Raw genomic sequence first — 51284 nt, forward strand, 5'->3', positions numbered from 1 at the left:
CCCTGCTCGCCTGGCCCTGCTCGCCGGGCCCTGCTCGCCGGGATCGGCGCCCTCGCTAACATCCGTCGTCGAACGAGACGAAAGGCGCCCGAATGAGCGAGCACCCCCTGTGGCCCACGACCCGCGAGGCCACCATCACCGCCTTCCCCGTACGGAGCGACCGCCCGGCCCCGGCCGTCGTGGTCCTCCCCGGCGGCGCCTACCAGCACCTGGCCGACCACGAGGGCGCCCCGGTGGCGCGGTGGCTCAACTCGCTGGGCATCGCGGCGTTCGTCGCGCACTACCGGATCGCGCCGCACCGCCATCCGCTGCCCCTCCTCGACGCGGCCAGGGCCGTGCGCTGGGTGCGGCACCACGCCGCCGCCAACGGCGTGGACCCGGCCAGGGTCGGGGTGCTCGGGTTCTCGGCGGGCGGGCATCTGGCCGGGCTGCTCGCCACCGAGACGGGCCCGATGCTGACGGAGGGGCCGCACGACGCGATCGACGAGGCCGACCCTCGCCCCGGTCTCGCCGTGCTCTGCTACCCCGTCACCACGCTCACCGGCCCGGCCGCCCACCAGGGCTCCGCCGCGAACCTGGTCGGCGGGGACGCGCCCGAGTCCGTACGCGCCCGGCTCTCCCTCGCCCACCGCGCCGGCCCCGCCACGCCGCCCACGTTCCTGTGGCACACCGCCGACGACGAGGCGGTCCCCGTCGAGAACACCCTGCGACTCGCGCAGGCGCTCGCCCGCCACGGCGTGCTCCAGGAGGTGCACGTCTATCCCAGCGGCCGGCACGGGCTCGGGCTGGCCGAGCCGGACCCCGTCGTCGGCGACTGGACCCGGCGGTGCGCCGCCTTCCTGCGCGGCCGGGGATGGTGAGCAAGCCGCGAGACGGCATTATGCGGTAATCGCATAATGCCATGCGGAACCCTTATTTGACCGCGCCGGAACCCGCTCGCCAGCATCGGGGAAAAAGCGATCCGCGAATAGAGGGCGGTCATTTCATGGGGGCATTCAACCGTTATCGCGAGGCGCTGCGAATTCCCGGGATCGCCCGGGTCGTGGCCGCCGCGTTCCTGTGCCGCCTGCTGGCCGGGATGGTCAGCCTGGCGCTCCTCCTGGCCGCCGTCGAGGCCGGCGGCGGGTATGCGAGCGCGGGCGCGGTCACGGCGGCGTACGCGGTCGCGCTCACCATCGCCGCGCCCGTCTGGGGCAGGCGGGCCGACCGGCTCGGGCTCAGCCGCTCTCTCGTCACGGGTGTGACGCTGCAGCTCCTGGCGTTCGCCGCCTTCGTCGCGGCCGTGCTGCTCCTGCCCGAGCCGCCGCTGCTGGTGGCCGCCGCGTTCCTGGTGGGCTCGGTCAACCCGCCGTCCGGCGCGGTCACCGGCACCGTGTTCACCACGTACGTGACGGGCGCGCAGGCCCGCAGGACCCTGCTGGCGCTGAACGGGCTGATGACCGAGGGCGTCTTCATCGTGGGCCCCATGCTGGTGGGCGCGCTGGTCGCGGTGCTGTCCCCGCTGGCGGCCGTGGTGGCGACGGCCGTCGTCTCGACCGTCGGGGCGCTGTGGCTGGCCACCGCCCCCGCCGTCCGCGCCACCGGCCACGCGCGCTCCCCCGTACCCACCGCCGAGTCCCCGCAGCTGTCCGTGCGGCTGTCCGTGCGGCGTTTCGGGTGGCCGGCGGGACAGGCCGGCATCCTGGCCGCGGTCGCGCTGGCCGCCGCCGGGATCGGCGCCGTGAACGTGACCGCCGTCGCCCACGCCACGCAGATCGGCGCCAGCGCCGGCCTGCTGCTCGGCCTGATGGCCGTCGGCGGCGTGCTGAGCAGTTTCCTGTACGGCGGCCTGCGGCTCCCAGGAACGCTGCCCGCCCAGCTCACGACCGTCCTGACCCTGTACGGCGCCTCCATCCTGCTGCTCGGCCTGAACCTCGGCCTGGCCGCCACGCTGGCCACGCTGTTCGTCATCGGCTTCGCCAACGGCCCGGCCGACGCCATGGAGTCCGAGATCGTGGCGGAGCGCGCCGCCGAGGGCTCCCGTACGCAGGCGTTCGGCTGGCTGGTCTCGGCCAACTGGATCGGCTTCGCGGCCGGCACCTCCCTGACCGGCTACGTCATCGAGCGGGCCGGCACCCCGGGCCCCGGCGCGATCGTCGGCGCGGCCGCCTCCGTCCTGGCCGCCGCCGTGGCGCTGATCCGCCCCAGAACCACCGTCCCCGCGGCAACCCCCGAACCGCACACCCCCTGAGCGGCCGCACACCGGCGGAGGGCGTTCAGCCGGGCACGTGTTCGGCCGCCACCTCGGCGAACAGGTGCGTGAGCGCCGCCAGGCCCGGCACCTGCTCCGCGCTCTCGGCGGTCACCAGGTGCAGCCGCCGGCGCAGGTCCACGTCGTGCAGCCGGGTGAGCACGATGTCGGCGCGCACGTCGCGCCTGGCCAGCGACGGCACCAGCGTGATCCCGGCCCCGGCCGCGACCAGCCCCTGCTTGCCCGTCCAGTCGTCGCAGTGGAAGCGCACGGCGGGCTCGTAGCCGGCGCTCTCCCGGAAGAGCCGGGCGAGCGGGCCCAGGCAGTCGGGGTGGCTGCCCTCGATCCAGCTCTCGCTGCCCAGGTCGGCGAGCGTGAGCCCGGGCCCGGCCAGCCGGTGGCCGCGCGGCAGGGCCACCAGCAGCTCGTCCTCGACGAGGAACTCCAGCTCCAGCCCGTCGAGGTCGCGGCCGTCCACGTCCCACTGCGTGACCAGCGCCAGGTGCAGCCGGCCCGACCGCACGTCGTCCACGTGCTGCTCGGGCACAGTGACCGGCAGCATGACCGGCGGCATGACCGGCGGCATGACCGGCGGCATGACCGGCGGCACGGGCAGCTCGCCGGAAGGGCCGGCCCGGCGGTAGCGGCGGAAGACCTCGGGGACGAGCGAGACGTTGGCGCTGCTGAACGAGCCGAGCATGATGGGGCCGGGGTCGTCCGGGCGCAGCGCCGCGAGCTGGCCGGCCGCCACGGCCAGCCGGTCGAGCACCGCCCGCGCGTGCCCGGTGAGCAGCTCCCCGGCCGGGGTGAGCTCCACGCCCGCCCCGGTACGCCGCACCAGCGGCAGGCCCGCCTGCCGTTCGAGCAGCGCGATGTGCCGGGAGACGGCGGGCTGCGTGTAGGTGAGCGCGGCGGCGGCCAGCGTCATCGACCCGTGGTCGGCGACGGCGACCAGCACGCGCAGCTTGGTGATGTCGAACACGGTGGCAATCTTATGGCCCCGGTCATTTCGAAAATCGGGGGAGCGTGTCGAAATCCCGGCCACCGGAATATTCGCTGAGGTGGCAGGCCATCATGATTGACCGCACGTTTGAAATCGGTGAAGTGCGGCCATAAAAGCGTTCCGCTGATGGCGGCGGCCGGACGTCACCCGCTCCGGGGCGCCGCCGGTCTCGTGCGCGCTGACCGGCAGGCTCGCCCGGATCGTCCTGGCCGGCGACCGCTGAGCCACCGCCTTTCAGGCGGCGGTGGCGGCGGCGCGCATGCGGTCGAAGTTGGCCACGTACTGCCGGTGGACGTCCTTGTCGTTCAGCCGCAGCAACGTCTCGTCGTTGCGGCGCAGCGACGTCTCGTTGTAGTTGTGGCTGCCGGTGAAGACCCAGCGCGCGTCGCGGTCGCCGTCGTAGGAGCCCTCGATCAGCAGGTATTTGGAGTGGACCCGGCCGGGCAGTGCGCTGCCGGAGCCCAGGGCGCGCAGCTCGAGGCGCGGCTGCGCCGCCAGGACGGCCTTCACCTCGTCGTCCATGATCCCGTACACGATCTGGACCGCGCACCCGTCGCCGGCCAGATCGCGCAGCCGCTCGGCGATGGCGATCCGGTAGGTGTCCCACTCGGACATGCCGAGCCTGATCGTCGTGCCGCCCCGGCAGGAGACCTTGTCCAGGTGGTCGACGATCGGGTCGCCGCTCGCCTTGGGGAAGAAGTGCGCGCGCACGCCGCGCGTCTGGACGACGCGGTAGTAGTCCAGGTTCTTCCGCTCGGCGGCCAGGTCGGCGAAGTAGGCGTCGTACGCGGCGTACAGGCGCCTGTTGCCGGGCAGGACGACGGCGTTGTTCCAGTACGTGGTGGAGTTCAGGTCGGTGAGGTTGGCCGACGACTGCACGACCACGTCGGAGGCCCGCCCGGCCCGCGAGAACAGGTAGAACTTGTTGTGCTGCCCCTTGTTCCCGACGCAGGCCGCGGTGCCGCCCGACATCGGCCCGGTGCACACGTGCACCCAGGAGTCACCGGCGACGTCGGTGCCGAGCCCGGCCGCGAGCTGGGCGGCCACGGCCGCGCCCCGCTGGTCGCCGTCCAGCACGACGCGCACCTTGACGCCGCGCCGGTGGGCCTCGATCAGTGCGGCGGCGAACTCCGTGCCGGCCGTGCCGGACATGACGAAGTGCGCTACCTGGATGCTCTCCCCGGCGGGCGTCTGCCGGACGAGGCCGCAGAGGGTGCGCACGATGGCGGCCGGGTCCCCGCCCACCGGCTCGCTGAACACCGCGCCGGTCGCCACGGGGCCGGCGGGTGCGTCGGCGCAGGCGGACGCCTGGGCGGCGGCCGTACCGGTGCCGGCGATCGCGGCGGTGGCCAGGACGGCGCCCGCCGCCAGGGCGGACAGGGACTTGCTCGGCATGCGGCACTCCTCGCACGTTACGGCCAGCCTTGATCGGTGGTTTTGGACTGATCCGATAAAGATCGTGGAGGAGACGTCCGTGATCATGATGACGTCTCGCTGACGGCGCACTGAACGATCGGCGAACATCATCCGGCCCCGGCCGCGCCCGTGACGGCGCCGTTTCAATCGGTCACCGGGGGAAGGTGACGGCGCACGGAGGCTCGGGCACACGAGGGGGACCATGAACGACGGATACGACCGGGTGGCGATCGTCACCGGGGCCGACTCCGGCATCGGCAAGGCCACCGCCGTGGCGCTGGCCGAGCAGGGGTTCGACGTCGGGATCACGTACCACACCGATCAGGAGGGGGCGGAGGAGACGGCGCGACTCATCCGCGGGCTGGGCCGGGCTCCGGCGGTCCGGGGGCACGACCTGACCGACCCCGTACGGGCCGCGGCCGTGGTGGACGAGCTGGCCGAGGAGCTGGGCGGGCTCGGCGTGCTGGTCAACAACGCGGGCACGGGCAGCCACGAGCCGCTGCTGGAGATGGACTACGAGCGCTGGCGGTCGGTGCTGGCCGTGGATCTCGACGGCCCGTTCCTGTGCGCGCAGCGGGCGGCCCGGCGCATGGTCGCGGCCGGCCGGGGCGGCCGCGTGGTGAACGTCACCAGTGTCCACGAGGAGTACCCGAAGGTGGGCTCGGGCCCGTACTGCGCGGCCAAGGGCGGGCTGCGCCTGCTCAGCCGGGTCCTGGCGCTGGAGCTGGCCGACCACGGCATCACCGTCAACACGGTGGCGCCGGGCGAGATCGCCACCCCGATGACCGGGCAGGAGGACGTGCCGCCGCAGACGGGCAGCCGGCCCGGCAACCCCATCCCCAGGCCGGGCGACGCCCGCGAGGTGGCCGCCGTGGTGGCCTTCCTCGCCGGGCCCACGGCCTCGTACGTCACGGGGGCGACGGTGTTCGTCGACGGCGGGATGACCCTGATGGGGCCGCAGGGCGCCTCCGCCCTCGGCACCGGTGACTGGCGCGCGATCTAGACCGATGGCAGGGTCGGGGACATGACCCGGCCCTCGATGTACGAGTACGCGGGCGGCGAGCCGGCCTTCCTGGCGCTCGCCGCCGCCCACCACCGGCGCTGCCTGCTCGACCCCGTGCTGAACCACCCGTTCTCCCGGGGGACACGTCCCGACCACGTGCGGCGGCTGGCCGACTACTGGGGCGAGGTGTTCGGCGGGCCCGACCGCTACTCGCGGGCCTCCGACGGCCATTCCGGGATGCTGGAGCTGCACGCGGGCAACGGCATGGAGGAGGACCTGGGCGAGCGTTTCCTGGCCTGTTTCCTGGGGGCGATCGACGACGCCGGGCTGCCCGCGGACCCGGAGCTGCGGGCGAGCCTGCGCGCGTACATGGAGTGGGCCGTCCGGGAGGTGCTGGGCTACTCGCCGCGTGACGCCGAGGTGCCCGCCGGGCTGCCCGTGCCCCGCTGGTCCTGGCGGGGCCGCGTATAACCGCAGGGGTAGGTCACCCTTCCGGGGCCGTCAGGATTCCTGTCTGCCAGGAGACTCTACGCACAGTATCCATTTGATTACTTTTAGTAGCGACTGCCTGCCGACCTCCGGAGGAAAGATGCCCGCGGAGCCGACGGAATCCCGGCTGAGCCTGGACACCCGGGCCGCTCGTAACCTGGCCACCACCACCAAGACCCGCCCGCAGATGCAGGCCATCACCTCCCGCTGGCTGCTGCGCATGCTGCCCTGGGTCGACGTGCGGGGCGGGACGTACCGGGTCAACCGCCGGCTGACGCACCGGCCCGGGCGGGGGCGCGTCGGCGTGGCGCGTCACGGGGCGGGCGACGTACGGATCGTCCCGGAGACGCTGACGGAGATCCCCGCGCTGCGCGGCTTCGCGGACGCCGAGGTGCTGGCGGCGCTCGCCGGCACGTTCACCGCACGCGAGCTGCGGCCGGGCGAGATCGTCGCCGAGGCGGGCCGGCCCGTCAACGGGACCTGCGTCATCGCCCACGGCCGCGTCGAGCGCCTGGCCACCGGCAGGTACGGCAACCCCCAGTTCCTCGGCGTCATCGCCGACGGCGACCAGTTCGGCGACGAGGCGTTCGGCGAGCAGGACCCGCGCTGGCCGTGCACCTACCGGACCGCCACCGCCTGCACGATCCTGGTGTCGCCGCGCAACGCGTTCGAGCGGATCTCCGAGCAGTCCCCCGCGCTCCGCGAGCACATCGGCCGCTACCTGGACACCCTGCGCAAGCCGGTCAACCGCCGCGGCGAGGCGGCGGTGGACATCGCGGCCGGGCACTCCGGCGAGCCGGTCATCGGCGGCACGTTCGTCGACTACGACCTGGAGCCGCGCGAATACGAGCTCAGCGTCGCCCAGACCGTCCTGCGCGTCCACACCCGCGTGGCCGACCTCTACAACGACCCGATGAGCCAGATCGAGCAGCAGCTCCGCCTGACCATCCACGAGCTGCGCGAGCGCGAGGAGTGGGAGCTGCTCAACAACCGCGAGTTCGGGCTGCTCCACAACACCGACTACGGCCAGCGCATCTACCCCTGGTCCGGCCCGCCGACCCCCGACGACCTCGACGAGCTGATCAGCATGCGCCGCAAGACGCGGCTGCTGCTGGCCCACCCCAAGGCGATCGCGGCGTTCTTCCGCGAGTGCAACAAGCGCGGCCTGGTCGTGGGCAGCACCGAGGTGAACGGCCACGAGGTGCCGGCCTGGCGGGGCATCCCGATCTTCCCCTGCGGCAAGATCCCCGTCTCGGAGGATCGCACCACCTCGATCCTGGCCCTCCGTACGGGTGAGGACGATCAGGGCGTCGTCGGCCTCCACCAGACGGGCATCCCGGAGGAGTACGAGCCCGGCCTCAACGTGCGGTTCATGGGCATCAACCCGCAGGCCGTGATGTCGTACCTGGTCAGCGCCTACTACTCGGTGGCGATCCTGGTGCCCGACGCGATCGGGATCCTGGAGGACGTCGACGTCGCCGCCCCGCGCTCCTGACCGGCCGATCCTAGGAAGAGGCGCGCCATGCCAGACTTTTCGCCCTTTGACGTTGCCGCCGCGGTGCCGGCCGGTCCGACCGGCCTGGGCTCGTACACGCTGAGCCTCCGCTCGGCGCTCCTGCCGTCCCGTCCCCGGTTCGAGGAGGGGGACGGGCACGAGGACGGGGGCCGGCTCCCGGCGGCCGGCGGGAGCCTCGCCCCGCTGGCCTACTACGAGCGCGAATGGGGGGACGGGACGTACCCGCCGCTCTACTGCCCCGAGACGGCCCGGGTGGACGACGCGCTCGGTGCCGAGGTCGACCGGCGGCTGGTGGCGTGGGCGGAGCGGATCGGGCTGCACGAGGGGCGGATCGAGGAGTTCGCCGCCACCGGGTTCGGGCGGCTGGCCACGCTCGCCCACGCCGACACCGACGACCCCGACCAGCTGCTGATCGCGGCGCAGATGAACGCCGCGTGGTGGGCAGCCGACGACTACTACGCCGACGAGACCGACCTCGGCGCCACGCCGACGGAGCTGCCGCCCCGGCTCGCGCTGGTGACCTCGGCCATGGACCCGCCGCCCGACGCGGGCGACTACACCGCTCAGCTGGAGGAGCAGATCCGGGGCGACCCCGTCCTGGTCTCGCTTCGCTCGGCCAGGAGCCACGTGTCCCGCCACGCCACCCCGTCGCAGATCATGCGGATCTGCAACATCACCAGCCAGATGTACGTGAGCTGGGCGGCCTACGCCGCCTGGCGGTACCTGGAGACGCCCCCGCCCGTCTGGCGCTACCTGGCCGCCCGCCAGCACGACAGCTTCTACACCTCCATGACGCTCATCGACATCGTCGGCGGCTACGAGCTGCCCGCCAACCTCTTCGCCGAGCGGCGCTTCCACACCGCGCTCATGCAGGCCGGCACCGCCAGCGTCCTGGTCAACGACCTGCACTCGGCGGCCAAGGAGGCGGCCGACGAGCTGCCCGACTCCAACGTGATCCTGCTCATGGCCGCCGAGGAGGGCTGCTCGACCCGCGAGGCCACCGAGCGCACCGTCCACCTGCACAACGCATTCGTCCGCGGCTTCGAGCAGAGCCAGCGGGCGCTGGCCGCCGTGCCCTCCCCCGAGCTCAAGCGCTATCTGCGCGGCGCGCAGGCGTGGATGGGCGGATGCCTCGAATGGCACGGCAGCACCACCCGATACCAGTCCTGACGACCCGACCGCACCTACAGGAAAGGAACCCGCGGTGACCGTTACCCCGAATGCCGTCCCCGTACTGAGCAGCCTCTACCAGCAGTCTGTCGCCGACTATTGGAACGCCGAGGAGAACCCCGTCAACCTGCGGCTGGGGGAGGTGGACGGCCTCTACCACCACCACTACGGCATCGGCGAGGTGAACTGGTCCGTCCTGGACGCGCCCGCCGAGTCCAGGGAGAAACGCGTCGTCCAGGAGCTGCACCGGCTGGAGTCCGCGCAGGCGGAGGCGCTGCTCGCGCACCTCGGCCCGCTGGGCCCCGACCACCGGGTCATGGACGCCGGCTCGGGCCGCGGCGGCTCCAGCATCCTGGCGAACATGCGCTTCGGCTGCCAGGTGGACGGCGTGTCGATCTCCGAGTCCCAGGTGGCCTTCGCCAACCAGCAGGCCAAGGAGCGGGGGGTGGACGACCGGGTGCGCTTCCACTTCCGCAACATGCTCGACACCGGCTTCCCGACCGGGGCCTTCCAGGCGATCTGGAACAACGAGAGCACGATGTACGTCGAGTTGTCCCTGCTGTTCTCCGAGCACGCCCGGCTGCTGCGGCGGGGCGGCCGCTACGTGTGCATCACCGGCTGCTACAACGACGCCTACGGCCTGCCGTCCCGCGCCATCAGCCAGATCAACGCCCACTACATCTGCGACATCCACTCCCGTAGCACGTACTTCAAGGAGATGGCGGCCAACCGCCTCGTCCCGGTCAGCGTGGTGGACCTGACGGCCGCCACGATCCCGTACTGGGAGCTGCGCGCCAGGACCCACCTGGCCACCGGAATCGAGGAGGCCTTCCTCGACGCCTACAAGAGCGGCAGCTTCCAGTACCTGCTGATCGCCGCCGACCGCGTCTGACGGCCTCCTCCTCGCGCATCGTCCTCGGCCCGGCAGCCGCCGGTCCGGCCATCCTCTCAGCGGGACGAGGACGATCAGGAGCCCCCGGTACGCCCGGGCCGGACCCGCTGCGCGAACACCCTGGTGGAGCTTCAGTACGGGAGCGGCCGCCACGCGAAGCCGTCCCCGCGCCGCTCGACCAGGCCCAGCCCCGGGAACGGCATGTGGTAGGCGTGGACGGGGAGGCGCTCGTCGGCCGCCCACTCCAGGATCCGGCGGCGGCTGGCCACCGACCGCGCGGCGTCGTGGTCCCACGGCGTGCGCCAGGCCGGATGGGCCAGCTGGAGCGGGTCGTAGAAGGTGTCGCCGACGCACAGCAGCCGTTCGCCGCGGGAGCGCAGCAGGATCGCCGTGTGCCCCGGGGTGTGGCCGGCGGCCTCGATGGTGTGGACGTGGGGCAGGATCTCGACGCCGTACTCGACGGGGCGTAGCCGTTCGCCGAAGAGCCTGATCGCCTCCAGCGCCGGGCGGCGCTGCTCGTCGGGGAGCGCCGTGGTGAGGTCCGACCAGAACGCCACCTCGGCGGTGTGCGCGAACGCGACTGCCTCGGGGAACGTCGGCTCACCCGGCCAGACCGCGCCCCGGATGTGGTCCTCGTGGAGGTGCGTGAACACGACGGCGACCGGCCCGGACGCCGGGAACCCGGCCTCGGCCAGCCCTTCGCCGAGGCGGCCGACCAGGGGCGTGATGCCCGGGCCGTAGCCGAGGAATCTCCTGCCCAGCCCGGTGTCGATCACCGCCGGACCGGCCGGTGTCTCCACGCACACGCAGTTGTACCCGCACGTCAACGTCGCCCGGCCGCCCCCTTCCCGGGCCACGGCGTCGCCCAGCTCGGCCTCAGGCACCCCGGAACCGGGGGTGAAGAACTCGGCCAGCGGGGGCTCCCAGGGCGGCTCCGGCTGGCCGTCGCTGATCACCGCGCAGGACAGATCGCCGACGGAGAAGCGATGAATCACCTGCCACCCACCTCCACTCCCCGACCCTACCGCCGGCCCTCCCCGCGGACACCGCCATGACCGCGGGCACGCGGCGGAGCGCGCCGACGAGCACGATCGGCGCAGCGCGCCGCTCCGGCGTGCGACCGTCACCGCCACCGCCACCGGTGGCCCCCACCTGACCGGCACGCGCATGCGCACCACCGAAGGGTCACAGCGGCGGCACCGCGTACGAAGGCACCACCGCGGTCGGCCCGATCAGCGGCGGACCCACCCTGGTCATCGCGCCGTTCATCCAGCCCGAGAAGCGGGGCACGGCGGAGCAGCGGGCCCGGGAATGACGGAAGAGCTGCTCCAGCTCCGGCCTGCGCCGGCTCGCCACCGAACCGTTCGATGAGGTGCGGAAAGCGGGGCCTGTTCGACAACACGGCACCGTAACCCGCCATGAGAGGATCCTTCGCGATATATCCAGACTTTGACCGTGGAGTGTGACGATGTACGCGATCTCCCTCGGCGACGACGGCGCTGAGCTGCGCCCGCTGGAGCCGTGGCTGGCCGGGGAGTTCCTGGCCAACATCGACCGGGGGCGGGAGTTCATCGGGCAGCACGTCGCGCTCCCCGACGTGGTGACCGACTTGGAGTCCAGCCGCGCGTTCCTCCAGGCGTACGCGGAGAGGGCGGCGGCCGACAAGGGGCGCATCCACGGCATCTGGACGGGCGGCGAGCTGGTCGGGGGTGTCCTCTTCCGTACGATGGACGTCCAGCTGGGCGTCGCCGAGGCGGGCTGCTGGCTGGAGCCGTCGGCCGTGGGCAAGGGCCTCGTGACCAGAGCGATCCGGGTGATCATCGACTGGGCCGTCGAGGAGCGCGGCATCCACCGCATCGAGTGGCACGCCTCGTCGGCGAACGAGCCCAGCATCGCCGTGGCCCGGCGGCTCGGGATGACGAAGGACGGCGTGCTGCGGGAGAGCTACCCGTACCGGGGGAAGCGGCTGGACATGGAGGTCTGGTCGGTGCTCGCGCCCGAGTGGCGGGCCGCCAGGTAGGCGTGCCGGCCCCGAACGGCACCCGCGGGGCGAGCCGCCAGAGCCCGTCGGAGGCGCCAGGGTGGCGGCGGGCCCCGGAAATCGGTTGCCAGGCAAGGCGCGCATCGCCGATGATCTCGCCTTGTGACGACCAGGACTCCCGATGAGAGCCGCCCGCTCGCCCTGGTGACCGGGGTCGGCCGCACCGTCGGGATCGGCGCGGGCATCGCCCGCCGGCTCGCCTCCTCCGGATGGGACATCGCCTTCACGTTCTGGGCTCCGTACGATCAGCGCATGGCCTGGGGCCCCGAATCCGGCGCCACCGACGCCATCGCCGCAGACCTCACCGAACTCGGCGCCGTCACCGCGGCCATCGAGGCCGACCTCTCCGGCCCCGACGCGCCCACGCTCGTCTTCGACGAGGTCGAGCGCCGCCTCGGCGGCGTCACGGCCCTGGTGATGTGTCACTGCGAGTCGGTCGCCTCCGGCCTGCTCGACACCTCCGTCGAGAGCTTCGACCGCCATTTCGCGGTCAACGCGCGTGCCACCTGGCTGCTGATCCGCGAGTACGCCCGGCGCTTCACCGGCGCTCCCGGCACCGGCCGGATCGTCGCCCTCACCAGCGACCACACCGTCGGCAACCTGCCCTACGGGGCCAGTAAGGGCGCCCTGGACCGGATCACCCTCGCCGCCGCGCACGAGCTGTCCCACCTCGGCGTCACCGCCAACGTCATCAACCCCGGGCCGGTGGACACCGGCTGGATGTCCGGCGAGATACGCGAGCAGGCGATCAGCCACACGCCCCTGGGCCGCCTCGGCACTCCCCAGGACACCGCACACCTGGTGGACTTCCTCTGCTCATCCGAGGGCCAGTGGATCAACGGGCAGCTGTTGATGAGCAACGGCGGCCTCGCCTGAACTCCGCCCTCCTCGGCCCCGCACAGCCCACAAACGCCCTCCCCACCGGCCACCCCCTGTGGCTCGGACCACCTTTCGCATAGACCGCCCCTCTGCTGCACCGGCCCTCCCATCCCCCGTCAACGCCGCAGGACCGTCCCGCGCCGATCCGGGCCGTCCCAGGAGAAGTCGACGGTTCCGGGCCGCTCATGGCGGTCCATGAGGAGGGTAGATCGCCGCGGCTCTATGGGGGGTCGGCTCCGAGGAGGGCGCTTCGGGGAGCGGTGGAGGCGGTGACGCTCGATCGGGCGGCTCATGAGGGAGCCGGCGCGGCGTCGATCACAGGCCCATGGTCGCCTCCACCTTCGCGGCGTTGACGAGTGGGCAGGTGCCCACTATGGTGGGCGCATGCCCACTTCATGGCTTTCAGAGAACGAGCCGCATCGGCACCGGCAGGTGGCCGAGTCGTTCGGCACGGACGCCGACCGCTACGACCGGGCCCGGCTCCGCTACCCCGACGCCCTCATCGAGCGGATCGTCGCCGCCAGTCCCGGGCCCGACGTGCTCGACGTCGGGTGCGGCACCGGCATCGCCGCCCGCCAGTTCCAGGCCGCCGGCTGCCGGGTGGCCGGGGTCGAGCCCGACGCGCGGATGGCCGAGGTGGCCAGGCGGCAGGGGCTGGAGGTCGACGTGGCGACGTTCGAGGACTGGGATCCGGCCGGCCGGTCGTTCGACGCGGTCATCGCCGCGACGGCTTGGCACTGGATCGACCCGGTCGCCGGAGCGGCCAAGGCCGGCCAGGCGCTGCGGCCAGGCGGCCGGTTCGCGGCGTTCTGGAACGCCTTCGAGTTTCCGCCCGCCCTGGGGGAGGCCACCGCGGAGGTCTGCCGGCGGTTGATCCCGGACTCGCCGTTCGACTTCCAGGCCATGGCGAAGTCATCCGTCGACGGTTACCAACCGCTGCTCGACCAGGCTGCCGACGGGTTCCGCGAGGTGGGCGGGTTCGGCCGTCCGGAGCAGTGGCGGATCCACTGGGAGTGGTTCTACACGCGGGACTCGTGGCTGGACCAGATGCCCACCACGGGCGCCTTCACCCGGCTCCCGCCGGACCAGCTGGCGGAGGTCCTGGAGGCGGTCGGCGCCGCGATCGACGAGATGGGTGGGGGCTTCACGATGCGCTACGCGACGGCGACGGTCGCCGTCACACGCACCGCCACCACCTGATCACCCGCGCCGGGCCAACCCGATCCGACCGGCGGCGACCGGGCAAGGGCTGACCGGCTCGCCCGACCGGCTCGCCCGACCGGCTCCACCCGACCGGCTCGCCCGACCGGCTCCACCCGACCGGCTCCACCCGACCGGCTCCACCCGACCGACGGTGGCCGACCGACGGTGGCCGACCGACGGTGGCCGACCGACGGTGGCCTGATTGACGCCCCCGACCGACGGCGGCTGACCGTCCGAGGCCGGGTGACGGTCCGCGACCGATCGCGGGAGGTGGTGGTCAGTCGAGGAAGGCGGCGGTGGTCGCGACGAACCGGCCGGCGTCGTCGTGCCAGGGGAAGTGGCCCGCGCCTGGCTGGACGACGAGGTGGGCGCCGGGGAACAGGGTGGCGAGTTCGGCCGCGACGCTGGGCGGGGTGTTCAGGTCGACCTCGCCGGCGAGCAGCAGCACCGGCGCGTCGAGCGCGGCCAGGGCCGTGCGGGTGGCGTCCGGGTCGAACGCGCCGTCGGCGCCGAACGCGGCGGCGGCCTCGTCGTTGCGGTGCTCGTCGTGGGACGCCGCGTACGCCTGGGTCGCCGGGTCCCATCGGCTGTAGTAGAAGGGGTCGACGGCCGTCCAGTCGTGACCGGTGCCGGCCACGATCGCCTCCAGGGCCGCGAACGCCGCCGGGAACCAGGGCTCGCCCTCGCGCAGCCGCGCGGTCTCCAGCCTGGCCTGCCCGGTGATCTCGACGCCGAGGGCCCGGACGCTCGGGGTGACCAGGACGAGCCTGCGGACGCGGTGCGGGTGCCGGGCCGCGTACAGCACCGCGAGGTTCGTGCCGCCGGAGTGCGAGAGCAGGTCCATGCGGTCGAGGTCGAGGTGCCGGCGCAGGGCCTCGACGTCGTCGACGAGCCGGTCGCAGCGGTACGTGGCGGGGTCGCGCGGGGTCTCTGACCGGCCGGTGCCCCGGGGGTCCGCCATGATCAGCCGCCGGTGCGCGGACAGCCCGCCGAGATCGCCGAAGTAGGCGGAGTCCTGCATCGGTCCGCCGGGCAGGCAGATCAGCGGTACGCCCTCGCCGAGCACGTGATAGGCGAGGTCGGTTCCGTCATAAGAGGTGAAGGCAGGCATGGCGGAGATCCTCTCAACGGCATCACCGCCAGGCAATCGAGTATTTCGGCATTCTTGCTTCATAGGCAAGAAGGCATGCCGGAGGTGCAAGGCGCGCATAGGGTCGGAACATGGCACACGACCACCAGCACGGCAGCCCAGAGCACCGCGACCAGCAGCACGGCCGGCACGAGCACCATCACCAGCAGCACCAGCACCAGCACCAGCACCAGCACGGTGGCGGGGATGCGGCGGATGTTGCCGCGATGGCTGAGATGTTGGATCTCGACGCCGAGGTGCTGCACTCCTACCTGTCCGACCTCACCGCCTGGACCCGGGAGCTGACCGGTGAGCGGCCTCCGCGCCGCATCCTCGACCTGGGCAGCGGGACCGGCGCCGGCTCGTTCGCGCTGCTCGAACGCTTCGACGGGGCCGAGGTGATCGCGCTGGACGTGTCCGAGCCCATGCTGCGCCACCTGGAGGCCGCCGCCCGGGAACGCGGGCTGGCCGACCGGATCCGTACCGTGCAGGCGGACCTCGACGCGAGCCGGCCGGAATTGGAGCCCGTGGACCTGGTGTGGGCCTCGGCCTCGCTGCACCACATGGCCGACCCCGACCGTGTCCTCGCCGACGTCCTCACCATGCTCCGCCCCGGCGGGCTCATGATCGCGGTCGAGCTGGACGCCTTCCCCCGCTTCCTGCCGGACGACCTCGGCTTCGGTCGTCCCGGGCTCGAGGAGCGCTGCCAGGCGGCGATGGCCGAGTGGCGGGCCGCTCAGATGCCGCATTTCGGCGCCGACTGGGGTCCGCTCCTGGCGAAGGCGGGCTTCAGCGTGGAAGCCGAGCGGGTCTTCACCATCGACCTGACACCGCCGTTGCCGGAGTCCGCCGGGCGTTACGCCCAGGCGTCGTTGCGGCGGATGCGGACCGGAGTGGACGGCGTGCTGGACAGCGACGATCTGGCCGCTCTCGACCGCCTGCTCGACGACGACGGCGGGCCCGGCAGCGTCCTGCGGCGCGAAGACCTTCACGTACGCGCCAGCCGGACGGCCTGGGCCGCCCGGCGGCCGCAGGCGGCATAGCGGGCGCCTGGGCCGTGGTGGCCGGTGCGGCTGCGGGCTGTCCCAACCTTTGCCATGCACTGGTCTGGGCTGGAGCTCGAAAGCCGGGCGTACGGGAAGGTTCGTGGTCGGATCGGCTCAAACTCACCGCACCGGGAGATGATCGTGCCCATCAAAGGCAGGACCAAAGCGTTGAAGCATTCGGGCAGCCAGCCGTGGCTGCACGTGGACGGCACCGAGATCCAGGAATTCGGCACTGTCCGGACGTGGCCGCTGGCCGTGTCGGACGAGGCCCGCAGCTACTCCTGCGAGCGGCTGAACCAGATCCTGTCCGACACGCAGATCCTCTACCACCTGTACAAGAAGCACCACTGGCTGATGCGCGGCCCGACCTTCTACCAGCTGCACCTGCTGCTGGACAAGCACGCGGGCGAGCAGCTCGAGCTCGTGGACATGATGGCGGAGCGGATCCAGACGCTGGGCGGCATCGCGGTCGGCGACCCGCGGCACGTCGCCGAGATCACCGTGGTCCCGCGTCCGCCCAACGGCGCCGAGGAGGTCCCGGCGATGCTCTCGCGCCTGATCGAGGCGCACGAGACCATCCTCGTCGCCGCCCACGACGCGGCCGCCCGCGCCGCCGAGATGGGCGACGACGGCACCAACGACCTGCTGGTCTCCAACGTCATCCGGACCGGCGAGCTGCAGACCTGGTTCCTGGTCGAGCACCTCGTCGACACCCCGCTCGTCGAGACGCCCGGCAACGGGCACGGGCGCGGGACGCGCCACTCCCGCCGCGGCGGGAGATAGCGCGGGGTCCACGTACGCCGTGACGCGAGGTCCACGTACGCCGTGACGCGAATGTCCGTCCTGCCGTGACGCCGGTGGAGCCTGGCCGAGCCGGTCGGGCGCTGCTACCGTCAATCCTGGTGCGCCGGGAAGTCTGGTCGGCAACGTCATATCGGACCGGCCTCATGGAGGCGCGCATGGCGAACAACCCTGCCATCCTGGTCAGTGCCCTGACCAAGAGTTACGGCAAGATCCGTGCCCTCGATGGGCTCGAACTCACCGTACGGACCGGGGAGGTCCACGGCTTCCTCGGCCCGAACGGCTCGGGCAAGACCACGACCCTGCGCGTCCTGCTCGGCCTGCTCCGCGCCGACGCCGGCCATGCCGAGCTGCTCGGCGGCGACCCCTGGCGGGACGCGGTCGAGCTGCACCGGCGGCTGGCGTACGTGCCCGGCGACGTCGTCCTGTGGCCCACCCTGACCGGCGGCGAGGCCATCGACCTGCTCGGCCGGCTGCGCGGCGGGCTCGACCGGCGGCGCAAGGCCGCCCTGCTGGACCGCTTCGACCTCGACCCCACGAGGAAGGGCCGCACCTACTCCAAGGGCAACCGCCAGAAGGTGGCCCTCGTCGCCGCCCTGGCCTCCGACGTCGAGCTGCTCCTGCTGGACGAGCCCACCGCCGGGCTCGACCCGCTCATGGAGGCGACCTTCCGCGACGCGATCGCCGAGGAGCGCGGCAACGGCCGTACGGTGCTGCTGTCCAGCCACATCCTGTCCGAGGTCGAGGCGCTGTGCGACCAGGTCACGATCGTCCGCGACGGCCGCGTCGTGGAGACCGGCACGCTGGCCCAGCTCCGCCACCTCACCCGCACGTCGATCACCGCCGAGCTCGACAACGTCCCGGCCGGCTTGGCGAGCCTCGAAGGCGTCCACGACCTGGTCGTGGACGGCTCCCATGTCCGCTTCCAGATCGACTCCGAGCGCCTGGACGACGTGTTACGCCTGCTCACCGGCTCCGGCGTACGCGGCCTGACCTGCCGGCCGCCCACCCTGGAAGAGCTGTTCCTGCGCCACTACCAGGTGGCGGCGTGACCGGCACGGCGGCGCTGGTGCGGCTGGCGCTGCGCCGCGACCGCGTGCTGCTGCTCGTCTGGATCGTCGTCGTCGCCGGCCTGCTCGCCGCCAGCGCGTCGGCCATCGCCGAGCTGTACCCCCAGGCGGCTCAGCGGATCGCGCTGGGTGCCACCATCGGCGCCGCGCCCGCCCTGCAGGCCCTGACCGGGCCGGTCTTCGACGCCACCTCGGTGGGCGGGCTCACCGCGTGGCGCGGCACCACCATGGCGTCGGTGCTGGCCGCCCTGATGAGCATCGTGGCGGTGACCCGGCACACCCGCGCCGAGGAGGAGACCGGCCGCGCCGAGCTGGTCGGTGCCTGCGCGGTCGGCCGGGCCGCGATCCCGGCCGCGGCGGTGCTCGTCGCGGGGGCGGCCAACCTGCTCATCGCCCTGCTCGTGACGCTGGGCCTGGCCGGACAGGGGCTGCCCGTGGCTGGCGCGCTCGCGCTCGGCCTGGCGGTGGGCGGCGCGGGCTGGGTGTTCACCGGCGTGGCGGTCCTGGCCGCGCAGCTCACGGCGCACGCGCGAACCGCCGTCGGCCTCGCCGCCGCGGCGCTCGGCCTGGCGTTCCTCCTGCGCGCGCTGGGTGACGCCGCCGGGATCGAGCCGCTCTCGTGGATGTCGCCGCTGGGCTGGGCGCAGCGCGTACGGGCGTTCGCGGACGAGCGCTGGTGGGTGGTCGCCCTGCCGGCGGCGACCGGGCTGGCCCTGGTCGCGGTGGCCGCGGTCCTGGCCCGGCGGCGGGATCTCGGCGCGGGGCTGATGGCGCCGCGCACCGGCCCGGGGGACGCGGCCCGGTACCTGGCGGGCCCGCTGGCACTGGCGTGGCGGCTGCAGCGCGGCGCCCTGCTCGGCTGGACGGTGGGGTTCGCGCTGGCGGGGGCGATGTTCGGGGCGCTGGCGGACAGCGTGGGCGACATCGTCCGCGACAACCCGCAGATCGCCGCCATCCTGGCGATGGTGGGCGGGGCGGGCGCGCTGATCGACTCGTTCCTGTCCGCCGAGATCGGGCTGCTGGGCCTGGTCGCGGGCGGGTACGCCGTCCAGGCGACGCTGCGGCTGCAGGGCGAGGAGGCGGCGGTCCGGGCCGAGCCGGTGCTCGCGGGGGCCGTGCCGCGCTGGCGCTGGACGGCCGGGCACCTGGTGCCGGCGCTGGGCGGCAGCACGCTGATCCTGGCGGCGGGCGGGCTGGCGGCCGGGCTCGCGCACGGCGTACGGATCGGTGACCCGGCCGGGCAGGCGGCGCGCCTGCTGGGTGCGGCGCTGGTCCAGGCGCCCGCCACGTGGACGCTGGCGGGGATCGCGATGCTGCTGTTCGGGCTGGTGCCCCGGCTGACCGCGCTCGCCTGGGCGGCGCTGGTGGCCTTCGCCCTGCTCGCCCAGCTCGGCGAGCTGCTCCAGATCGACGAGGGGATCAGGGATCTGTCGCCGTACGCGCACGTGCCGCAGGCGCTGGGCCGGGCGGTGGACGCGGGCCCGCTGCTGTGGCTGGCCGCCGTCACCGCCGCGCTGCTGCTGGCCGGGGTCACCGCCTTCCGGCTGCGTGACCTGCGCGGGGACTGATCGGGATCCGGAAGGGGCGGGTCCGCCCCCTCCGGATCAGGTCACGGTCAGAACGGCTGGTTGACCAGCGAGTTCACCTTGATCGAGGTGATCTTCACCTGCAGCATCCGCACCTGCGGCGTGCCCCCGGGCTTGGTGCAGGCGAAGCTGACCTGCCCCGAGGTGGTGAAGTTGTGCACGACGTTCAGGAAGACGCCAGCCTTGCTGTGGGGCTGCAGGGTGACCTCCGCGACGTCGGTGTCGGCGCCGCCGGCCGCGCTGATCACGCACGAGTAGTTGATCGCCGTGGCGCCCGTGTTGCTCGCCGTGAGCTTGGCGGTGATCGTGTACGGGCCCGCGGACAGGAACTGGCTGAAGCCGGGGCTCAGCGCGTTGCTGTGCACCAGCTCGTTGTTCCAGCGGCTGATCACCTCCGGCGGCACCGCCTCGGCCGACGTGGCGTTCCCCGCCAGCAGCGCGCCCGCGGCCACCGCGGTGGTCGCCACGGCGGCCAGCGCGGACAGGCGCAGCCGCCTGCCTCTGCGGGCCGGAACGATCGATGGCATGGTCATACGGATCTCCGAATCCTGGATGCGATGTCCCCGCGCGGGATCGCGCGGGGGGCGGCATGCCTGTCGCCGGGCGAGGCGGTGTCACCGGCTCGCGTGCACCCCGGGAACGTATCCGCCGGGCGCCCTCGGGGACCGCGCACAAATACCCGCCCCAGGTGTGCCGCGCGTCATCGCGCCCGGTTTCACCGGGCGAGGGCGGCGACGAGGGACGCGTCCGCGGCCGGGAGGCCGAGCGCCGCCAGCGCCTCCTCCGTCACGGCCGCGGCCTCGGGAAACGTGTGCGTGAGCCCTTCCGCCAACCCCGGCACGTACGTCCCCAGCCCCCTCACCAGCCGCGCCGCCGCCCCCGTTTCCCGCACCCCGTCCTCGAACGGGCTCCACGCCCCCGGGGCGGGGCCGCCCTCCGTGCCGAGCAGCCGCCCGACCCTTCCCACCAGGTGGATCAGCCCCTCCCAGTACGGCAGGTGCGCCACCAGCACCAGGTGCCCGTCCCCGCCGGGCGAGACCTCCAGTACCCCGGGGGCCCCGCCCACGGTGATCGTGCGCCGGTACGTGTCCTCCTCCACGACCTCCACGCCGGGGATCGCCCGTTCCGCCAGGCGGGCGCGTGCCGCGTCCCAGTCGTAGCCGGGCACGTACGGCAGCCGCAGCGCCAGCCCGCCGTCGGCGGCGAGCCGGTCGGCGCGGTGCCTGCGCTCGCGCAAGGCGGTCGGCGCGGCCCGGAACACCTCCCGCATCGTCCGGTTGAACTGCCGCAGGCTCCCGAACCCCGACGCGAACGCCACGTCCACCACCGGCAGGTCGGTGTCGTCGAGCAGCCGGCGGGCGAAGTGGGCCCGGCGGGAGCGGGCGAGCTGGTCGGGGGTCGCGCCGAGGTGCCGCAGGAACAGCCGGCGCAGGTGCCGCGGCGACACGCCGACCCGCTCCGCGAGCCCCGCCTCCGTGCCGCCGTCGAGGACCCCCTCGATGATCAGCCGCCACGCCCGGCACACCAGCTCGGGCGACCCGGCGGCGATCGAGGCCGCCACCCGGTACGGCCGGCAGCGCAGGCACGCGCGGAAGCCGGCGACCTCGGCGGCCGCCGGGTGCTCGTACGTGCGGGTGTTCCTGGCCAGCGGCCAGGCGCCGCAGCCCGGGCGGCAGTAGATGCCGGTGGTGACGACGGCGGAGTAGGTGGTCACGGCGCCGCCCCTCAGGGGTTCGCGGGCCGGTCCTTGCCGAAGCCGTCGAGGGATTCGCGCTCCTCCTGCGTCCGCAGCTCCTGGAAGACCGTGATGTGCAGCCCGGCGGGCGCGTCGAGCCGGGCGTTGAGCGACTCCCAGGGCGTGACCGTGGGCGGCGCGACCTCGGCCGCGCCCGCCGAGACCAGCCGCTCGGTGGTGCCCCTGGCGTCGTCCACCTCGAAGGCGACCCGGATCTTGGGCGCGACCTGGCGGCCCACCTCGACCTCGTCGATCATCTCCTTCTGCGCCGGGTTGGCGATCTCCAGGGTGGCCCGGCCGGCGTCGAGGATCGTCACCCGCGCGCCGCCCCCGCCGGAGAAGGCCGCCTCCTCGGGCAGCCCGAGGACGTCGCGGTAGAAGGCCAGCGCGGCCTCGTAGTCCTCCGCCTCGACCACCAGCCGGAGCTGGCGGACAGCGGGGGGCTGGGGGTCTGCGTGCGTGCTCATGGCCGGCTCTCCTCGTGTACGGCGGGGGGCGGTCGCCCTTTCCTCGTGCCAACCCGGCCGCCGCGCCACTTCATCCCCGGGAGACGAGGCCGAGCGATCTCAGCCGCGGCCGTAGCGGTCCTCGGACCGCCAGAAGTACCAGAACCCGGCCGTGAGCGCGAAGACCGCCCACAGCAGGCACGACAGCCACACCATCTGCGGCGGGGTGTGGCCGCCGATGAGGATGTCGCGCATCCACTCGATGTAGGAGGCGGCCGGGTTCAGGTACATCGCGGTGGCCACCCACTCCGGCAGGCCCGCGCTGTTGACCACCTTGTCGTGGATGGCGAAGAACACGCCCGAGGCGTACAGCCAGGTGCGCATGATGAACGGCAGCAGCTGGTTGAGGTCGCGCATGGAGGAGCCCAGCCTGGCCAGGATCAGCCCGGCCCCGACGTTGAACATCGTCTGCAGCACCAGCACGACCGGGATCATCAGCCAGAACCAGGTCGGCAGCTCACCGGTGATCACCACGATGACCAGCAGCACGCCCATGGAGATGGTGAGCTGCTGCAGCTCCTGGATCGTGTACGCGAGCGGCAGCGAGGCGCGCGGGAAGTGCAGGGCGCGGATCAGCGACAGGTTGCCGGAGATCGACTTGGCGCCAGCGGTGACGGTGCGCTGCGTGTACGTGAAGACGAACATCCCCGTCAGCAGGAACGCCGGGTAGTTCGGGATGTTCTTGCTGCCGCCCAGGATCAGGCCGAACATCACGTAGTAGATCGCGGCGTTCAGCAGCGGGGTGATGACCTGCCAGAGCTGGCCCAGGGCCGAGCCGGAGTATTTCGAGACGTTGCGTGAGGTCGCGTACGTCAGCACGAAGTGCCGCCGGTCCCAGAGCTGGCGAAGGTAGACGGTGAACCTGGGCCGCGCGATGGCGGGGCGGAGCCCGTGCCGGCGGGCCAGCTCCGCCAGCGACTGCGGCGCGGGGTCTTCCACTTGGCTCATGAGCACCTCGAAGCGTCGCGGTCACCGTGCGGCCGCCAGGTGACCGAAGGGCCGTCCGACTGACGATCATCCCCTGTCAGAGGGGGTGTCGGTCCAGTTTTGGCCCGGAGCGTCGCGGAGTCGAGCACTTTCACCCCGCCGGCGCGGGACGGTATGGCGATCAGCCGGGCAAATAGGGGCGGAGTGTCTGGTCGAGAGCGTCGCGGATCGCGTCGGGGAGCGGGCCGTCGCCGGACAGGGCCCACAGGATGAGCGCGCCGTTGTAGGCCACCTGGACCGCGCGGGCCAGCGGGCCGAGCTCCGCCCCGCCCGCCAGCTCCCCCGCCGCCACCGCGTCCGCCAGCAGGGCGGCGATCTCGTCGCGGGTGCGGCGGGCGTGCTCGGCCGCGTACGCCCGGAACTCGGCGTCGGTCAGGTCGAGCTGCAGGAAGCCCAGGCTGCCGGCCAGCTCGACCGGCGTGGACACGCCCTCGGCCAGGCGTACGAGCGCCGCCCTCAGGGCCGACAGCGGTGAGCCGTGCTCCTGCCGCGCCCGCTCGAACGGCTCCCCGGCCGTCCGGGCGGCGTGGGCGGCGAACGCGAGCAGCAGCCCCCGCTTCGAGCCGAACCGCTGCACCAGCGTGGCCGGGGACAGCCCGGCCTCCTGGGCCACCGCGGCCAGCGTGAGGCCCTGCGGCCCGTGCCGCCCGATCGCGCGGGCGGTGGCACCGAGGATCGCCTCGTCGCTGGTCGTGCGCGGCCTGCCCATGCTCGCCCTCCTGCGGGACGGTTTACCGAATGCGCGTTTACAAACTAGCAGCCCCGGCCCGGCAGGCGGTGCCTCGTAGGGGCGGCTCCGTCATGGGAGAGAGCCAGTGGCCAGGTCGGGCAGGTGGCCGCGGGCGTGCTCGATGAACGCCCTGACCGCCGGGCTCGTCTGGCCGCCCTCCCGCCACACCACGCCCATCCGGCCGCGCATGCTCGGCCGCGTCACCGCCAGCACGTGCAGCTCGGTCGCGGCGGCGGCGACCGCCGAGTCGGGCAGGACGGCCACGCCGAGCCCGCGCGCGGCCAGCTGCCCCAGCACGTAGGGCTCGCTGGCCTCGAACGCCACGTGCGGCGCGAACCCCGCCCGCCCGCACGCCTCCTCCAGCGCCGCCCGCAGGCCGGTGCCGGGCGGCAGGCTGATCAGCGGCAGCCCCTTCAGCTCCGGCACCGCGATCGACTCCGCGCCGGCCAGCTCGTGCCCGCGGTGCACGACCGCGACCAGCTGCTGGTCCACGACGACCTGCACCCCGACGCCCGGTGGCAGCGGAGCCCCGAGCCCGAGCAGGGCCAGGTCGAGCCGCCCGGTCAGGACACCGACGAGCAGCGCCTCGGGGTCGCTCTCCACGAGCGAGATCTCCACGGCCGGGTGGCGCTCGTGGAAGCCGGCGAGCATGCCCGGCAGGTCGAGCACCGAGGGTGCGGAGACCCCGCCCATCACCACGCGCCCGCGCAGCAGCCCGGTGAACTCGTCGGCGACCAGTCGCATCCCGGACACCGCCGCCAGCGCGGCCCGCGCGTACGGCAGCACGGCCTCGCCCACCGCCGTCAGCCGCACCGCGCGCCCGGACCGGTCGAACAGCGGCTCGCCCAGCTCCCGCTCCAGCCGGCGGATCTGCGCGCTGACGCCCGGCTGGGCGACGTGCAGCCGGGCGGCGGCCCTGGTGAAGCCGCCCTCCTCGGCCACGGCCACGAGGTATTCGAGCTGCCGCAGTTCCATGCCCAGGAATGCTAGCCAGCCGCTACGACGGAAGGCTCACGCCCGTCACCGCGAAGCGCTCGACGGCGGCCACGTGACCGCCGGTGGAGGCCACGACGGTCAGCGTCCTGCCCGGACTGGCGGTGAACGAGACCTTCGCCGACCAGGCCGCGTTCTCGCCTCCGGCACCCAGGCAGCACCGCTCCCCCACCGGCGTGGCCGAGCCGGGGTGGCGTACCTGGATCCGGATGCTCTCGTCGACGCCGGTGATCCGGCCGCCGACGGTCAGCGGGGAGCCGACGGTGGCGCCGTAGCCGGGCTTCGTCAGGGTGAGGGTGGTGTCGTCGGTGCCGACCACCTCCCAGGGGGCGTTCCTGCCGCTGCCGTACCGCATGAGGTGCACGACCGCGGCCACCAGCGGGCGGGGGCCCTCCTCGCTGCGGAAGCCGACGTGCACCCGGGCGTGCTCGCCGTCCTGCACCGTCTTGACGGCCTGGTCGATCTCGGTGAAGCCGAGGAAGTCGCGGGTGAAGGCGATCGCGGTGCGGGCGGCGTCCAGGTGCCATGCCTCGCGGCCGTCCGCCTGGTGGGCGCGCTGCCAGGCGGCGACCTCGCCGGGCCCGGAAAACGGCCACAGCGGCTGGTAGTGGCCGGCGATCAGGGTCTCGCGCGGGGTGGGGGGCGCCTGCGGCGTGCTCGGGGCGGGGGCGGAGGGTGCGGCCGAGGGGGTGCCCCGGGGCAGGTCCGCCTCCCCGCAGCCCGCCAGGCCCGCTCCGAGGACGGCCAGCAGCGACAAGGCTCGTACGAGGACTCTCATGCGCATCCTCCCGGGGTGGGGCGGCCTGACGATGAAGACGTACCCCGTGGGGCGGCGGGCGGACCGGAGGTCCCCGGCGCGGCGCGGGCCGGCCGTCATGGCTGGGTGGCGTCTGCGCGGGTAGCGTCCAGACATGGCCACCTTCGACCTGACCAGCCTGCGCGCCGTCGTCTTCGACACCGACGGCGTGGTCACCGACACGGCCCGGGTGCACGCCGCGGCGTGGAAGCACGTCTTCGACGCGTTCCTGCGGGGACGCTCGGCGCCGTTCGACATCCGCGCCGACTACCTGGCCCACGTGGACGGCCGGCCGCGGCTGGACGGCGTGCGCACGTTCCTGGCCTCGCGCGACATCTCGCTGCCCGAGGGCGGCCCGGACGACGAGCCGGGCGCGCCGACCGTGCGCGGGCTGGGGCTGGCCAAGGACGCGCTGTTCGTCGAGCAGATCGAGGAGCACGGCGTGGCCGCCTTCCCCTCCACGGTCGTGCTGCTGCACGAGCTGCGCCGGCGCGGCTGCCGTACCGGGGTGGTCTCGGCCAGCCGGCACTGCCGCGCGGTCGTGCAGTCTGCGGGGCTGCTGCACCTGTTCGACGTGCTGGTGGACGGCAACGACGCGGCCGCGCTGGGGCTGCCGGGCAAGCCGGAGCCGGCGCTGTTCCTGGAGGCCGCGCGCCGGCTGGAGCTGCCGGCCGCGCAGGTGGCGATCGTGGAGGACGCGCTGCCGGGCGTGCAGGCCGGGCACCGGGGCGGCTTCGGGACGGTGGTCGCCGTGGACAGGAGCGGCACCCAGGCCGCCGCGATGCTGGCCGCCGGGGCCGACGCGGTGGTCGCCGACCTGGCCGACGCCGACGTCGCCGGGCGGGTGCCCGTGGGGCGGCGATGAACGCCTGGACGCTGGTCTACGAGGGCTTCGACCCGGCCGGCGAGGGGCTGCGCGAGGCGCTGTGCACGCTGGGCAACGGCCGGTTCGCCACGCGCGGCGCCACCCCGGACGGCGAGCCGCGCACGCCGGGCACGTACCTGGCGGGCTGCTACGACCGGCTGGACACCGTGGTCGCCGGCCGTACGGTGACGAACGAGGACATCGTCAACCTGCCGGACTGGCTGCCGCTGACGTTCGCCACGCCGGGGTCCGGCTGGTTCCGGCCCGAGCGGGCCGACCTGCCGCTCTACCGGCACGAGCTGGACCTGCGGCGCGGCGTGCTGGTGCGCGAGCTGCGCTGGCGCGACGGCGACGGCCGGGTCACGCGGGTACGCCAGCGCCGCCTGGTGTCGATGGCCGACCCCTACCTGGCGGCGCTCGAGACCACCTTCACCGCCGAGAACTGGTCGGGCCCGCTTCGCGTGCGCGCCACGCTGGAGGGCCGGGTGGCGAACGACGGCGTGGCCCGCTACCGCGACCTGCGCGGCGACCACCTCACCGGGCACGCCACCGGCTCGGAGGACGACCTGGCCTGGCTGACGGCCCGCACGTGCTCCTCCCACGTCGTCGTGGCGCTGGCGGCCAGGGTCGACGCCGACGCCCCCGCCGCCCGCCCGTCGCTGGGCACCGACCACATCACCTCCGATCACGTGCTCGACCTGGCCGAGGGCGCGCCGGCCCGGTTCACGAAGATCGTGGCGCTGACGTCCTCGCGCGATCCCGCCAGCCACGACCCCCGCTCGTCGGCGCTGCGGCACGTACGCCGGGCGCCGAACTTCGAGGAGCTGCTGGCCCGCCACGAGGCGGCCTGGGAGCGGCTGTGGCGCCAGGCCCGGCTCGACGTGGACGGCCCGGACCTGTCGCAGGTCGTCCACCTGCACATCTTCCACCTACTGCAGACGCTGTCCCCCCACACCGCCGACCTCGACGCCGGGGTGCCGGCCCGCGGCCTGCACGGGGAGGCGTACCGGGGGCACGTGTTCTGGGACGAGCTGTTCGTGCAGCCGTGGCTGGACCTGCGCTTCCCGGAGATCTCGCGCGGCCTGCTGCGCTACCGCTGGCGGCGGCTGCCCGAGGCCAGGGACGCCGCCAGGGAGCTCGGCCACGAGGGGGCCATGTTCCCGTGGCAGAGCGGCAGCGACGGCCGCGAGGAGACCCAGACCCTGCACCTCAACCCGGCCTCGGGGCGCTGGCTGCCGGACCACTCCCGCCTGCAGCGCCACGTCGGCCTGGCCATCGCCTACAACGTGTGGCAGCACTACCTGGCCACCGGCTCGATGCCGTCGTGGTGCGGCGAGCTGCTGCTGGACATCGCCCGGTTCTTCGCCTCGCTGGCCGTGGAGGTGGACGGCCGGTACGAGATCCGCGGGGTCATGGGGCCCGACGAGTACCACGACGGCTACCCGGGCGCGGCCCTGCCGGGTGTGGACAACAACGCCTACACCAACGTCATGACCGCGTGGCTGATGGCGCGGGCCGCCGACACCGCCGCCCTGGTCCCCCACCTGGCGCCCGGGGCGGAGGAGCTGGCCCGCTGGGACGACGTCGGCCGCCGCCTGCGGGTCGACTTCCACGACGGCGTGATCAGCCAGTTCACCGGCTACGGCGACCTGCTGGAGCTCGACTGGGAGCGCTATCGCGGGGTGCGCCGCCTGGACCGGGCGCTGGAGGCCGACGGCGACGACGTCAACAGGTACAAGGCCTCCAAGCAGGCCGACACCCTCATGCTGTGCTACCTGCTGCCGGGCGACGGGCTGGCCACCATCCTGGAGCGGCTCGGCTACCCCGTCGATCCCGGCCTGATCTCCCGGACGATCTCGTACTACCTGGCGCGCACCAGCCACGGGTCCACGCTCAGCGCGGTCGTGCACGCCTGGGTGCTGGCCCGCTCCAACCGGCCGCGGTCCTGGGAGTTCTTCATCGAGGCGCTGTACAGCGACATGAAGGACGTCCAGGGCGGCACCACGGCGGAGGGGATCCACCTGGGCGCCATGGGCGGCACGCTGGACCTGCTGCAGCGCTGCTATCTGGGCCTGGAGCTGCGGCGGGACGGTCTGCGGCTGGACCCGCTGCTGCCCGGGGCGCTCGGGGTGGTGTCCATGCCCATCCACTACCGGGGGCGCCGGATCTTCATCGACGCCGAACGCGACGAGGCACGTGTCAACGGCACCCCGTGCCGTACCTATATGCGAGGAGAAAAGATCATGGCACGCACCGGTGATCTCGGCCGCCGCGTCATCCACCACCGCGAGCGGCTCGGCCTGACCCGCGAGCAGGTCGCCGAGCGGGCGGAGATGTCGCCGGGCTATCTGAAATATCTCGAGGAGAACGCCGACACCCCGGACACCGGGGCTCTCTACCGGCTGGCGGACGCCCTCCGGACGACGGTGGACGACCTGCTGGGCGGTGGCCAGGACCGCCCGCCCGGGCACGGCCCCGCCATGGCGCATCCCACGCTGGAGACGCTGGAGGACACGGAGTGCCGGCGGCTGATCGAGCCGGGCGGGATCGGGCGGGTGGCGTTCAACGGCTCGCACGGGCCGACCGTGATGCCCGTCAACTACAAGATGCACGAGGGGGCCATCGTCTTCCGCACCGCCGTGGGCGGGGCCATGGACAAGGACCTGCGTACCGGGCTGGAAGGCGTCGACATCATGATCGCCTTCGAGATCGACATGATCGACGAGGCCAACCGGGAGGGGTGGAGCGTGCTGGTGCAGGGGGCGGCGCACCACGTGTCGCCGGAGGAGGCGGGCGATTTGGCCGAGGCGGGGGTCACCCCGTGGGCGGGGGGCGAGCGGCACCTCTACATCCGCATCGTCCCCCACCAGATCACCGGCCGCCGCATCCACGGCATGTGAGAGGCGTCAGCTGCAGCCCGTGGTGGCGAACGCCATGAACTGCGTCACCTCGCGCTCGTCGAAGTTGTCGTCCGAGCCGATCACCAGGGTGCACTCCCCGCTCGCCAGGCGCGGGCCCCAGGACATGCTCTCCAGGTTCTGCACCGGGGGCCGGAAGTCGCCCAGGTCGTGGACCAGGCGCTTGGCCACCGGCCGGTAGGCGCCGCCGTGTGCCAGGGAGTCGCGGTCCAGGACGTTCGTGGCGCCGCGCAGGTCGATCTCGTACAGCTTGACGCGGTAGTTCACGCCCTCGATCCACGAGCGTTCCAGCGCCAGGTAGCGGAACTCGTCGATGGGCAGCAGCTCCGACACCCCGCTGTCGGCCTGCCCGGTCGGCGGGTTCGGCGGGGCGGGCAGGCGGTCGAGCGGGTAGGCGTACTGGGCGCGGGGGCGGCCCTGGCGGTTCCACACGGTCAGCCGCGCCGCCGAGCCGCGCTCCGCCGTCGGCACCGGGCCGTCCTCGAAGCGCGGCCCCTCGGTCACGGCGGTGATGGCCCGGGCCGAGACGGCCAGCCCCTCGAATCCGAAATTGCGCCGCGGCCCGGTCTCCTCGCCCGTCAGCCGCAAATTCCGCGGGATCGAGAATTCACCCACCTGCCGCCCGTTCATATCCATTCCGCGCACCGCGGCGCCGGAAATCGGAATATTCGGGTTTCGGGTGTCCGGCCGGTCGCCCTCGTCGCCCCACAGCAGCCGCCCGCTCCACCGGTCGAACCTGATCGACTCGGGGTCGGCGGACTCCGCCTGGCCGTAGCCGGGGAACGGTGTCCCGTCGGGCCTGGTCAGCGTCTTGACGCCGGTCAGCCGCACCCCGGTGAAGCCGCCCGTCACCCGGTCGATGTCCAGCCGGCCCGTGTAGAAGCGGGCCGGGTTGTAGCGGGCGCGGTCGTCGGAGATGAAATACCAGGTCCCGGTGCGCGGATCCCGGTCGATCCCGGACAGGCCGCCCACGACGGTCCCCTCGAACCTCGTCATGTACGGGATCCGCTGCTCCCCGAGGAACCGCGTGATCCGCACCGGCTCCCGCGGCTCCGCCACCGCCGGCGGGGCGGCGCTCATCACCAACGCGAATGCGACGGCGATTTCCATTGTTCTCCGCGTACGAGTCATTTGTTCCTCCGTCAGGAAAATCGACGGAGCAAATAAAAGCGCGAATCACCGGCGAAGTCCACGAGCAAAGAACCCGCATGCCGCACTGCAAAAGGGGCAAATCATTGGGCGATGTCGGGCAGCGTGAGCAGGTGCAGGGACCCTTCCCGCAGCCCCGCCGCCGAGACGTCCAGGACGCTGCCGTTGGCGTCGATCTTCGTCGCGCTCGCGTCCCACGCGCCCGAGGCGCCGCGCCCCCGGCTCCACACCCCGCTGCCCGGCACCACGGTCAGCACCTGCAGGCCGCCGTCCGGCAGCGCCGCCACCGCCGTGCCGGAGATGCCGCCGTTGCCGTCGACCTCCGCCGTGCCCGCGTCCCACGCGCCGGAGGCGGCGCGGACCCGGTCCCGGACGGTGCCGCGCTGCGGCCGGTCGGCGACGCTGTAGTACGGACTCCACACCCGCGCCTTGTAGAAGGCCGCGCCCGTGCGCCTGCGGGTCATGGAGGGCGAGAAGAAGTCCACGGTGTCGGTGCACCACGTGCTCGCGGTGCAGGACCCGGGCGGCGTCTTGGCGGCGTCGGCCCGCGTCTGGACGATCTGGCCAGAGGGCTGGTCGCCGATGGACTTGACCGCGCCGCGGTTCGCCCCGGCGGGCGCGGCGGTGAAGATCCTGGTCGCCTTGTCGTACAGGTAGGCGGCAGAGCCGGTGGTGACCCAGAGCTTGCCGGTGTCGTGGGTGTGGGCGTACACGTCGTGGCCGCCGGGGGTCTCCAGGGCCCTGCGGCGCTGGGTGTCCTCGCGCAGCGCCGGACGCGCCGGGGTGCCCTCGACCGCGAGCGCGGTCAGGATGTGCTGCTTGGTGACGGGGTCCTGGCCGATGACCCACAGGCGCCTGATGGCAGGGTCCCAGAGGGCGGCGTGCGCGTCGGCGAGCGGGAACTCGGCGTACGTGGCCGCGTTCGGGCCCTGCGAGGACGCGTACACCCTGACCCAGCCCCCGGTGGAGGCGGCCACCGCGATGTTGCCGTCGGGCAGCAGCTCGGCGGCGTGCAGGTTGCCCGGCAGGATCCGCGCCCACTGCCGCACGCCGCCCGGGTAGGAGACGATCGCCGCGATGCCCCGGCTGCCGCCGGCCGCGACCACGACGCTCCGCTCGCCCGACGGGCGCTCGCGCAGCTTGAAGTCGGCGATGAGCCCGAACGCCGAGACCTCGTCCGCGGTGAACCGGCCGGTCGTCACGCTGGGCTGCCACGTCCACTTCACGGCGGAGGGGCTGTTCCAGTCGGCCACCGCCGGATCGAACGCGATCAGCCGCCGGCCCGTCTGGTCCCCTCCCACCACCCAGTAGTCCCCCGGGGCCGCGACCGCCTTCCCCGCGGGAAGTCCCATGCTCACCAGCATGACGGCGACCATCGCTGATTTCCGCACCCGCTGCCTCCTCGCCACCGACGGATGATCGTCGATTATGGAGACTCGGGACCGGGTTCGTCCTGCTATTGGGCGCTTTGCTGGGGGCGGAGGGAGGCCGCCACGCCGTCGACGATGAGCCGCACGCCACGGGCGAACGCCTCGTCGCTCGTGGGCGCGCCGCCGGCCCTGACGGCCGCGACGGTGAGCGGGAAGTCGGCGTAGGAGGCAAGCTCCTGCGTCTCGCCGCGCTCCTGGCGCTCGCGCCGGGCCTGCTCGTTCAGGACGAAACCGAGGGTGTAGTGGCTGATGGACGCGATCGCGTGCAGCCCCTGCTCCGGCGTGAACCCGAGCCCGGTCAGGATCGCGAGCTCCTCCTCGAAGGAGCGGGCCACGCCGGGCCCGGGATTGCTGCCGGTGACCAGCCGCGCGCCGTCGCGGTGGCTCAGCAGCGTACGCCGGTAGGCGTGCGCGCGGCGGGTCAGCCACTCCCGCCACGACTCGCCCTCGCCGGGTCCGCCCATGTCGGGGGCCAGCAGCTCGCGGGCCATCTCGTCGAGGAGCTCCTGCTTGTCGCGGAAGTGCCAGTAGAGGGCCGGGTTCTGCACGCCCAGGCGGGCGGCCAGGCGGCGCACGGACAGGCGCTCCAGGCCGACCTCGTCCAGCAGTTCGAGCGCCGCGCGCACGACCGTGTCGCGCGCCAGTCCCTTCTGTGCCATCGCGGCCCACCTTAACACCGCTAAGCGCCTCGCCCGGACACCGGACGGCACCCCGGGCAAGCGACCGTGACCAGCCCAGGGCGGTGGCCGGGGATCAGGTGGGATGGGTGCCGATGATCGCGGTGGCGTCCAGTTCGTCGGAGGTCGCCACCCGGGCCGTCAGGCCGGCGGCCGTCACCGCTTCGGCCGTGGCCGCGGCCTGGCGGGAGCTCGTCTCCACCAGCAGGTGGCCGCCGGGGGCAAGCCAGCCGGGCGCCCGGGCGATCACCCGTCGCACGACGTCGAGCCCGTCGGCGCCGCCGTCCAGCGACATCAGCGGCTCGTGCAGCCGCGCCTCGGGAGGCAGCAGCCCGACCGACTCCGACGGCACGTACGGCGGGCTGGCGATCAGCACGTCCACCCGGCCCCGCAACGTGGCGGGCAGCGGGTCGTACAGGTCACCCTCGTAGACGTGCGCCCCGGCCAGGTTGCGCCGGGCGCAGCGCACCGCGGCCGGATCGAGGTCTGCGGCGTGCAGCTCGGACCGCTCCAGACCCGCCGCCACCGCCGCGCCCATCGCGCCGGTCCCGCAGCACATGTCCAGGATCACCGGCGTGCCGGGAACCTCCCGCGCCACGGCGACGGCGCGTTCGATGAGGAAGCCGGTACGCGGCCGGGGCACGAACACCCCGGGCTCCACGGCCACCCGCAGGCCGCAGAACTCCGCCCAGCCCAGCACGTGTTCGAGGGGCTCGCCGGCGACGCGGCGCTCCACCATGGCGGCCAGGTCGCCGGGGGTGGGCGCGGTGGAGACGAGCAGCTCGGCCTCGTCCTCGGCGAACACGCAGCCGGCCGCCCGGAGCCGGGTGACGATCACAGAAGTAGGGATAGATGATGAAAAAACCGACATGGGAGCCTTTCGGGGATGCCGATGGGCGCTCCCGCGGTCACCTGATCCCGGTAGGCCGCGCGCGGCCGGTGGAAGGGAGCACCCAGCCTGACACAGCGGTAATGGGTCTCACCTCCCAAGGACGATCGCTTCGAGACCGTCACAGTACCAGAGCGCTTTTCACGTCTTCCCGTCCCCCGCCACCGGAGCGGCCGCGTTCGGGATGACCCCGTGCAGGTGCAGACCGGCCCCGCGACCTGTGTCGATGGTCAGGGTGCCGCCGATGGCGCCGAGGCGGTCGTACATGTTGGTGATCCCGTGCCCGGACCTGAGCAGGTCGGGGCTGGCGCCGTCGCCGGTGTCGCGGAAGTCGAAGGACAGCCCGTCCTGGTCCCGCAGGTCGATGGTCACCGTGGCGTGCTCGCCCGCGTGCTTGCCGGCGTTCTGCAGCGCCTCCAGGAGGCAGAAGTAGACGTTGATCTCGATCTCGGGCGGGTAGCGGCCGATGCCGTCGGCGTGGATCTCGGCCGGCAGCGGGGAGTGCCGGACCGCCGCGCGCAGGGCCGCCTCCAGCCCCGACTCGGCCAGTTGCGGCGGGTAGATCCCGTGCGCGAGGTCGCGCAGCTCCGCCCCGGCCTCGCGCAGGTCCTCGGACAGCTGCGCCAGCAGCGGGCTCACGTCGGCGGGCTGGGTGGCCAGCAGCCGCTGCGCGACGCGCGACTGCACGGCCGCGGCCACGAGGCGCTGCTGGGCCCCGTCGTGCAGGTCGCGCTCGATCTGGCGGCGTTCCCGGTCGGCCGCGGCCACCAGGCGGCCCCGCGACTCCTGCAGCGCCTCGGCCCTGGCCACCAGCATCACGTGGTTGTGCCAGGCGAGGTAGGAGGCCCTGGTCAGGCCCAGGACGACCAGGACGATGACGGTCGCGGAGACGACCCAGCCGGGGGCGTTGCGCTCGAACCCGACACCGGGCAGGAACCGGCCCGCCAGCGTGATGGCGACGGCCGTGGCGATCGTACAGCCCATGATGACCTTGAAGCGCCGGCGCGGCAGGTACGCCACGGACAGCAGCACCGGCGACACCGTCACCAGCGTCGCGTACGGCAGGGCGGACGGGATCATCGCGGTCAGCGCGAGCGCGTAGCACCAGGTGATGCCCGCCGAGATGCCGATGGCCCGCTCGATGCGGTCGCGCCTGACCACGCGCAGCGCCAGGACGATCAGCAGGGCCACCGTCGCGCAGCCGGCGGCCAGGGCCGGCAGCCAGGGGACGCGGGCGCCGGGGAACATCGCGACAGAAACCGTGCCGGCTCCGAGCGCGACGCCGAGGATGGCCCACAGGCCGGTGGCGATGTACTGGTGGGGATGCGGGTGGGTGCTGCGCTGGAGGTCGGTGTAGAGGCGGGCGACGACGTACCAGATCGCCTCCAGCGCAGCCCGTACGGCGCCGCCGCGCTCCTCGGCGGCACGCCGCACGCCCGCGCTCTCCAGCACGGCGCGGGGCAGGTGCCCGTGCAGGCGCATCCCGCCGCCCGGCCGGGTGTCGATGGTGAGGGTGCCGCCGATGGCGCCGAGGCGGTCGGTCATGTTGATCATGCCGGTGCCCTGGTGGATCGCGTCGGGGAAGCAGCCGGCGCCGGTGTCGCGGAAGTCGAAGGACAGGCCGTTGCGGTCCTGGAGGGTGATGGTGACGGTGGCGCCGTCCCCGGCGTGCCGGCTCGCGTTCCGCAGGGCCTCCAGGAGGCAGAAGTAGATGTTGATCTCGATCTCGGGCGGGTAGCGGCCGATGCCGAACGCCCGGACCGTGGTGGGCAGCGGGGCGTGCTGGGCGACCGCGCGCAGAGCCGTCTCCAGGCCGTACTGGCCGAGCTGGGGCGGGTAGATCCCGTGCGCCAGGCCGCGCAGCTCGGCGCTGGCCTCCTGCAGGTCGTCCGACAGCCGGGCCAGCAGCGGGGCCACCTGGGCGGGGTCGGTGTCCAGCCGCAGCCAGGCCTCCCGCGTCTGCTCGGCGGCGGCCAGCAGGCGCCGCTGGGCGCCCTCGTGCAGGTTCCGCTCGATCTGGCAGCGCTCGCGGTCGGCCGCCGCCACCAGCCGGGCCCGCGACTCCTGCAGCGCCTCGGTCCTGGCGACCAGCATCCCGTGGTTCTGCCAGGCGGCCAGCGACACCAGGATCGTGATGAACGGGATGAACGCGATCGCCAGCGCGTGGGTGACCCCCGGCGGCACCTGGTCCTCGAGCCCCACCCCGCCGTGCACGGTGCCCACCACCACCAGCGCCGTACCGACCAGCATGGTCGCGCCGAGCATCGCGGCCAGCCGCGCGTGGTTCATGTGCTGTACGGCCACCAGCACCGGCAGCAGCACCGCCAGCGCCAGCGTGGACAGCGCGAACGGCACCATCGAGGTGACCGCGACGGCCACGATCCAGTTCGCCAGCGCGAACACCACGACCGCGGCGAAGCGCCGGAACCGGTGGATCAGCTGGACGGCCCGGACCAGGAACGCGGCCATGACCAGCAGCAACGACACGATCACGACGAGCCAGGCGTCGTCCACCACCAGGAGCCGCAGGACGATCAGCCAGCCGACGGCCACCAGGACGCCGGCCAGGTCCGCCTGGATGTAGGTGCGCAGCCGCTCCCACTCGGGCGCGCCTATCTCGATGATCTCGTGCCCCCGCAGGCCGGCTAGGAGTTCACGCGCCCCCCGTCGCTCCACAGCGCCTCCAGTTCGTCGGGGCCGAAGCGGTCCTTGTGCCGATAATGAGCCCCCATCACCATCGCGTCACGAGGCAGATCCTCTGTGTTGTTGACCGACAGCAGGACCACCGTGATGTCCGGATGGCGGCACCGGATCCGGCGCGCCGCCTCCAGGCCGCCCATGCCGGGCATGTTCACGTCCATCAGCACCATCCCGACGGCCTCGTCCTCGATGAAGTCCAGGGCCTCCTCGCCGCTGACCGCCTCCCCCGCCAGCACGAACCCGTCCGCCACGGCGATCACGCCGGCCACGGCCCGGCGGAACGACGGCAGGTCGTCCACCACCAGCACGCGCACGAGATGTTGCTCCACAGACCTGATCGTCGCATCGGATCGCCGCCGTGTCGGTGGTGCCACCATCACTATCTTCGGCTTTGTCGCGGTCACACGGGCGGGGAGTCCAGGAACATCAGGACCGCCTTGACCCGCCGGTTCGTGTCACGGTCGCCGCGCAGGCCCAGCTTCAGGAAGATGGAGTTGATGTACTTCTCGACCGCCCGCTCCGAGACGTTGAACGCGGACGCGATGGCGAGGTTCGACCGGCCGGCGGCGACCTCGGCGAGCGTCTGGCGCTCGCGGGGCGTGAGCTGCCGCAGCGGGCCCGCGTCGTTGCGGGCCTTGGCCGAGACCAGCGACTCCACCACCACCGGATCGATGAACGAGCCGCCGGAGGCCACCGTGCGGATCGCCGAGATCAGCTCACCCGGCGCCGCGATGCGCTCCTTGAGCAGGTATCCGCGCCTGCTGCTGCCCTGCGCGATCAGGGTCAGCAGGTAGCTCGGGTCGAGGAACTGCGACAACACCAGCACGGCCACCTCCGGATGGGTGTCGCGCAGCGCCGAGGCGGCCCTGATGCCCTCGTCGCTCATGGTCGGCGGCATGCGGATGTCGGAGACCACGACGTCCGGCTTCTCCTCGTCGACGCAGGTCATGAGCGCGTCGTAGCCCGAGCAGGCGCCGACGACCTCCACATCGGTCTCGGTCGCGACGAGCGCCTGGATGCCGGTCCGGACCAGCAAATTGTCCTCGGCGATCACCATCCGTAAGGACGTCACCCCGTCAACGTAGTCCGCCGCACCCCGCATGCTCAACAAGTGCGGAAAACCGAACCACGGACTCGGAAGCCACCTTTATCGCTGAATTAGCGGGCGCGCGGGAAACTTGGCGCAACGGCAGTGAACCTGCGAGCGGATATCAGGGGTTTCAGCTAGGGCCAAGACGGAGGGGAAGTGGGGGCCGAAATGCTGGACGTCGCCGAGGGAGTATCGCGAATCAGGTCCCGGATCAGCGCGTGGCTGGTCCGCGTCGACCGGGCGCTGTACGCGAAGCACGACGAGCGGGCCCGCCGGTACGGGTGGACGGTCACCAAGACGGGCTTCGGCTCCCGGAAGTATCGCGATCCGCGCTTCGACGCGCTCAAGGCGGCCCGGGTCGCGGAGCTCTGCGCGGCCGGGGAAGCACCGGTACGTTCCGCTGTCAGGAGTTGATCGACATGTCCATGCGTAATATGCGCCGCAACCCGTACGCGCCGGTCGAGGAGGCGTACCCGGTGCCGGGGGCCGGGTCGCTGGTGGTGCTGTGGCGATGGCGTACGGAGCTGGCGCTGGCCGCGCTGGTGGCCGCCGCGGGGTTCGTGATCGCGGCGGCCGTGGGCCAGGGGCTGTGGTGGGCGCCGATCGCGCTCGCCGGCAGCGTCTCGGTCCCCGCCACGGTGCCGGTCGGCCGGAAATGGATTCGACGTCACTTCTGGTGCCTGTTCTCCCGGCACCGGCTGCAGCGGGTGTGCCTGGAGACGTCCATGCACACGCGAAAGAACAGAATTCCGCTGATCCTCTGGATAACGCCGACCGAATTGGGGGAAAGGGCTTTCATTCTGCTCCGGGCCGGGATTTGCGCCGAGGACTTCGAGGCGTTCGCGGGGGAAATAGCGGCGGCCTGCTGCGCGGCTTCCGTACGGGTGCGGCGGCACCCGGGGCGGGCGCAGTTCGTCACGGTGGAGATCGTGCGGCGGGGCGTGGTGCTCGGGGCGGGGACGTGGGGCGACGACGGCGAGCCGGGGGCGGGACGCCCGCTGGAGAAGCTCGCCGGATAGGCCCCGTCCCGGATCCGCGGGCGGTGCGGCTCCACGCCACCCGAGCCCACCGCCCTTCCGGCCCTCAGGCGCGCCGGGGTACCGGGCCACCCGGCGCGCCTGAGGCTTCGGCCACCCGGGGCTTATCGGGGCCCCGTGGACCCCGCGTGGGAGCCGCGCACCTGCTGCCCGTAGGGTCTGAGCAAGGTCGTGGTCGGGGCCCTCGGCCGGCTGCACGCCGAGCTGACCGGCGCCTCCGTGGTCTGCCCGCGCCCCGGCGCGACCCCCCGGCTATCGGAAGCCGGACCTCGACGAAGCCGCGCTCCTCAGGCCGACCTCTCGCGGCGTTCCGGGCCGCGGTGGCCGCGGGGCACCAGGGTCGGGTTGACGTTGTCGAGCACCGTGTCGCGCGTGACCACGACGCGGGCCACGTCGTCGCGGCTCGGCACCTCGTACATCACGTTGAGCAGCACCTCCTCGAGGATCGCGCGGGCCGCCCGGGCGCCGGTGCGGCGCAGCAGCGCCTGCTCGGCGACGGCGGCCACGGCGCCCTCGTCGAACTCGAGCTCCACCCCGTCGAGCTCGAACAGCCGCCGGTACTGCTTGATCAGCGCGTTGCGCGGCTCCGTCAGGATCCGCATCAGCGCCGTGCGGTCCAGCGGGCGCAGCGGCGCGATCACGGGCAGGCGCCCGACGAACTCCGGGATGAGCCCGTACTTCAGCAGGTCCTGCGGCATCACCTGGGACAGCATGTCGTCGTCCCCGTCGCGCAGGACGGCGTTGAAGCCGGCGCCCCGCCGGGCGACCCGCCGCTCGATGATCTCCTCCAGCCCGGCGAACGCGCCGCCAGCGATGAACAGCACGTTCGTCGTGTCGATCTGGACGAGGTCCTGGTGCGGGTGCTTCCGGCCGCCCTGCGGCGGCACCCCGGCGACCGTGCCCTCCAGGAGCTTCAGCAGCGCCTGCTGCACGCCCTCGCCGGAGACGTCACGGGTGATCGACGGGTTCTCGCTCTTGCGGGCGATCTTGTCGATCTCGTCGATGTAGACGATGCCGGTCTGTGCCCGCGCGACGTCGTGGCCGGCCGCCTGGAGGAGCTTGAGCAGGATGTTCTCGACGTCCTCGCCGACGTAGCCGGCCTCGGTGAGCGCGGTGGCGTCGGCGATCGCGAACGGCACGTCCAGCAGCCGCGCCAGCGTCTGTACGAGATGCGTCTTGCCGCTGCCAGTGGGCCCGACGAGCAGGATGTTCGACTTGCCGAGCTCGATCGGCTCCGGCTCCGCGGTCGCGTCCGGAGGGGAGGAGCGGTGCACGCGCTTGTAGTGGTTGTAGACGGCCACGGACAGGGCGCGCTTGGCCTGGTCCTGGCCGACGACGTACTGGTCGAGGAAGTCGTGGATCTCGCGCGGCCGGGGCAGCTCCCTGGCCTCGCCGCGGACCTCCGCCGCGCGTTCCTCGGCGATGAGCTCGTTGCACAGGCCGACGCACTCGTCACAGATGTAGACGGTCGGCGGGCCCGCGATGAGCTTGCGCACCTCGGTCTGGCTCTTGCCGCAGAACGAGCAGCCCACCACGTCGCCGTTCTTGCCGATTCGTGCCATCGGGCGCCTCAGCCGGCCTGGCGCGGATCGGTCACGTCGATCTCGAGCACGTCGTTCATGGCCCCGCCCCGCATTTCGCATGATCCCATCATCTGGATGTTCACGGTATCTTGAGCCGAGAGCGTACGGCAACGAGGAGGACGCTTGGTCCGGCTCACCAGAGCGGAGGCCCAGGAGCGCAATCGCGCAAAAGTGCTGGCCGCGGCCAGGCAGGAGTTCGCTGAGCGCGGATTCCGGGACGCGAAGATCGATGGCATCGCCGAGCGCGCCGACCTCACCCGGGGGGCGGTCTACTCCAACTTTCCCGGCAAGCGCGCGCTCTATTTCGCCGTCCTGGCCGACCTGGCCGAGCGCGCCCCCGTGACGGCCCGCGTCGAGCCGGCGCGCAGCGTGCGCGAGGCGCTGGCCACGGTGGCACGCGTGTGGGCGACCCGGCTGCCGCTGATGGGTGACGACGAGCACGCCCCGAGCAGGCTGGGCACGGGCCTGCTGCCCGAGATCCTCGCCGACGAGGCCACGTGGAAGCCGTTCGCGCAGCTCATGAGGCTGAACGCGATCCTGCTCGGGCTGGCCATGGAGCGGCTGCGGGCGCCCGGGGGGTCGGACGAGCGGCAGGTGCGGCTGGCCGAGGCCGTGCTCACGGTGCTGCAGGGGGCGGGGCAGCTCGCGGGCGCGGCGCCCGGGTTCGTGGAGCCGTTCGACCTGATCCGGGTGTGCGAGCAGCTCGCCGGCCTCGACCTGGGCGACCGGTGGACGGTGGCGCCCATGCTCCCGCAGGTGCGGGACGGTGCCGGGGCCTGGTCGCCCCCGGGCGGGGCGGTGGACGCGGTCAGCGGCGGGCCGGCCCGGCTGGAGCGCGACGGGGTGGTGGCGGTGCTGGGGCTGCACCGGCTGTCGGCAGCCGAGGAAGCCGTACGCGCGGCACCGCCCGGGGCCGAGGTCACCGCCGTCGTGGTGACGAGCGCGCCCGGCGAGCTGCTGCCGCTGGCCCGGCTGGTGCTCGCCGAGGTGGTCACGTGCCTGCGGCAGGCGTTCCCGCGGGCGGCGTGGCCGCGGTTGCGGGTGGTGTTCGACGAGTCGGGGGCGCTGGCGGCGGCTGCGGGAGTGGCGGCGCCGCGCGACATGACGGAGGTGGCGATCCGGGTGGTGTCCGGGCGGATCGCCCTGCGTGCCGAGGGTTTCGGCGCGTGCCACGCCGCCGCGTCCGCCCGTCCCCGGCCCTGACCCTGTCCTTGGCCCTGTCCTTGGCCCTGTCCCCTTAGGCCTCCAGCCAGAAGCCGGCGCTCTGCCGCCACAGCTCCAGCAGCGCGGTGTCGCCGATGAGCTCGACGCCGGGGGCGGGCCGGTTGTAGACGTACAGGAGCAGGTCCGTGATCGGGCCGCGCGCCGCGACGGCGGCCTTCTCGTGCGCGTGCCGCCAGGAGGGCGCCTCGCCGGTGAGGTCCACCAGCCACTCCCCCGCCGCCCCGGCTGCGTGGAAGTGCAGCGTGTGGCCGGGCCCGAGCAGCCCGGGCACCCCCTCGTACGCCTCCGGCACCGTCGAGAAGCCCAGCCACTCCTCCAGCCCGTCCCGCGCCACCTCCTCGGCCACCGCGTAGTCGGCGCCCACGGCCAGCGCCGCGTCGGCCCGGTGCACCACGGTCTCGTGGGTGGCCCGCCGTGCCCAGAACCGCGGCGACCGGTCCGTCGCGTGTTCGTCCGCCGGCGACCACACGGGCACGTCGGGCCCGGCCTCGCGCAGCGTCTCCGCCAGCCGCTCGGCCCCCTCGGCCAGCCAGGGGTCCAGCACGGCGGCGTCCTCGTCGGTGTACGCGGACACGTCGTTGAGCACGTCGTCCGGGACCGGCTCCGTGGCCCGGGTGCGCACGACGGTCTCGGCCCAGCGGTGGTGGCCGCCGAGGTGGCGCAGGAGCTGGCCCAGGTTCCAGCCGGGGCACGTGGGCACGGATGCCGTCATGTCGGCGTTCTTGACGTGTGATCTCAGCAGGTCCGTCTGGGTGACGATCTCGTCGCAGCAGCGTTCGAAGCCCAAGGAGGTCATGCCCCCACGCTACCGACGCGGCTCCTTTCCCAGGCGCCCGGCGCGGCCCTCCGGCCGGTCGAGCAGGCGGTGCCTGTCCGCCGCACCGCTCTGTCAACGGATCATCGAATCGATGGAACCGCCGGGCCCGGATGAGCTGTCCAAGCAATGGGCGACGCCCACGCCGGCACCCCGGCCGCTCGCCGGCCGCCGTTGTGGCGGCCGCGACCGCCGGAAAGCCGGCTGACGCCGCAGACGGCCCTTCCCGTCCGCGGGCGCGCGCTGGACGTCGCCCCCCACCAGCCTCGTCAGAGGGTGGTCGGCAGCACCGGGAGGCCGCGGACGCCGGGGTCGGCCGCGAAGACGGCCCCCGCCTCGGGCTGCTCCGCGCGGTCCACCCCGAGCGCGGAGGTGGTGACGAACAGCCGGTCGAGGTCCTCGCCGCCGAACGTGACCGCCGTGACCTTGCGTACCGGCAGGGTGATCACGGCGTCGAGCCGCCCGCCGGCGTCGTACCGGTGCACGGCGCCGCCCTCCCACAGCGCCACCCACACGCCGCCCTCGGCGTCCACCGTCAGCCCGTCGGGCGCGCCCCGCTCCGGGTCCACGACGGCGAACGGCCGCCGCGCCGTCAGCCCGCCCTCGGGGTCGTAGTCGAGCACGTCCACGCGCCCGGTCGCGGTGTCGGCGTAGTAGGCCAGCCGCCCGTCCGGGCTGAAGCCGAACCCGTTGGAGATCGTCACCCCGGGCAGCACCACGCTCAGCCCGCCCCCGGGCCCGGCCACGTAGAACGAGCCGCGCCCCGGGGCGGCGTCGTAGGCCATGCTGCCGATGTAGAAGCGGCCGTCGGGGTCGCAGCCGCCCTCGTTCATGCGGATCGCGGGGTCGGTCCACGCCTCGCCCAGGGAGCGCAGCGGGGCGTCCAGGTCGTCGGAATCGGACAGCAGCAGCTCGCGCTCGGCGGCGACGAGGTAGCCGCCGGAGGTGCGGGGGCGTACGACGGCGGCCACCGCGCCGACGTGGCGGCGGCGCACCTCGCCGCCCGGGCCCAGCGCGAGCACGTCCCCGGCCAGCATGTCCACCCACCGCAGACCGCCCCACCGGCCGGACCACACGGGTCCCTCGCCGTGCTCGGCGACGGGGTCTGTCACGGTGTACGCGGTGATGGTCATGCCGCTCTCCTCCAATGCTCGCGATCGGTGATCCACGACCCTATTCGTCCGGTACGCCACCGTGAACCAGGCCGGGGCGACGGGCCACCACGGGGGCCAGGTTCGAGGACGCGCGAGGCCGCGGGCGCGGCCGGGAGGGCTGGAGCTGGGCGACGACGAGGGCGGCCAGCACGACGAGCGCGCCGAGCGCCTGGGCGGCGGTGAGGTCCTGGCCCAGCACGAGCCAGCCGAGCGCGGTGGCGACGACGGGGCTGAGCAGGCCGAGGAACGTGACCTTGGTGGCCGACAGCACCCGCAGCCCCCTGAACCACAGGGCGTAGGCGAGGGCGGCCCCGACGAGGGTGAGGTAGGCGTACCCGGCGAGGTTCGCGGTGGTCAGCGCGGCCGGCGGCGGGCCCTCGACCAGCAGGGCCACCGGGAGCAGCAGCAGGCCGCCCGCGACGAGCTGCCAGCCGGTGGAGGCCAGCAGCGGCGCGGGCGACTGCCACCGCTTGCTGAGCACGACCCCGGCGGCCATGACGGCAGCGCCCCCGAGCGCGGCGGCCACCCCGAGCGCGTCCAGCCGCGCGTCGGCGCGCAGCACGAGGAGGCTGACCCCGGCCACGCCCGCCACGGCGGCCAGCGTGGTGCGCAGGGTGAGCCGCTCGCCGAGCAGCCCGGCCGCCAGCAGGGCGACCAGCAGCGGCTGGATGGCGCCGACCGTCGCCGCCACCCCGCCGGGCAGCCGGTACGCCCCCACGAACAGCAACGCGAAGAACACCCCGATGTTCAGCGCGCCCAGCACCAGGGATCGCCACCACCACACGCCCTTCGGCAGCCGGCGGGTGATGGCGACGAGGAGGAGACCGGCGGGCAGGGCCCGGATCACGGCGGCCAGGAGGGGACGGCCGGGCGGCAGCAGCTCGGTGGTGACCAGGTAGGTGGTCCCCCAGATGGCGGGGGTCAGCGCGGTCACGAGGACGATTCCCCTGCGATTGCTTAGCACTAAGACAAAGTATCTCAGCACTAAGCGACTTGTCACGTGATTTACCTCAGCGCTAAGACATCGCTAGGCTGGGACGGTGGCTGATCACGTCGACCTCGTCCTGAGGCAATGGCACGCCCAGCGGCCCGACCTGGATGTCTCCCCGATGGGGATCATCGGGCGGCTCTCGAGGCTGCACCGGCTGATCGACGCGGAGCTGGGCCGCACGTTCGCGGCGCACGGGCTGGACCGGGCCTCGTTCGACGTGCTGGCCACGCTGCGCCGCAGCGACCCGCCGCACCGGCTGACACCCGCCGAGCTGATGCGGGCGTCCATGGTCACGTCGGGGGCGGTCACCCAGCGGCTGGACCGCCTGGAGTCGCGCGGGCTGGTGAAGCGCACGCCGAGCGAGTCAGACGGGCGCGGCGTTCACGTGACGCTCACCGAGGAGGGGTACGCGCTGATCGAACGGGTGCTGCCCGACCACCTGGCGACGGAGCACCGGGTGCTGGCCGCGCTCTCCGGGGAGCGCCGCGAGGACCTCGCGCGCACGCTGCGCGACCTGCTGGAGTCGCTGGGGGACACCACCGACGGCGGGTGAGGGCGGCGGACGGATGCGTCAGCGGCGGCGACGGGGGCGGCGGGGCGGGGCGGGGGATGGGCGTGTGGCGTTCCCCCGCTTCTCCCCCGGGCCCTCCGCCGTCCAGTGGGCGGGCCGGGTGAGGGCGGCGGGCAGGCGGGTGGCGGGGGTGCCCTTGGCGGCGTTGACCTGGGCCTGGGTGAGGAAGACGGCGCCGGTCAGGTCGGCACCGGACAGGTCGGCGCCCCGCAGGTCGGCCCCGATCAGGTCGGCGCCCCGCAGGTCGGCTCCCCGCAGGTCGGCGCCGATCAGATAGGCCCCGCGCAGGTTGGCGGCCCGCAGGTCGGCGCCCTTCAGCCGGGCCCCGATCAGGTCCGCGCCGCGCCGCTCCTTGCCGTCGTGCCCGGCCCGCGCCAGCTCGCTCGTACGCAGGAGCAGCTCGTTGACCCGGGCCCGATGCGCCGCGACGTCCAGTTTCTCCAGCACGTCGGCGCTCTCCCGGGTGAGGCGCTCCGTCTCCTCCAGGACCTCGGCCACCGAGGGGTGGATCGGCCGGGCGGCCTCCACCGTCAGCGCCTCCGCCAGATACCACAGCAGCTCGTGCAGCTGCCGCATGACCGGGAACACCGCGTACATCTGCCGCGCCGTCCCCGGCGCCTCCCGCCAGCTGCGGCCCTCGAACGTGACCTGCGAGACCTTCTGACCGGCCCCGAAACAGTCGAACACCGTGCACCCCGTGAACCCGCGCTGCCTGAGCCGCTGGTGGATCGAGCAGCGGAAGTCGTCGCGCAGGTTGTGGCAGGGCTGCCCGGCGTCCTTGTCGACCGCGAAGTCGGCCGAGGCCGAGAACGGCAGGGCGACGCAGCACAGCCCGAAACAGCTCTCGCAGTCGGCCAGCAGGCCGAGCTCCCGGGGGTTCGTCGCGGGCAACGTGCCGGCCTCCTCGTGGGTGATGGGGTGTGGCAGGTCAGTCAAGGGTACTCACGGATGGACGTACGGCGTCGTCGTGGTGAGCGGCGTGAAGCCGAGCCGCGCCAGGATGGGGCGGCTCTGGTCGGAGGCGTCCACCTGCAGATAGTCGTAGCCGCGCGCGACCGCCTCGCGGGCCCGGTAGGCCACGAGCGCGCGGTAGACGCCGCGCCCGCGCCATTCCGGTACGGTGCCGCCGCCCCACAGGCTCGCGAACCGGGTGCCGGGGTGCAGGTCCATCCGGGCCGCGCTGATGGGCACGTCTCCGGCCAGGGCGAGGACGGCGATGCCGGCCCCGGTGGCGAGCTGGGCGAGCAGGCGTTCCCTGATGTGGTCGCGGGTGGCGCCGAAGGCGATTTCGTGCACGCCGGCCAGCCGCTCGACGCCGTCCCGGTCGCTCACCGGCACCAGCCGGACGCCGTCCGGCACCACCACGCCCGCACCGGCGATCGGGGCGGCTTCGGCGATCATGAGCGTTTCGGCCGGCTCGGCGGTGAAGCCGGCGGCCAGGAGGCGGCGGTCGAGGTCTGCGGGCCGGTCGTGGTCGTACAGCTTCCACTCGAACGCCCGCCCCAGCGACCCGAAGAACCGCACCTGCTCGGCGATGGCCGCGTCGGCGTCACCGGGGCCGAGGCCGGACCAGATGACGCCGTTCCAGGCGTGCTCGGGACCCACCTGGCGGACCACGTCGCCGACCCGCTCGACCTTGCTCTCCGGGCTGTCGGGGGCGGCCTCGCGCCGCAGCTCCCGGTCGAAGAGCGCGAGCACCTCATCTCGATTCACCCGCACACCCCATCAGCCGCACCCGCTTCCGGGCAACCGGTTAACCGCGGGTCAGCCGCCGTAACGGCGCTGGCGGGCCGCGAAGCTGCGCAGCGCGCGCAGGAAGTCGATCTCGCGGAACGCCGGCCAGTACGCCTCGCAGAAGTACAGCTCGGAGTAGGCGGACTGCCAGAGCAGGAAGTTGGACATGCGCTGCTCGCCGCTGGTCCGGATGACCAGGTCGGGGTCGGGCTGCCCGGCCGTGTAGAGGTGCGGGGCAATGTCGTCCACGGACAGGTCGGAGGCCAGCTCCAGCATCGACTGGCCGGCCTCGGCCCGCTCGTACAGCAGCTCGCGCAGGGCCTCGATGACCTCCTGGCGGCCGCCGTACCCGATGGCCAGGGTGAGGTGGAACCCGGTCTCGCAGGTGCGGGTCGCCTCGACGGCGCTCTTGAGCGCCCGGGCCGTGGTGTCGGGCAGGATGTCGAGCATTCCGGCGACGTGGACGCGCCAGCGGGCGTCGGGGCGGTCGAAGCGATCGGTGACCATCTGCTCGATCACCCGCAGCAGGAAGGCCACCTCCTCGTCGCCGCGGCGCTGCAGGTTCTCCGTCGAGCACAGGAAGACGGTCACGTGCCGGATGCCGAGCCCCTCGCACCACGACAGGACGTGCTCGATGTGCTCGGCGCCGTACTTGTGGCCGATGCTCGGGTTGGCCATGCCCATCTGCCTGGCCCAGCGCCGGTTGCCGTCCATGATGAGGCCGACGTGCCGGGGCAGCGGGCCCGCCATGACGTGCCGCCGCAGGCGCCGGGCGTAGAGGGAGTGAAGGAGGTTTGTCGTCTGCACCCTCCAAGGATGGCGCGGGCGGCGGACCGGAATGCGATCTTTCCCGATTTCCGGGTCAGGCTCACCGCTCGGTCAGCGCCAGCTTGGCCCCCAGCGCCACGAACGCCGCCCCGAATCCGCGCCGCATCCAGGTCAGCACCTTGGGCCGGGAGATCACCTGGTTCCTGACGGCGGCGGCGCACAGGCCGTACCCGGCGAAGACCACGAACGTCAGCAGCATGAACACGCCGCCGAGCTCCAGCATGCGCGCCAGCGCGGCCGGCTCGCCGGCGCTGACGAACTGCGGCAGGAACGCGAAGAAGAAGATCGACAGCTTGGGGTTGAGGATGTTCACGAGCACACCGTCGGCGATCACCCTGGCCGCCGGGCGCGGCTCGGACTCCCCCTCCACGCTGAGCGCGCCACGCTCGCGCAGGGTGTTCCAGGCCATGTAGAGCAGGTACGCCACGCCCGCGTACTTGATGACCTGGAAGGCGAGGGCGCTGGCGTGCAGCAGCGCCGCCAGGCCGGTGACGGCGGCGGCCATGTGCGGCACGATGCCGAGCGTGCAGCCGAACGCGGCGACGACCCCCGCCCGCCCGCCGTGGGACAGCCCGGCCGCCAGCGTGTAGAGCACGCCGGTGCCGGGGGTGACGACGATGACGAGCGAGGTCAGCAGGAACTCGATGCTCACGGCCGGCGGCCTTTCAGGAGGCGGGGAGTGCTGTCCCTGGCACCCAACCACTCCCCCGCCTTCTATGTCAATCTTGGTTGGTTTTAGTCTGCGTCGGGGCATCTTCGGGTTCTTCACATGATCGCTGACCATCGGGCCACCGGTCGGAGAATCTCGGCATGATTACTGTCAGTTACGGGGATAACACTCCTCGTCTTACCAAGGGGCTACCTAGTCCGAAATATGCCTATGTGTCAGGAGAATTGGAGGCATCGACGATGCGGAACGGCGGCACCATACTCGTCAGCACGTTCACGGTGGTGCTGCTCGTGACCGCCGCATGCACCTCAGGCGGCTCCAACAGTCCGCCGCAGCAGCCGCAGGCGTACGTTCCGCCGCCCCGCCTGTCGATCACGCCCGCTGACGGCACGAAGAAGGTCCCGCCGGACACCGGGATCGGCGTCAGGGTCACCGACGGCAAGGTCACCGAGCTGACCGTCGCCGACGCCAAGGGACACGAGGTCAGCGGGAGCCTGGGCGCGGACGGGACGTGGCGGCCGAGGTGGCCGTTGAAGCCGGCCACGGCGTACACGGTGAACGCGCGGGCCACCAGCCCCGACGGCACGCAGGTGGTCACGAAACGGGCCGCGTTCACCACGCTGAAGCCGCAGCGGGTGCTGGAGACCGGCATGGCGCCGCTGGACGGCGAGAAGGTCGGCATCGGGATGCCGATCCAGCTCCTGCTGTCGAAGCCGGTGACCGAGCAGAAGGACCGGGCCGCGGTCGAGCGGTCGCTGACGGTCCAGATGTCCAAGCCGGTCGAGGGCACGTGGAGCTGGGTGAGCGACCGGGAGGTGCAGTTCCGGCCGCGCGAATACTGGCCGACCGGCGAGAAGGTCACGGTGGTCGCCCACCTGGCCGGCCTGCGGATCGGCCGGAACCTGTGGGGCACCAAGGACCGTACCGTGACCTTCACCGTCGGCCCCGAGCACATCACCACGATCCACAACAAGACCCACCGGGCGGTCGTGCGCAAGAACGGCGAGGTCGTCAAGACCATCCCGGTCAGCCTGGGCAAGCCGGGCTACGAGAGCTATTCCGGCACAATGATCGCCCAGGAGAAGGCGGCGGACTTCCTCATGGACTCGGCCACCGTCGGCATCCCGGGCGAGTATCTCCACCACACCAAGTGGAACGTCCGGATGACCTACAGCGGCATGTTCTTCCACGCCGCGCCCTGGTCGACCAGCGCGCAGGGCAACCGCAACGTCAGCCACGGATGCGTGAACGCCAGCACGTCCAACGCCCGCTGGTTCTACAACTTCACCCAGCGGGGGGACATCATCAAGGTCACCGGGACGTCGCGCAAGCTCAGGTTCGGCAACGGGCCGACTCCCTGGACCAAGTCGTGGGAGGAGTGGCTGGCGGGCAGCGCCCTCAGGACATCGACCGACGCCTGACACCTCGGCCCTGCCCGCGCCGGCAGCGGTGGCCATGAGAACCATCTCGCGTGGATCGATCGAGCGGAGAGGCGAGCGCGCGGCACGGGCAGCAGCACTGCCGGCCATCGCAGAGACGGCGGCAACCCACGCCCACGCCCGCACCGACGGCCGGCGGAGAGCGCGGTCGTGCTGCGGAGGCGCTCGCGCTGGGCTGTGCGCTACTCGCGCTGGGCACCTCGCCGCCGGAGGAGCCGGCGGACCTCGCCCGGCCCGACGCTCGCCGGGCCGCCAGGCAAATATGACAAGGTGATCGCCGGTCACCTGCGGGCGGGTGAGCGGCGGCGGGACGGTGAGGCCTGCTCGCCGCGCCTCGGCCGGACGGGGGTGCGGCTCCGCGGGACCGCCTCCTCCTTGGCCTCCTCGGGCTCCTCCTCTTCCTCTTCCTCGTACTCGGCTTCCTCGCCCTCTTCGGGCTCCTCCTCGTACTCGGCCTCCTCGCCTTCCTCGGGCTCTTCCTCCTCGCCCGGTTCGGCCTCCTCGGCCTCCTCGTACTCGGCCTCTTCGCCTTCTTCGGGCTCTTCCTCCTCCTCGGGCTCTTCCTCTTCGGCCTCTTCCTCGTACTCGGCTTCCTCGCCCTCCTCGGGCTCCTCCTCGTACTCGGCCCTCTCGCCTTCCTCGGGCTCTTCCTCCTCGCCCGGTTCGGCCTCCTCGCGTTCCTCGGCGAGGGCCGTCTCGTGGTCCTTGACGACCTTGCCTTCGCGGATCTCGCCTCGCCAGCCGCTCTCGTCCATCTCGTCCGGCTTCAGCATGACCTGCGTCATGACGTGCCGGGCGAAGTGCTTGAGCTCCAGCCGGGCCCGTCGGCCCTGGGCGCGCCAGAGGTTGCCCGTGTACTCGAAGAGCCCCTTCGGGTGGTACTCCAGGACGACCATGACGCGGGTGAAGTCAGGGGTGAGCGCGTGGAAACTCACCGCGCCGTCGACGTAGCCCTTGTCGCCTTCGGAGCGCCACATGATCCGCTCGTCGGGGATCTGCTCGCGGATGGTCGACTTCCACGTACGGTGCGACCACAGGATCTGCGCCTTCCAGGCCAGCTTCTCGTCCGACTCCTGGTTGACGTTCTCGACCTTCTTCATGAAGTTGGAGAAGTCCTGGAACTCGGTCCACTGGTTGTAGACGATCCGGCGCGGAGCCCCGATGTCGACCGTCTCGACAATGTTGGTGACCTTGAGCTTCTTGCCGCCCTTGTTCTTTCCCTTGCCCTTCCTGCTGAAGATGCCCTTCAGCGCCCCCTTCGCCGCGCCGGCGAGCGTCGAACCCGCGATCGACTTGTCCGAGCCGGTGATCGCGCCCAGGAGATTCGATCCGCTGCCCTCGGCGTACTCACCGAGCCGCCCGGTCAGCCCCTCGATCTTGCCGGTCGTCGCCGTCAGCGCCCGCTGCGCCAGGGCCATCGTGAGGTCCTGCAGGGCGGAGGTGAGCTGCCCGGTCGGCAGCTCCGGCATCGCCTTACCCGCTGGTGTGCTCTCTGCGGCCTGCTGCCCTTGGCTGACGGCCTTGTCCGCCAGTTTCGTGGCCTGGGTCATCGCCCTTCACTCCCTGTCCCTCTCGATGCGGACGACCGCTTGCGCCCGGCACCCGGTGTCCGTGCCCGGACCTGCTCCCCGACCGTCCGGCTGGGCAGCTTCGGCGCGCGCGGCTTCGGCACCCGCGCCTTGGGCTTCTGCTCGGATGCCTTCTGCTCGGCGTTCTCGTCCTCTTCGGCCCGCTCCCCCGTCTCCGGTCGGCCGAGTGTCTCGGTCTGCTCGTTCAGCCTCGCGGTGAGGGATTCGATCTGCTTGGTGACCGCTGCGACGGCCGCGGCCTTCGCGACGTCCAGCAGCTCGCCCTTGAGCCGGCTGGTCAGGTCGGCGAGCTCCGGGGAGGAGCTGAGTGCTGTGCGCCCCTGCTCCACCAGCCCGCCGCGGTCCCGCCGGATCTTCCGCACGGCGCCGGCGCTCGCCAGGGCGATCGCCATCCGCAGCTTGCGCTGCCTGCCCAGGCAGTAGCCGCCGATGGCCGCCAACGCCACTTTGCCCGTGTCCTTCATGGCATGCTCCTTACCTACCGGCCCCATCGACTCCCGCCTCTGGCCGGCCCCTTCAGCCGGTTCGTCCATGCCCTCGGCTGGCATACCAAAACACGCATATGCCCATAAAACGGACAATCCTGCTTGGTCTTGTGCAGGCGTAAGGTTTGCGGGCCGGAAACGCGCGGCGGGCGCCGCGGTAGGGACGACATTTGCGGCGGCCGAGGGTCGGGTCAGATGTGCCCGCGCGGGCACATCTGACCCGAAC

51 protein-coding genes are annotated in these 51284 nt (G+C 72.9%); 21 read left to right on the forward strand and 30 right to left on the reverse strand.

Features of this window, described 5'->3' with window-relative positions; all coding sequences use genetic code 11:
- Nucleotides 1-92 precede the first annotated feature (92 nt).
- Both AB0J69_RS49315 and AB0J69_RS49320 read left to right on the forward strand, forming a co-directional pair.
- A complete protein-coding gene (locus AB0J69_RS49315) occupies nt 93-860 on the forward strand; it encodes an alpha/beta hydrolase (RefSeq protein WP_364132940.1) in 768 nt (255 codons plus the stop codon).
- A gap of 125 nt (nt 861-985) precedes the next feature.
- Complete coding sequence (locus AB0J69_RS49320; protein ID WP_364132943.1) at nt 986-2230, forward strand: MFS transporter; 1245 nt, start codon at nt 986-988, stop codon at nt 2228-2230.
- Nucleotides 2231-2255: 25 nt separating this feature from the next.
- On the opposite strand, the gene AB0J69_RS49325 is transcribed toward AB0J69_RS49320, so the two are convergent.
- Nucleotides 2256-3212: a LysR family transcriptional regulator gene (locus tag AB0J69_RS49325; RefSeq protein ID WP_364132946.1), complete on the reverse strand. Its 957-nt coding sequence runs from the start codon at nt 3210-3212 to the stop codon at nt 2256-2258.
- A 255-nt stretch (nt 3213-3467) separates the two neighbouring features.
- Nucleotides 3468-4628 carry a phospholipase D-like domain-containing protein gene (locus tag AB0J69_RS49330; RefSeq protein ID WP_364132949.1) on the reverse strand — a complete coding sequence of 387 codons (1161 nt, stop codon included), beginning with the start codon at nt 4626-4628 and terminating at the stop codon, nt 3468-3470.
- A 223-nt stretch (nt 4629-4851) separates the two neighbouring features.
- Between AB0J69_RS49330 and AB0J69_RS49335 the strand changes: the two genes are divergently transcribed.
- From AB0J69_RS49335 to AB0J69_RS49355, 5 genes are all read left to right on the forward strand, one after another.
- Nucleotides 4852-5652, forward strand: coding sequence for an SDR family oxidoreductase (locus tag AB0J69_RS49335; protein ID WP_364132952.1), 801 nt, complete (start codon nt 4852-4854; stop codon nt 5650-5652).
- Nucleotides 5653-5673: 21 nt separating this feature from the next.
- On the forward strand, nt 5674-6123 hold the full coding sequence (locus AB0J69_RS49340; RefSeq protein WP_364132955.1) for a group II truncated hemoglobin: 450 nt from the start codon (nt 5674-5676) through the stop codon (nt 6121-6123).
- A gap of 118 nt (nt 6124-6241) precedes the next feature.
- Nucleotides 6242-7636, forward strand: coding sequence for a family 2B encapsulin nanocompartment shell protein (locus AB0J69_RS49345; RefSeq protein WP_364132958.1), 1395 nt, complete (start codon nt 6242-6244; stop codon nt 7634-7636).
- Nucleotides 7637-7663: 27 nt separating this feature from the next.
- A complete protein-coding gene (locus AB0J69_RS49350; protein ID WP_364132961.1) occupies nt 7664-8827 on the forward strand; it encodes a family 2 encapsulin nanocompartment cargo protein terpene cyclase in 1164 nt (387 codons plus the stop codon).
- 34 nt (nt 8828-8861) lie between these two features.
- A complete protein-coding gene (locus AB0J69_RS49355) occupies nt 8862-9719 on the forward strand; it encodes a geranyl diphosphate 2-C-methyltransferase (RefSeq protein WP_364132963.1) in 858 nt (285 codons plus the stop codon).
- Nucleotides 9720-9850: 131 nt separating this feature from the next.
- Here AB0J69_RS49355 and AB0J69_RS49360 read toward each other — a convergent pair whose 3' ends face one another.
- Both AB0J69_RS49360 and AB0J69_RS49365 read right to left on the reverse strand, forming a co-directional pair.
- Complete coding sequence (locus tag AB0J69_RS49360; protein WP_364132966.1) at nt 9851-10714, reverse strand: MBL fold metallo-hydrolase; 864 nt, start codon at nt 10712-10714, stop codon at nt 9851-9853.
- Between the two features lie 190 nt (nt 10715-10904).
- Nucleotides 10905-11075: a hypothetical protein gene (locus AB0J69_RS49365; RefSeq protein WP_364132968.1), complete on the reverse strand. Its 171-nt coding sequence runs from the start codon at nt 11073-11075 to the stop codon at nt 10905-10907.
- 112 nt (nt 11076-11187) lie between these two features.
- Here AB0J69_RS49365 and AB0J69_RS49370 point away from each other — a divergent pair, with 112 nt between their 5' ends.
- From AB0J69_RS49370 to AB0J69_RS49380, 3 genes are all read left to right on the forward strand, one after another.
- Nucleotides 11188-11739 carry a GNAT family protein gene (locus AB0J69_RS49370; RefSeq protein WP_364132970.1) on the forward strand — a complete coding sequence of 184 codons (552 nt, stop codon included), beginning with the start codon at nt 11188-11190 and terminating at the stop codon, nt 11737-11739.
- Between the two features lie 123 nt (nt 11740-11862).
- Nucleotides 11863-12636, forward strand: coding sequence for an SDR family oxidoreductase (locus tag AB0J69_RS49375; RefSeq protein WP_364132973.1), 774 nt, complete (start codon nt 11863-11865; stop codon nt 12634-12636).
- Between the two features lie 387 nt (nt 12637-13023).
- Entirely contained in the window at nt 13024-13839 is an 816-nt protein-coding gene (locus AB0J69_RS49380; protein ID WP_364132976.1) for a class I SAM-dependent methyltransferase, read from the forward strand.
- A gap of 280 nt (nt 13840-14119) precedes the next feature.
- On the opposite strand, the gene AB0J69_RS49385 is transcribed toward AB0J69_RS49380, so the two are convergent.
- Both AB0J69_RS49385 and AB0J69_RS49390 read right to left on the reverse strand, forming a co-directional pair.
- Nucleotides 14120-14953: an alpha/beta hydrolase gene (locus AB0J69_RS49385; RefSeq protein ID WP_364132979.1), complete on the reverse strand. Its 834-nt coding sequence runs from the start codon at nt 14951-14953 to the stop codon at nt 14120-14122.
- 59 nt (nt 14954-15012) lie between these two features.
- Nucleotides 15013-15168 carry a hypothetical protein gene (locus AB0J69_RS49390; RefSeq protein WP_364132982.1) on the reverse strand — a complete coding sequence of 52 codons (156 nt, stop codon included), beginning with the start codon at nt 15166-15168 and terminating at the stop codon, nt 15013-15015.
- 30 nt (nt 15169-15198) lie between these two features.
- On the opposite strand from AB0J69_RS49390, the gene AB0J69_RS49395 reads away from it, so the two are divergent.
- From AB0J69_RS49395 to AB0J69_RS49410, 4 genes are all read left to right on the forward strand, one after another.
- A complete protein-coding gene (locus AB0J69_RS49395; RefSeq protein WP_364132985.1) occupies nt 15199-16014 on the forward strand; it encodes a class I SAM-dependent methyltransferase in 816 nt (271 codons plus the stop codon).
- 138 nt (nt 16015-16152) lie between these two features.
- Nucleotides 16153-16800, forward strand: coding sequence for a DNA starvation/stationary phase protection protein (locus AB0J69_RS49400; RefSeq protein ID WP_364132988.1), 648 nt, complete (start codon nt 16153-16155; stop codon nt 16798-16800).
- A gap of 176 nt (nt 16801-16976) precedes the next feature.
- Nucleotides 16977-17870, forward strand: coding sequence for an ABC transporter ATP-binding protein (locus AB0J69_RS49405; protein WP_364132991.1), 894 nt, complete (start codon nt 16977-16979; stop codon nt 17868-17870).
- Nucleotides 17867-19456 carry an ABC transporter permease gene (locus AB0J69_RS49410; protein ID WP_364132994.1) on the forward strand — a complete coding sequence of 530 codons (1590 nt, stop codon included), beginning with the start codon at nt 17867-17869 and terminating at the stop codon, nt 19454-19456. Before AB0J69_RS49405 ends, AB0J69_RS49410 begins: the two co-directional genes overlap by 4 nt.
- Before the next feature lie 47 nt (nt 19457-19503).
- On the opposite strand, the gene AB0J69_RS49415 is transcribed toward AB0J69_RS49410, so the two are convergent.
- The 7 genes from AB0J69_RS49415 to AB0J69_RS49445 all read right to left on the reverse strand — a co-directional run bounded on the left by AB0J69_RS49415 (nt 19504) and on the right by AB0J69_RS49445 (nt 25203).
- Nucleotides 19504-20007, reverse strand: a complete 504-nt coding sequence (locus AB0J69_RS49415) for a hypothetical protein (protein WP_364132996.1) — start codon at nt 20005-20007, stop codon at nt 19504-19506.
- Nucleotides 20008-20189: 182 nt separating this feature from the next.
- Nucleotides 20190-21188 carry a helix-turn-helix domain-containing protein gene (locus AB0J69_RS49420; RefSeq protein WP_364132999.1) on the reverse strand — a complete coding sequence of 333 codons (999 nt, stop codon included), beginning with the start codon at nt 21186-21188 and terminating at the stop codon, nt 20190-20192.
- A gap of 11 nt (nt 21189-21199) precedes the next feature.
- Nucleotides 21200-21676, reverse strand: a complete 477-nt coding sequence (locus tag AB0J69_RS49425) for a VOC family protein (protein ID WP_364133002.1) — start codon at nt 21674-21676, stop codon at nt 21200-21202.
- Between the two features lie 99 nt (nt 21677-21775).
- Nucleotides 21776-22663, reverse strand: coding sequence for an ABC transporter permease (locus AB0J69_RS49430; RefSeq protein ID WP_364133004.1), 888 nt, complete (start codon nt 22661-22663; stop codon nt 21776-21778).
- 160 nt (nt 22664-22823) lie between these two features.
- Nucleotides 22824-23411, reverse strand: a complete 588-nt coding sequence (locus tag AB0J69_RS49435) for a helix-turn-helix domain-containing protein (RefSeq protein ID WP_364133007.1) — start codon at nt 23409-23411, stop codon at nt 22824-22826.
- Nucleotides 23412-23501: 90 nt separating this feature from the next.
- Complete coding sequence (locus tag AB0J69_RS49440) at nt 23502-24407, reverse strand: LysR family transcriptional regulator (protein ID WP_364133009.1); 906 nt, start codon at nt 24405-24407, stop codon at nt 23502-23504.
- 22 nt (nt 24408-24429) lie between these two features.
- The gene (locus AB0J69_RS49445) at nt 24430-25203 is read right to left on the reverse strand and encodes a hypothetical protein (protein WP_364133012.1); all 774 of its coding nucleotides are present in this window, start codon (nt 25201-25203) and stop codon (nt 24430-24432) included.
- A 133-nt stretch (nt 25204-25336) separates the two neighbouring features.
- On the opposite strand from AB0J69_RS49445, the gene AB0J69_RS49450 reads away from it, so the two are divergent.
- Together AB0J69_RS49450 and AB0J69_RS49455 are read left to right on the forward strand one after the other, a co-directional pair.
- Nucleotides 25337-26086, forward strand: coding sequence for an HAD-IA family hydrolase (locus AB0J69_RS49450; RefSeq protein WP_364133015.1), 750 nt, complete (start codon nt 25337-25339; stop codon nt 26084-26086).
- Nucleotides 26083-28986, forward strand: a complete 2904-nt coding sequence (locus AB0J69_RS49455) for a pyridoxamine 5'-phosphate oxidase family protein (protein WP_364133017.1) — start codon at nt 26083-26085, stop codon at nt 28984-28986. The genes AB0J69_RS49450 and AB0J69_RS49455 overlap by 4 nt, the downstream gene beginning before the upstream one ends.
- A 6-nt stretch (nt 28987-28992) precedes the next feature.
- Here the strand turns inward: AB0J69_RS49455 and AB0J69_RS49460 are convergent, their stop codons facing one another.
- From AB0J69_RS49460 to AB0J69_RS49490, 7 genes are all read right to left on the reverse strand, one after another.
- Nucleotides 28993-30114 carry an esterase-like activity of phytase family protein gene (locus AB0J69_RS49460; RefSeq protein WP_364133020.1) on the reverse strand — a complete coding sequence of 374 codons (1122 nt, stop codon included), beginning with the start codon at nt 30112-30114 and terminating at the stop codon, nt 28993-28995.
- A 122-nt stretch (nt 30115-30236) separates the two neighbouring features.
- Nucleotides 30237-31544, reverse strand: a complete 1308-nt coding sequence (locus AB0J69_RS49465; protein WP_364133023.1) for a DUF6528 family protein — start codon at nt 31542-31544, stop codon at nt 30237-30239.
- A gap of 65 nt (nt 31545-31609) precedes the next feature.
- The gene (locus tag AB0J69_RS49470; protein ID WP_364133026.1) at nt 31610-32242 is read right to left on the reverse strand and encodes a TetR/AcrR family transcriptional regulator C-terminal domain-containing protein; all 633 of its coding nucleotides are present in this window, start codon (nt 32240-32242) and stop codon (nt 31610-31612) included.
- A 94-nt stretch (nt 32243-32336) separates the two neighbouring features.
- A complete protein-coding gene (locus tag AB0J69_RS49475) occupies nt 32337-33131 on the reverse strand; it encodes a putative protein N(5)-glutamine methyltransferase (RefSeq protein WP_364133029.1) in 795 nt (264 codons plus the stop codon).
- Between the two features lie 159 nt (nt 33132-33290).
- Nucleotides 33291-35825 carry a histidine kinase gene (locus AB0J69_RS49480; protein WP_364133032.1) on the reverse strand — a complete coding sequence of 845 codons (2535 nt, stop codon included), beginning with the start codon at nt 35823-35825 and terminating at the stop codon, nt 33291-33293.
- Complete coding sequence (locus AB0J69_RS49485; protein WP_364133036.1) at nt 35795-36178, reverse strand: response regulator transcription factor; 384 nt, start codon at nt 36176-36178, stop codon at nt 35795-35797. Before AB0J69_RS49485 ends, AB0J69_RS49480 begins: the two co-directional genes overlap by 31 nt.
- A 71-nt stretch (nt 36179-36249) precedes the next feature.
- Nucleotides 36250-36921 (reverse strand): response regulator transcription factor, encoded by a 672-nt coding sequence (locus tag AB0J69_RS49490; protein ID WP_364133039.1) that lies wholly within the window; start codon nt 36919-36921, stop codon nt 36250-36252.
- A gap of 174 nt (nt 36922-37095) precedes the next feature.
- On the opposite strand from AB0J69_RS49490, the gene AB0J69_RS49495 reads away from it, so the two are divergent.
- Both AB0J69_RS49495 and AB0J69_RS49500 read left to right on the forward strand, forming a co-directional pair.
- Nucleotides 37096-37353 carry a hypothetical protein gene (locus AB0J69_RS49495; RefSeq protein ID WP_364133042.1) on the forward strand — a complete coding sequence of 86 codons (258 nt, stop codon included), beginning with the start codon at nt 37096-37098 and terminating at the stop codon, nt 37351-37353.
- Between the two features lie 5 nt (nt 37354-37358).
- Nucleotides 37359-37958: a hypothetical protein gene (locus tag AB0J69_RS49500; RefSeq protein ID WP_364133045.1), complete on the forward strand. Its 600-nt coding sequence runs from the start codon at nt 37359-37361 to the stop codon at nt 37956-37958.
- Nucleotides 37959-38263: 305 nt separating this feature from the next.
- On the opposite strand, the gene clpX is transcribed toward AB0J69_RS49500, so the two are convergent.
- Complete coding sequence (clpX, locus tag AB0J69_RS49505) at nt 38264-39538, reverse strand: ATP-dependent Clp protease ATP-binding subunit ClpX (RefSeq protein WP_364133048.1); 1275 nt, start codon at nt 39536-39538, stop codon at nt 38264-38266.
- A gap of 144 nt (nt 39539-39682) precedes the next feature.
- On the opposite strand from clpX, the gene AB0J69_RS49510 reads away from it, so the two are divergent.
- A complete protein-coding gene (locus AB0J69_RS49510; protein ID WP_364133051.1) occupies nt 39683-40762 on the forward strand; it encodes a TetR family transcriptional regulator in 1080 nt (359 codons plus the stop codon).
- Between the two features lie 34 nt (nt 40763-40796).
- Here the strand turns inward: AB0J69_RS49510 and AB0J69_RS49515 are convergent, their stop codons facing one another.
- From AB0J69_RS49515 to AB0J69_RS49525, 3 genes are all read right to left on the reverse strand, one after another.
- Nucleotides 40797-41579 (reverse strand): maleylpyruvate isomerase family mycothiol-dependent enzyme, encoded by a 783-nt coding sequence (locus AB0J69_RS49515; RefSeq protein ID WP_364133054.1) that lies wholly within the window; start codon nt 41577-41579, stop codon nt 40797-40799.
- Between the two features lie 287 nt (nt 41580-41866).
- Nucleotides 41867-42730, reverse strand: coding sequence for an SMP-30/gluconolactonase/LRE family protein (locus AB0J69_RS49520; protein ID WP_364133056.1), 864 nt, complete (start codon nt 42728-42730; stop codon nt 41867-41869).
- Nucleotides 42731-42770: 40 nt separating this feature from the next.
- On the reverse strand, nt 42771-43685 hold the full coding sequence (locus AB0J69_RS49525; RefSeq protein WP_364133058.1) for an EamA family transporter: 915 nt from the start codon (nt 43683-43685) through the stop codon (nt 42771-42773).
- Nucleotides 43686-43791: 106 nt separating this feature from the next.
- Here AB0J69_RS49525 and AB0J69_RS49530 point away from each other — a divergent pair, with 106 nt between their 5' ends.
- The gene (locus tag AB0J69_RS49530) at nt 43792-44295 is read left to right on the forward strand and encodes a MarR family transcriptional regulator (protein ID WP_364133060.1); all 504 of its coding nucleotides are present in this window, start codon (nt 43792-43794) and stop codon (nt 44293-44295) included.
- 18 nt (nt 44296-44313) lie between these two features.
- Here AB0J69_RS49530 and AB0J69_RS49535 read toward each other — a convergent pair whose 3' ends face one another.
- The 4 genes from AB0J69_RS49535 to AB0J69_RS49550 form a co-directional block, all read right to left on the reverse strand.
- The gene (locus AB0J69_RS49535; protein ID WP_364133077.1) at nt 44314-45174 is read right to left on the reverse strand and encodes a pentapeptide repeat-containing protein; all 861 of its coding nucleotides are present in this window, start codon (nt 45172-45174) and stop codon (nt 44314-44316) included.
- An 81-nt stretch (nt 45175-45255) separates the two neighbouring features.
- On the reverse strand, nt 45256-46026 hold the full coding sequence (locus AB0J69_RS49540) for a GNAT family N-acetyltransferase (protein ID WP_364133063.1): 771 nt from the start codon (nt 46024-46026) through the stop codon (nt 45256-45258).
- A 51-nt stretch (nt 46027-46077) separates the two neighbouring features.
- Nucleotides 46078-46797: a polyprenyl diphosphate synthase gene (gene uppS / locus AB0J69_RS49545; protein ID WP_364133079.1), complete on the reverse strand. Its 720-nt coding sequence runs from the start codon at nt 46795-46797 to the stop codon at nt 46078-46080.
- 118 nt (nt 46798-46915) lie between these two features.
- Nucleotides 46916-47527 (reverse strand): LysE family translocator, encoded by a 612-nt coding sequence (locus AB0J69_RS49550; RefSeq protein ID WP_364133065.1) that lies wholly within the window; start codon nt 47525-47527, stop codon nt 46916-46918.
- A gap of 230 nt (nt 47528-47757) precedes the next feature.
- Here AB0J69_RS49550 and AB0J69_RS49555 point away from each other — a divergent pair, with 230 nt between their 5' ends.
- Nucleotides 47758-48966, forward strand: a complete 1209-nt coding sequence (locus tag AB0J69_RS49555) for an Ig-like domain-containing protein (protein WP_364133068.1) — start codon at nt 47758-47760, stop codon at nt 48964-48966.
- Nucleotides 48967-49265: 299 nt separating this feature from the next.
- Here the strand turns inward: AB0J69_RS49555 and AB0J69_RS49560 are convergent, their stop codons facing one another.
- Complete coding sequence (locus tag AB0J69_RS49560; RefSeq protein WP_364133071.1) at nt 49266-50534, reverse strand: SRPBCC family protein; 1269 nt, start codon at nt 50532-50534, stop codon at nt 49266-49268.
- Entirely contained in the window at nt 50531-51037 is a 507-nt protein-coding gene (locus tag AB0J69_RS49565; RefSeq protein WP_364133074.1) for a hypothetical protein, read from the reverse strand. The genes AB0J69_RS49560 and AB0J69_RS49565 overlap by 4 nt, the downstream gene beginning before the upstream one ends.
- Nucleotides 51038-51284 lie beyond the last annotated feature (247 nt).

Source organism: Nonomuraea sp. NPDC049709, from assembly GCF_040674815.1.
Taxonomy (GTDB): Bacteria; Actinomycetota; Actinomycetes; order Streptosporangiales; family Streptosporangiaceae; genus Nonomuraea.

What these genes read in the sequence shown, in the direction of transcription:
- AB0J69_RS49315 (WP_364132940.1), top strand. Translation starts at nt 93, where the DNA reads ATGAGCGAGCACCCCCTGTGGCCCACGACCCGCGAGGCCACCATCACC.
- AB0J69_RS49320 (WP_364132943.1), top strand. Translation starts at nt 986, where the DNA reads ATGGGGGCATTCAACCGTTATCGCGAGGCGCTGCGAATTCCCGGGATC.
- AB0J69_RS49330 (WP_364132949.1), bottom strand. Translation starts at nt 4,628, where the DNA reads ATGCCGAGCAAGTCCCTGTCCGCCCTGGCGGCGGGCGCCGTCCTGGCC.
- AB0J69_RS49335 (WP_364132952.1), top strand. Translation starts at nt 4,852, where the DNA reads ATGAACGACGGATACGACCGGGTGGCGATCGTCACCGGGGCCGACTCC.
- AB0J69_RS49340 (WP_364132955.1), top strand. Translation starts at nt 5,674, where the DNA reads ATGACCCGGCCCTCGATGTACGAGTACGCGGGCGGCGAGCCGGCCTTC.
- AB0J69_RS49345 (WP_364132958.1), top strand. Translation starts at nt 6,242, where the DNA reads ATGCCCGCGGAGCCGACGGAATCCCGGCTGAGCCTGGACACCCGGGCC.
- AB0J69_RS49350 (WP_364132961.1), top strand. Translation starts at nt 7,664, where the DNA reads ATGCCAGACTTTTCGCCCTTTGACGTTGCCGCCGCGGTGCCGGCCGGT.
- AB0J69_RS49370 (WP_364132970.1), top strand. Translation starts at nt 11,188, where the DNA reads ATGTACGCGATCTCCCTCGGCGACGACGGCGCTGAGCTGCGCCCGCTG.
- AB0J69_RS49380 (WP_364132976.1), top strand. Translation starts at nt 13,024, where the DNA reads ATGCCCACTTCATGGCTTTCAGAGAACGAGCCGCATCGGCACCGGCAG.
- AB0J69_RS49385 (WP_364132979.1), bottom strand. Translation starts at nt 14,953, where the DNA reads ATGCCTGCCTTCACCTCTTATGACGGAACCGACCTCGCCTATCACGTG.
- AB0J69_RS49395 (WP_364132985.1), top strand. Translation starts at nt 15,199, where the DNA reads ATGGCTGAGATGTTGGATCTCGACGCCGAGGTGCTGCACTCCTACCTG.
- AB0J69_RS49400 (WP_364132988.1), top strand. Translation starts at nt 16,153, where the DNA reads ATGATCGTGCCCATCAAAGGCAGGACCAAAGCGTTGAAGCATTCGGGC.
- AB0J69_RS49405 (WP_364132991.1), top strand. Translation starts at nt 16,977, where the DNA reads ATGGCGAACAACCCTGCCATCCTGGTCAGTGCCCTGACCAAGAGTTAC.
- AB0J69_RS49415 (WP_364132996.1), bottom strand. Translation starts at nt 20,007, where the DNA reads ATGACCATGCCATCGATCGTTCCGGCCCGCAGAGGCAGGCGGCTGCGC.
- AB0J69_RS49425 (WP_364133002.1), bottom strand. Translation starts at nt 21,676, where the DNA reads ATGAGCACGCACGCAGACCCCCAGCCCCCCGCTGTCCGCCAGCTCCGG.
- AB0J69_RS49430 (WP_364133004.1), bottom strand. Translation starts at nt 22,663, where the DNA reads ATGAGCCAAGTGGAAGACCCCGCGCCGCAGTCGCTGGCGGAGCTGGCC.
- AB0J69_RS49435 (WP_364133007.1), bottom strand. Translation starts at nt 23,411, where the DNA reads ATGGGCAGGCCGCGCACGACCAGCGACGAGGCGATCCTCGGTGCCACC.
- AB0J69_RS49440 (WP_364133009.1), bottom strand. Translation starts at nt 24,407, where the DNA reads ATGGAACTGCGGCAGCTCGAATACCTCGTGGCCGTGGCCGAGGAGGGC.
- AB0J69_RS49445 (WP_364133012.1), bottom strand. Translation starts at nt 25,203, where the DNA reads ATGAGAGTCCTCGTACGAGCCTTGTCGCTGCTGGCCGTCCTCGGAGCG.
- AB0J69_RS49450 (WP_364133015.1), top strand. Translation starts at nt 25,337, where the DNA reads ATGGCCACCTTCGACCTGACCAGCCTGCGCGCCGTCGTCTTCGACACC.
- AB0J69_RS49455 (WP_364133017.1), top strand. Translation starts at nt 26,083, where the DNA reads ATGAACGCCTGGACGCTGGTCTACGAGGGCTTCGACCCGGCCGGCGAG.
- AB0J69_RS49460 (WP_364133020.1), bottom strand. Translation starts at nt 30,114, where the DNA reads ATGGAAATCGCCGTCGCATTCGCGTTGGTGATGAGCGCCGCCCCGCCG.
- AB0J69_RS49470 (WP_364133026.1), bottom strand. Translation starts at nt 32,242, where the DNA reads ATGGCACAGAAGGGACTGGCGCGCGACACGGTCGTGCGCGCGGCGCTC.
- AB0J69_RS49475 (WP_364133029.1), bottom strand. Translation starts at nt 33,131, where the DNA reads ATGTCGGTTTTTTCATCATCTATCCCTACTTCTGTGATCGTCACCCGG.
- AB0J69_RS49500 (WP_364133045.1), top strand. Translation starts at nt 37,359, where the DNA reads ATGTCCATGCGTAATATGCGCCGCAACCCGTACGCGCCGGTCGAGGAG.
- clpX (WP_364133048.1), bottom strand. Translation starts at nt 39,538, where the DNA reads ATGGCACGAATCGGCAAGAACGGCGACGTGGTGGGCTGCTCGTTCTGC.
- AB0J69_RS49515 (WP_364133054.1), bottom strand. Translation starts at nt 41,579, where the DNA reads ATGACCTCCTTGGGCTTCGAACGCTGCTGCGACGAGATCGTCACCCAG.
- AB0J69_RS49520 (WP_364133056.1), bottom strand. Translation starts at nt 42,730, where the DNA reads ATGACCATCACCGCGTACACCGTGACAGACCCCGTCGCCGAGCACGGC.
- uppS (WP_364133079.1), bottom strand. Translation starts at nt 46,797, where the DNA reads ATGGCGGGCCCGCTGCCCCGGCACGTCGGCCTCATCATGGACGGCAAC.
- AB0J69_RS49560 (WP_364133071.1), bottom strand. Translation starts at nt 50,534, where the DNA reads ATGACCCAGGCCACGAAACTGGCGGACAAGGCCGTCAGCCAAGGGCAG.
- AB0J69_RS49565 (WP_364133074.1), bottom strand. Translation starts at nt 51,037, where the DNA reads ATGAAGGACACGGGCAAAGTGGCGTTGGCGGCCATCGGCGGCTACTGC.